General features: G+C 44.4%; 39 protein-coding genes (1 of these 39 only partly in view). 12 read left to right on the top strand and 27 right to left on the bottom strand.

The window, feature by feature from the left end; genetic code table 11:
• The first annotated feature begins 204 nt into the window (after positions 1 to 204).
• The gene (locus JUB15_RS17055; RefSeq protein WP_207513704.1) at positions 205 to 1,416 is read left to right on the top strand and encodes a glycoside hydrolase; all 1,212 of its coding nucleotides are present in this window, start codon (positions 205 to 207) and stop codon (positions 1,414 to 1,416) included.
• 141 nt (positions 1,417 to 1,557) lie between these two features.
• Here JUB15_RS17055 and JUB15_RS17050 read toward each other — a convergent pair whose 3' ends face one another.
• The 15 genes from JUB15_RS17050 to JUB15_RS16980 form a co-directional block, all read right to left on the bottom strand.
• On the bottom strand, positions 1,558 to 2,817 hold the full coding sequence (locus JUB15_RS17050) for a T9SS type A sorting domain-containing protein (RefSeq protein WP_207513703.1): 1,260 nt from the start codon (positions 2,815 to 2,817) through the stop codon (positions 1,558 to 1,560).
• Between the two features lie 381 nt (positions 2,818 to 3,198).
• The gene (locus JUB15_RS17045) at positions 3,199 to 4,890 is read right to left on the bottom strand and encodes an SBBP repeat-containing protein (RefSeq protein WP_207513702.1); all 1,692 of its coding nucleotides are present in this window, start codon (positions 4,888 to 4,890) and stop codon (positions 3,199 to 3,201) included.
• A gap of 202 nt (positions 4,891 to 5,092) precedes the next feature.
• Complete coding sequence (locus JUB15_RS17040) at positions 5,093 to 7,270, bottom strand: peptidase domain-containing ABC transporter (protein ID WP_207513701.1); 2,178 nt, start codon at positions 7,268 to 7,270, stop codon at positions 5,093 to 5,095.
• Positions 7,271 to 7,272: 2 nt separating this feature from the next.
• The gene (locus JUB15_RS17035; RefSeq protein WP_207513700.1) at positions 7,273 to 8,151 is read right to left on the bottom strand and encodes a hypothetical protein; all 879 of its coding nucleotides are present in this window, start codon (positions 8,149 to 8,151) and stop codon (positions 7,273 to 7,275) included.
• A gap of 9 nt (positions 8,152 to 8,160) precedes the next feature.
• Positions 8,161 to 9,039, bottom strand: a complete 879-nt coding sequence (locus tag JUB15_RS17030) for a hypothetical protein (protein ID WP_207513699.1) — start codon at positions 9,037 to 9,039, stop codon at positions 8,161 to 8,163.
• Between the two features lie 11 nt (positions 9,040 to 9,050).
• On the bottom strand, positions 9,051 to 9,884 hold the full coding sequence (locus JUB15_RS17025; RefSeq protein ID WP_207513698.1) for a hypothetical protein: 834 nt from the start codon (positions 9,882 to 9,884) through the stop codon (positions 9,051 to 9,053).
• Complete coding sequence (locus JUB15_RS17020; RefSeq protein ID WP_207513697.1) at positions 9,875 to 11,140, bottom strand: radical SAM protein; 1,266 nt, start codon at positions 11,138 to 11,140, stop codon at positions 9,875 to 9,877. The genes JUB15_RS17025 and JUB15_RS17020 overlap by 10 nt, the downstream gene beginning before the upstream one ends.
• Positions 11,141 to 11,263: 123 nt before the next feature.
• Complete coding sequence (locus JUB15_RS17015) at positions 11,264 to 11,482, bottom strand: hypothetical protein (protein WP_207513696.1); 219 nt, start codon at positions 11,480 to 11,482, stop codon at positions 11,264 to 11,266.
• 126 nt (positions 11,483 to 11,608) lie between these two features.
• Positions 11,609 to 14,071, bottom strand: a complete 2,463-nt coding sequence (locus JUB15_RS17010; RefSeq protein ID WP_207513695.1) for an outer membrane beta-barrel protein — start codon at positions 14,069 to 14,071, stop codon at positions 11,609 to 11,611.
• Between the two features lie 122 nt (positions 14,072 to 14,193).
• Positions 14,194 to 16,656, bottom strand: a complete 2,463-nt coding sequence (locus JUB15_RS17005; protein ID WP_207513694.1) for a biosynthetic peptidoglycan transglycosylase — start codon at positions 16,654 to 16,656, stop codon at positions 14,194 to 14,196.
• Positions 16,653 to 18,002 (bottom strand): glycosyltransferase family 25 protein, encoded by a 1,350-nt coding sequence (locus JUB15_RS17000; RefSeq protein WP_207513693.1) that lies wholly within the window; start codon positions 18,000 to 18,002, stop codon positions 16,653 to 16,655. Before JUB15_RS17000 ends, JUB15_RS17005 begins: the two co-directional genes overlap by 4 nt.
• A gap of 46 nt (positions 18,003 to 18,048) precedes the next feature.
• Positions 18,049 to 20,262, bottom strand: a complete 2,214-nt coding sequence (locus JUB15_RS16995; RefSeq protein WP_207513692.1) for a peptidase domain-containing ABC transporter — start codon at positions 20,260 to 20,262, stop codon at positions 18,049 to 18,051.
• Positions 20,243 to 21,550 carry a radical SAM/SPASM domain-containing protein gene (locus JUB15_RS16990; RefSeq protein WP_207513691.1) on the bottom strand — a complete coding sequence of 436 codons (1,308 nt, stop codon included), beginning with the start codon at positions 21,548 to 21,550 and terminating at the stop codon, positions 20,243 to 20,245. The genes JUB15_RS16995 and JUB15_RS16990 overlap by 20 nt, the downstream gene beginning before the upstream one ends.
• A gap of 89 nt (positions 21,551 to 21,639) precedes the next feature.
• Positions 21,640 to 21,834: a hypothetical protein gene (locus JUB15_RS16985; RefSeq protein ID WP_207513690.1), complete on the bottom strand. Its 195-nt coding sequence runs from the start codon at positions 21,832 to 21,834 to the stop codon at positions 21,640 to 21,642.
• Between the two features lie 89 nt (positions 21,835 to 21,923).
• Positions 21,924 to 24,260 (bottom strand): TonB-dependent receptor domain-containing protein, encoded by a 2,337-nt coding sequence (locus JUB15_RS16980; protein WP_207513689.1) that lies wholly within the window; start codon positions 24,258 to 24,260, stop codon positions 21,924 to 21,926.
• A 658-nt stretch (positions 24,261 to 24,918) separates the two neighbouring features.
• On the opposite strand from JUB15_RS16980, the gene JUB15_RS16975 reads away from it, so the two are divergent.
• A complete protein-coding gene (locus tag JUB15_RS16975; RefSeq protein ID WP_207513688.1) occupies positions 24,919 to 25,425 on the top strand; it encodes an O-methyltransferase in 507 nt (168 codons plus the stop codon).
• Positions 25,426 to 25,448: 23 nt separating this feature from the next.
• Here the strand turns inward: JUB15_RS16975 and JUB15_RS16970 are convergent, their stop codons facing one another.
• From JUB15_RS16970 to JUB15_RS16925, 10 genes are all read right to left on the bottom strand, one after another.
• Positions 25,449 to 26,525, bottom strand: coding sequence for a spore photoproduct lyase family protein (locus JUB15_RS16970; RefSeq protein ID WP_207513687.1), 1,077 nt, complete (start codon positions 26,523 to 26,525; stop codon positions 25,449 to 25,451).
• 107 nt (positions 26,526 to 26,632) lie between these two features.
• Positions 26,633 to 27,592, bottom strand: a complete 960-nt coding sequence (locus JUB15_RS16965) for a YybH family protein (protein ID WP_207513686.1) — start codon at positions 27,590 to 27,592, stop codon at positions 26,633 to 26,635.
• A 250-nt stretch (positions 27,593 to 27,842) separates the two neighbouring features.
• The gene (locus tag JUB15_RS16960; protein ID WP_207513685.1) at positions 27,843 to 29,447 is read right to left on the bottom strand and encodes a beta-N-acetylhexosaminidase; all 1,605 of its coding nucleotides are present in this window, start codon (positions 29,445 to 29,447) and stop codon (positions 27,843 to 27,845) included.
• A 28-nt stretch (positions 29,448 to 29,475) separates the two neighbouring features.
• A complete protein-coding gene (locus JUB15_RS16955; protein ID WP_207513684.1) occupies positions 29,476 to 31,206 on the bottom strand; it encodes a DUF4091 domain-containing protein in 1,731 nt (576 codons plus the stop codon).
• A 150-nt stretch (positions 31,207 to 31,356) separates the two neighbouring features.
• Complete coding sequence (locus tag JUB15_RS16950; RefSeq protein ID WP_242696388.1) at positions 31,357 to 32,514, bottom strand: glycoside hydrolase family 76 protein; 1,158 nt, start codon at positions 32,512 to 32,514, stop codon at positions 31,357 to 31,359.
• A gap of 61 nt (positions 32,515 to 32,575) precedes the next feature.
• Positions 32,576 to 33,697 (bottom strand): SusE domain-containing protein, encoded by a 1,122-nt coding sequence (locus JUB15_RS16945; RefSeq protein ID WP_207513682.1) that lies wholly within the window; start codon positions 33,695 to 33,697, stop codon positions 32,576 to 32,578.
• 193 nt (positions 33,698 to 33,890) lie between these two features.
• Positions 33,891 to 35,510, bottom strand: coding sequence for a RagB/SusD family nutrient uptake outer membrane protein (locus JUB15_RS16940; RefSeq protein ID WP_207513681.1), 1,620 nt, complete (start codon positions 35,508 to 35,510; stop codon positions 33,891 to 33,893).
• A 25-nt stretch (positions 35,511 to 35,535) separates the two neighbouring features.
• Complete coding sequence (locus JUB15_RS16935; protein ID WP_207513680.1) at positions 35,536 to 38,937, bottom strand: SusC/RagA family TonB-linked outer membrane protein; 3,402 nt, start codon at positions 38,935 to 38,937, stop codon at positions 35,536 to 35,538.
• 247 nt (positions 38,938 to 39,184) lie between these two features.
• Positions 39,185 to 40,390 carry a FecR family protein gene (locus tag JUB15_RS16930; protein WP_207513679.1) on the bottom strand — a complete coding sequence of 402 codons (1,206 nt, stop codon included), beginning with the start codon at positions 40,388 to 40,390 and terminating at the stop codon, positions 39,185 to 39,187.
• Between the two features lie 293 nt (positions 40,391 to 40,683).
• Complete coding sequence (locus JUB15_RS16925) at positions 40,684 to 41,271, bottom strand: RNA polymerase sigma factor (protein ID WP_207513678.1); 588 nt, start codon at positions 41,269 to 41,271, stop codon at positions 40,684 to 40,686.
• Positions 41,272 to 41,508: 237 nt separating this feature from the next.
• Between JUB15_RS16925 and JUB15_RS16920 the strand changes: the two genes are divergently transcribed.
• Positions 41,509 to 43,581 carry a CehA/McbA family metallohydrolase domain-containing protein gene (locus tag JUB15_RS16920; RefSeq protein ID WP_207513677.1) on the top strand — a complete coding sequence of 691 codons (2,073 nt, stop codon included), beginning with the start codon at positions 41,509 to 41,511 and terminating at the stop codon, positions 43,579 to 43,581.
• 46 nt (positions 43,582 to 43,627) lie between these two features.
• Here JUB15_RS16920 and JUB15_RS16915 read toward each other — a convergent pair whose 3' ends face one another.
• Both JUB15_RS16915 and JUB15_RS16910 read right to left on the bottom strand, forming a co-directional pair.
• Positions 43,628 to 43,816 carry a DUF3606 domain-containing protein gene (locus JUB15_RS16915; RefSeq protein ID WP_207513676.1) on the bottom strand — a complete coding sequence of 63 codons (189 nt, stop codon included), beginning with the start codon at positions 43,814 to 43,816 and terminating at the stop codon, positions 43,628 to 43,630.
• Positions 43,817 to 43,934: 118 nt separating this feature from the next.
• Entirely contained in the window at positions 43,935 to 44,681 is a 747-nt protein-coding gene (locus tag JUB15_RS16910; protein WP_207513675.1) for an energy transducer TonB, read from the bottom strand.
• Between the two features lie 132 nt (positions 44,682 to 44,813).
• Between JUB15_RS16910 and JUB15_RS16905 the strand changes: the two genes are divergently transcribed.
• From JUB15_RS16905 to JUB15_RS16865, 9 genes are all read left to right on the top strand, one after another.
• On the top strand, positions 44,814 to 45,170 hold the full coding sequence (locus tag JUB15_RS16905; protein WP_207513674.1) for a hypothetical protein: 357 nt from the start codon (positions 44,814 to 44,816) through the stop codon (positions 45,168 to 45,170).
• Between the two features lie 121 nt (positions 45,171 to 45,291).
• A complete protein-coding gene (locus JUB15_RS16900; protein WP_207513673.1) occupies positions 45,292 to 47,160 on the top strand; it encodes a transketolase in 1,869 nt (622 codons plus the stop codon).
• A 105-nt stretch (positions 47,161 to 47,265) separates the two neighbouring features.
• Positions 47,266 to 48,207 carry a YihY/virulence factor BrkB family protein gene (locus JUB15_RS16895; protein ID WP_207513672.1) on the top strand — a complete coding sequence of 314 codons (942 nt, stop codon included), beginning with the start codon at positions 47,266 to 47,268 and terminating at the stop codon, positions 48,205 to 48,207.
• Positions 48,208 to 48,302: 95 nt separating this feature from the next.
• Positions 48,303 to 48,683 carry a DUF2784 domain-containing protein gene (locus JUB15_RS16890; RefSeq protein ID WP_207513671.1) on the top strand — a complete coding sequence of 127 codons (381 nt, stop codon included), beginning with the start codon at positions 48,303 to 48,305 and terminating at the stop codon, positions 48,681 to 48,683.
• Between the two features lie 205 nt (positions 48,684 to 48,888).
• Positions 48,889 to 50,451, top strand: a complete 1,563-nt coding sequence (locus JUB15_RS16885) for a glycoside hydrolase (protein ID WP_242696386.1) — start codon at positions 48,889 to 48,891, stop codon at positions 50,449 to 50,451.
• A gap of 17 nt (positions 50,452 to 50,468) precedes the next feature.
• Complete coding sequence (locus JUB15_RS16880) at positions 50,469 to 53,249, top strand: DUF8487 domain-containing protein (RefSeq protein ID WP_242696385.1); 2,781 nt, start codon at positions 50,469 to 50,471, stop codon at positions 53,247 to 53,249.
• A gap of 26 nt (positions 53,250 to 53,275) precedes the next feature.
• Positions 53,276 to 53,977, top strand: coding sequence for an SGNH/GDSL hydrolase family protein (locus JUB15_RS16875; protein WP_207513669.1), 702 nt, complete (start codon positions 53,276 to 53,278; stop codon positions 53,975 to 53,977).
• Between the two features lie 83 nt (positions 53,978 to 54,060).
• Positions 54,061 to 56,892 carry a DUF8487 domain-containing protein gene (locus tag JUB15_RS16870; protein ID WP_207513668.1) on the top strand — a complete coding sequence of 944 codons (2,832 nt, stop codon included), beginning with the start codon at positions 54,061 to 54,063 and terminating at the stop codon, positions 56,890 to 56,892.
• Between the two features lie 19 nt (positions 56,893 to 56,911).
• Positions 56,912 to 57,671, top strand: the 5' portion of a protein-coding gene (locus tag JUB15_RS16865) for a glycoside hydrolase family 88 protein (RefSeq protein WP_242696384.1). 539 nt of this gene lie beyond the right edge of the window; 760 of the gene's 1,299 nt are visible here — the first part of the coding sequence; it begins with the start codon at positions 56,912 to 56,914; the stop codon falls past the right edge of the window.

Below are 57,671 nucleotides of genomic sequence, written 5' to 3'. Positions count from 1 at the left end.
CTTTTGGGGATAAATGATGCAACCGGTTGCATCTTGTAAGATTATTGCTAACTTTATTAAGGATGAAACAGATTGCATGGCTGCCATATATGAAAGTCTATTGACCTGATGTAATGCCCAATCACTTCTTTACAGGTTCTCTTTTTTTATCACCAGTTACGCGCATTAATCAATTATTATAAACCATTAAAATTTAGACCATCTATGAAAAAAGATCTCATCACATTTATTGCCATTGCCTTATTACTTACAGGCTGTTCCAAGAAAGGAAGTAACAAGCCAGAAGAAACAGCGGATGCCGGCAATCAGCCAAAGGAAGAAGCTACCGCGGTTATCAATGCCGGTACGATACAGCAGACGATCCAGGGTTTCGGCGGGATGAATCACCCTGTTTGGATAGGAGACTTAACTAATGACCAGCGGGCTAAAGCATTTTCCACCACCAATGGAATCGGCATGAGCATACTTCGGGTGAGCGTGCCCGAGAACAGTAACCAGTTTGCAGCCGAAAAGCCAACCATCGATGCCGCCAAAAGCTACGGCGCCAAAGTAATTGCCACCGCCTGGAACGCACCTGCTTCAATGATGGATAATCTTTATCTGAAAACAAGCTCCTATGCAGCCTACGCAGCACACTTAAGAGCGTATAATACAGCTGTTGGCGGCGTATATGCGATCAGCCCCTGGAATGAACCGAATTATTTGCCATCGGGTTGGATGCATGGCACTGCTACGGAAATAGCAAACTTTGTGGCCCAGCAGGGTGATAATTGCGGCGCTCCCATCATGGCCCCGGAACCTCTTAATATGGACCAGAATTTTATAAATACATACCTGAGCAATGCCACGGCTAAATCAAAAACGCTTTTTGTTTGCGGGCATATTTATGGTAAAACACCTTATAACCTGGGCAATATTGGTAAATCGGTATGGATGACCGAACACTATACCAATTCTTCTATCAGTGGCAATGACTGGCCTAATGCCATGAATGCAGCCAAAGAAATTCACGACTGCATGAACGCAGGATGGGCAGCTTATGTTTGGTGGTACATTCGCCGCTTTTACGGGCCCATTGACGAGAACAGCAATATTACCAAAATAGGATACGTCATGGCGCACTTTGCCCGGTATATCCGTCCTGGTTATACCAAGATCTCCTGCACGGCCAATCCGACTACGGGCGTATACACTACGGCTTACAGGAATGGATCCAGGATTGTGATCGTTGCTGTCAATACCAACGCTGCCATTACTTATCAACCATTCAGCATCGGCGGCGTAACCGTCAACAATTTCAATCGCTATGTAACCACAAGTTCGCAGAACCTGGCGGCAAGCACCTTCGCCATTTCAAATAACAGCTTTGGCATTAACCTGCCGGCATCGAGTATCACTACGCTTGTATCCTACTGATCCCTATAATGTAGGATGTTGGATCGGTTTGCCTGCTTTTGGCAATCCAGCGTGAACCTGGAAACTCTGTGGAATAATAAAGCAGAAGGATACTTAATTTCCTAAGTATCCTTCTTTGATATATTAGCTTACCTCATGCTTCTACCACCTCCACCTTTCTACCGCCAGCTTGTGCGTACTTACCAGGGCATTCTTTTCATTCAGGATGCGGATATAGTAGAAAGCCTGTGCTGTACTGGTAGGAATTTGTATGAGTGCGGTTTGGCCTTGTCTTGTCAGCTGTACTTTCTGTTTAATGACTTTTCTTCCCAATGGGTCTGCCAATTCGATGAAATATTTACCGGCGGGCAGATCATTGAATTGAATATTTACTTCATCAAACAATACGGGATTGGGATAAACCTTAACATTACCGGTCTTCAGCAGCGTCCTGCCAATCAACATGACCGAAGGGTTGGATTTTTTGGTGGCTATCACATTACTGCTTGCCAGATCGGCGATGCCATACAGGTGCTGTACTGCGGGCGCAGGCGATGCCTGCCAGCTTTTATGGTCAACAATAAAGGAGGCTTCTGTGTATACCGAACTGCTGACAAGCAGCTTCCCATCTTCGGTGATTGCTGCTCCATTGGTCGTAAATGTAGCCGGTAAATTGGTAATTGTTGCCAGGTAGGTTGTGAGCAGGGTTTTGATGTCGATCTTATAAACGCGGTTGCTGGCAGTAATGAGATAAAGGTTTCCTGCATCATCGGCAACCATGTCGCCGCCAAGGTTGCTACAGGTATTCAGTATTGACATTTCCTTGTTGCGGGGATCATCTTTCAACTCGCCCATATCGGTAAAAGAAGGCTGGTTATTTGTGGTAAAGCGGATCAGGCGACTGCCGTCAGTCGTAACAGTATATCCATACCCATCAGGCGTTATTACCAGCCTCGTAACCGGATTGCTGCTTCTGAAGGTGTAATTGCCTGCCTTGCTGAATGACAACGCAGGCTCGGCATGTACCTGCATGGTGGAAAGATCGATATACCGCAGGATGTCATCGCTCATGGAAACATAGAACAGCCGGTTTGTCCTTTCGTCAAAGGCAATGGCTGCAACGCCGGTGTTTACTTTGGGCGCAGCAGGATTGTTAGCTACTACAGGAACCGGCAAAACAGGCCAGGCTATATTGTCTTTTAGCTTGTGCGTAGCTATATCGCGATGCGGTAGCCCCCTGTCGTTCATGTTCAACAGCATCTCGCCAAATTTCCCCGTCTTATTATTCAGCGTCCGTAAGGCCACCCAATCGTTGCTTCCCTTAATGACAGCTGTGATGGCATAGGTGTTTTGATCTGACTGACCGATGGCAGCAACGGGAAAGACCGCAAGCATCAACACATATCTTACTATTTTACACATACACTTTTTGATTTTTACAGTTTTAAAATGGGGCGTGTAAGGCCCACCAAAAGGGAGCCCTTTTCATGACAGAGATCATTCTAATGAGCAATAAGACTTACTGAAAAAGAGAGCGAGCAATTAAAAGCCGCTTGTTTAAGAAGGAAGGTGGCTTAGCCGATCATAAGGCTTCGCCAATCATAATCACAGTTACAACGAATTATATTCCTTACAAAATTAAATATTTTTATTTCACTGGGTCAAAATTCGAGGGTCAAACTGACCGCTGATGGCAAAGTGCTGATCCAGGTCAATTCTTATCTAAAATGTAATTGTTACAGATTGTTAAAAAAAATGCCGGCCAGCAACGCTGTCGGCCGGCCCTTTTTTGTAGTATCGGCTTTATTCTATTACGATAAGTTTCTTCGTTTCTACCCAAACCTTGTCGGTGGCCTTAAGCGTGAGCCGGTAATTGTAAACACCTTTTTGTAAACCGGATGTATTGAAATTTACGTTGTAATTACCTGCCTTCATATTGCCGTTAACCAACACGGCAACCGGCCGGCCCATCATATCGAATACCTGCAGGGATACATGACCATCCGATGGAAGCGCATAATAAATATTCGTAGTGGTATTAACAGGATTAGGCGCATTGAACAGGTGGAAGCGTGCCGATGGTTTTGGGCTCCATTGCTGTACGACCAGCCCGCTATCGGGTGAAGCCTGCGAGTACCTGATAGTTATACAGTCAAAATTAAGGTCCGCAACCTGGCTCGCGCCGGTTACATACAAATTGCCCGATTTGTCAATGACCAATGGGTTTGGTATAAGAAATCCGAAATTCCCGAATATATCGCGTTGATTTGTGGGGCCATTATATCGTTCTATCCACTGCTCACTACCTGCCGCATTGTATTTAACGATAATACCATCAGACTCCCCGGTGCCTATGCCCTGGCTTAGTCCTGCTACATATACATTGGCTTCCTCATCCAGCACCAGGTAGCTTGCCTGGTCATCTCCATTAGCGGGACCATTATATCGTTTCACCCAGACTTCCTTTCCAAATTTATCGTACCGGATGGTAGCAAAGTCATAATTGACCCCATAGCGCCCGGCAGGACTGGACCCTGTAATATATACGTTCTGCCGTTTGTCAACCGCAATGGAGTATGGCAGGTCTTCAGAATTGCCGGGACCATTATATCTTGCCACCCACTTCTCATGTCCTTTCGAATTGTACTTGATGGTAAGGTAATCTGAAGCATCGTCCTCGTTACTGTTGACACTGTTGCCGGTAACATATACATTCCCTTTACGGTCAACGGCTACTGCGCGCGCTCTGTTAAAAAGACTCGTAACAGGCCCGTCATATCTGCGTACCCAAAGCTGTTTTCCGTTTTTATTATACTTAATCGTAGTAAGATCAACATCGTCTGGATCTAAGCTGGTAGCGCTTCCACCTACCACATATACATTACCTGCTTTATCAATGACCATGGCATTGGCTATCCCGCCACCATTATCGTCATAGTGGGCCAGCCACTGCTGTACGCCATTCGTATTATATTTGATGGTTACAAAGCCTCCCAAACCTCTGTCACCCGATACGTGCACATTACCGTCGTCATCAACAGCAATTGATCTTGCCCGGTCAAACCCCGGGCTGCTATATCTTACCAGCCATTGCTGAACGCCCGACGGGTTGTATTTTATAGTGACATAATCGCCGCCGGTTCCGTTCTCATATGCCATACCGGTTATATATACATTACCCCAGCGGTCAAGGGCTATACCGCTTGGCAGATCGTGCATGTTAGCAGAACCACTATACCGGGCTTCCCATTGCTTCACTCCATTGGCATCATACTTGATGGTGCAAAAATCGTCATTTGTTTCTGTGACGGCACTGACTCCTAATACATACACATTGCCCTGCCTGTCTACGGCAAGTGAATTCCCGGCATCATATAGATTTTGCGGACCGTTATACCGGGCTACCCACTCCTGCTTAACCTGCGCAAAACAAAAAGCGGATGAGGAGAATACAAAAAGCAGCAACAGCTTTTTAATAGGTAACAGTTTTTCCATGCCTTTAATTTTTTAGTTAAAGAATCAAATTTTGAACAGTATGTATCACAAAAAATTGTACTACCTGGGATGGGATCCCAATAGCATTAGCCTGGAAAAGAGGGGGAACAAGAAAAGAAACGGTTAGGTCTGTCCTAAGTTACTTTAAAATCGGCATTCCCTATTATGTTTTCTGATGTTTTTTGTTTCTCCAGACAATTACTCATCCCAACTCCAGCTGGTTTTTTACCAGTTCAAAATACCGGCCCTGGTTTTGGGTCAATTGGGCATGGGTTCCTGTCTCGGTAATAATTCCTTTTTCGAGTACTACTATCAAATCGGCATTTTTAACGGTGCTTAACCGATGGGCGATCACTAACACTGTTTTACCAACAAAAAAATTGGTGAGGTTATTCATTATTACCCGTTCATTATTCGCATCCAGCGAATTGGTAGCTTCATCCAGCAGAATGATCTGCGGGTTCTTATAAACTGCTCTTGCTATGAACAATCGTTGTTTTTGGCCGCCGCTTAACTCAACGCCTGTTTGTCCCAATAAGGTATCATGCTTAAGGGGCAGCGATTGTACAAACTCGTCTAAACAGGCCAGCCGCAGTGCGTGGTATACGCTGTCTAAATCAATGTTCCTGTCGGTCATGGCGATATTCTGGGCAATGGAGGCGTTATAAATATAACCGCCCTGCATTACCACGCCACACTCTTTCCGAAGATCTTCTGTATTGATATTCTTTAAATTGATATCATCAATGCGTATCGTTCCTTTTTCCGGCATGTAAAATGCCAGCAATAATTTCATGAGGGTGGTTTTACCGCTTCCGCTGGTTCCTACAATGGCGGTTATTTTCCCTTTGGGAATAAAAAGATCGATGTTCCTGAGCACATAGGGGTTATGCGCCCCCGGGTATTTAAAGGAAAGCGCTTCTATTCGAAATCCATGGTTGAAATGAACCGGAAATGGCGCCTTCTCTTCATTGTCTTCATTGTCCTTCAATTGAATTTCGTTCAATCGTTCAAAACTGGTTTTTGCATCCTGCAGGTCCTGAAAAAAAAGCATCAGGTCCTGAACAGGCATTGCCAACTGGCCTACGATATAGCCGATACTTAGCATAACGCCAAAGCTGATCTGTTCATTGATGACCCAGTACGAACATAAAAAGGTAATAAAAAGGCTTTTCAACTGGTTGATGGTACTGACGCCGTATTGTTGCAAACCGGTTAGTTTTAAACTACTCAGCTTGAACCCATACAACTTCTGCTGCATTTCGCTCCATTTGTGGATTTTGTCATGCTGGGCATTGTTAAGTTTAATTTCCGTCATACCCGAAATAAGGTCGGTCAGGTAGTTCCTTTCTTCAACGGCAAGGCTGAACCTGCGGTAATCGAGCCTTTTTCGTTTATTTAAAAACAAAAAGAACCAGATAATGGACATACCGGTAAACAAAAGAAAACTCAGGACAATGTATTTATCGAACCAGAAGAATTGAATGATATATACGATCATCAGCAACAGCGAGAAAAAGAAGTTTACCAGCTTGGTGCCCAGAAATGTTTCAATTCGTGAGTGGTCTGCTATCCGCTGATAGATATCTGCATTGTTCCTGCTATCAAAAAAAGCGATCGGCAACCTGAGCAGTTTTGCAAGAAAACCCGAAATGATGCCTGTGCTTAACCCCGTACTTAATTTGGCCTGAATAAGGCTTTTGCTGTAATTCGCCAATGTAAGTCCACCAAACAATACAAACTGGAACAGCAGCATTTTCCAAATGACGGGTATATTCTTTTGCTCAACCCCGTTATCTGTCATATATTGAATGGTTCCCGGTATCACCAGGGAGATCAAAGCGGCTATAAGCATAATGAGGAAAAGCGCCACCATCGACCGGGTATGCGCTCTTAAATAGCCGCCGAAATGCCGGAAAATGCCAGGCTGATCTTTACCAGCGCTGCTGTCCTTCCCCTCTTCCTCACCGGTTGGCTCCAAAAATATAGCAACGCCTCTTTTCCCGTCACCTTTCCACTCTTTAAGAAATTCTTTTTCGCGCAAAACGATCATTCCATAACCAGGATCAGCAACCGTATATTTGCCCGCTTTTATTTTTTGAAGAACAACATAATGATTATTGCGCCAATGCAAGATGCAGGGTAACGGCAGGTTGTTTTTAAGATAATCGACCGTCGTAAGGAACACGCCTGCATGTAATCCCGTTTGGCTGGCTGCCTGCACCAGTTCCGACGTGCTGGTGCCAAGCCTGGAGGTATTGCACAGGTGCCGCAGCCGCGGCATACTGGTTTTAATACCATGGAATGCGGCGATCATCTTTAAACAGGCGGGCGCACAATCCATGGTGTCGAGTTGCTTTTGAAATATGCGGTTAAACATGCTCAGCATTTGAAATACCCGAAATAAATAAGTGTAATGTCCAGCTCGGAGTTGCCGAGGGTAGACCCGTCGTGAAAACAGTTATCGGTTGGCGCGATGTAATATTGATAGGGTTTTTGTTGTACCCTCAATACCGGATAATCGGGAAAATGGTGGAAAAAATACCTGCAGATATTGCCTATATGGATGTTGTGCGCCCTGACGTCTATTTTCTTTTTCAACATATTCATGGCCTGGATCATCGACAGGTTCACAAACAGGAATGCCCTTGTTTCATTTCCCAGGTTAATGGAGATCCTGTTGCCAAATTTATGCGCTGTATACACTGTCATTTGGGTAGTACCATCGTTATGGATGCCCATATACTTTACATCCTGCGGCTGATAGCCCTTCTGCAGCCCGGTAGTATCGCACGCTACCATTTCAACATTTGGAAAATTAGTACCTAAGCAGTGAAAATAAAAAGGGGTATTGGCTGAAAGGGTCGATAAAAATGCGTGCAGTCGATCATTAACCGCTTTCACTTTGCCGGGATCGTGATAGAACTTTTCAAATACTTCATCCCTGCTTTTTGAACCGGCCAGCTGCAGTTCCCTAAAGCCATCCTTTAAGTGACCAGGCAGTTCTCCCAGGTAAACCGTGTTGTAAGTATTGCATTCATTCTTTGGCTGCAGTTGTTTTATTTCAACCGGTGTCAGGCTTCGCCAGTCACGTTTTGCCACATAGGCATGCTCTTCATACTGCGGACGGAAATGTAAATCCTGAAAATGTACCATTTCGGCCAACTGGTCGGCATGAAAAACCGTTCCGGAATTTATTGTTACCGAATCATAGCCTTCCTGCAATTGATTGTTTATAGTAATACCATTGATGAGTTTCATACTGCATTATTAAAACTTGAAGAAACCAAAATATACCATTATAATATCCAGCTCTTTGGTTCCGAAAGTAGAACCATCATGAAAACAGTTATCTGTAGGGGCTATATAGTATTGATACGGTTGTTGGGTGATCTTTATAACCGGATAATCAGGGAAGCAGCTAAAAAAGTACCTGGCAATATTAATGATGTCGATCCGGTGTTTTTTTACATCGATCTTTTGTTTCAACATATTGTAAGCCTGTGGCAGCGTGAGATTCACAAACAGAAAGGAACGGGCTTCTTTGCCCAGATTAATGGTAAACCGGTTGCCTGATCTATACAACTGGCTCAGGGCAACATATTTTGTTCCATCGTTATGAATACCCATGTATTTTTTGTCTTCTTCCTGGTAGCCTTCAGGCATCCGGGTGGTATCGCTGGCCACTACTTCAAGGTTGGGTAAATTGGTTCCTAAATAGTGGAAATGAAATGGCTTTCCTTCTGATCTGGGCTGCAAAAATGCTGTTATACCTGCATTGATCGCTGCGGTGGTGGCTGGTGCATTCCTGAACCTGGTAAATACGGCTTCCCTGTCTCTGCATTCATGGAGTCTTAGCGATTCGAATAAATGTCTGAGGTCATCAGGGATGTCTCCAATGTATACCGTATTCGCATCCGTTCTTTTACCGGACGGTTTCAGTACCTGGGTTTCCCTTGCTTCCAGAGGCCGCCAGTTCCTTTTGGGTAAAAAGGCGTCTGCTTCATAGGCGGGCGTAAAAGAATGATCGTTGTAGTTAACCCTGGGAATTTCTACCTGGGTATGTGGCAATACGCCGGAATTAATTAAAATATCATCATTGCCCAGCTGGCAATCTTGATAAAGCATTATACCTTTTCTTATCTCCATAACATACAATTTTATCCGGCCCGGTCGAACAGGCCTGTATAAACAATAGTTACATCAATTTCACTGTTACCAAGTGTGGTAGCATCATGAAAAAAATTATCTGTAGGGGCTATATAATACTGATAGGGCTTTAAACCCAGTTTTACCACCGGGTATTCGGGGAAATGTTTGAAGAACAGGTACCCTATATTATTACAATCTACTTTGGTTTCCGATAAACCGGCGCATGCCCTGATCATTTTCATAACCTGTATCATCGACAGATTTATAAAAGCCAGGTGTCTTGTCTCCTTTCCCAGGTTGATAGAAATCCGGTTTCCCGATCTGTAAGCCGTATACGGGGTAAATGCCCTGCTTTGGTCGATATGTAATCCTACGTAAATAAACTTTTCACGCACATAATGACAGGTGATGGTCTCCCTGTTTGGCATCGCCCGGGTTATGCGGTGAAATTTGTAATTGCTGGTTGAGGAAAATTTTTTGAGAAAGGCATGCATACTTTTATTGATCTGCTTTACCTCCTTTTCTTTTTCTTTGAATGTCGGCAGTATTTGATCCACAGAGGTGCATGCATGCAGGTTCAATTGCTCAAAGGAATGTTTCAATGGCGCCGGTATATTTCCCACAAAAATGCTTTTGCGGAAATCTGCTTTTTTGCTTTGCGTAAGTAACAGGCTGATCTCATTATCGTACAGCTTTCGCCATGAAGTTTGGGGAATATAGGAACCGGAAAGATATTGCAATCCTGTTTTTTCCGAAGGTAACATGGTGCCTCCGTTTATGGTTACCTGATCTGCAATGTCATCCAGATCACTGTATAACCGGATGCCTTTTTTTAGTTGCATAAAAGGTTGGGTTGTTTGAATGATGTCAATTTTTGTTTCAGGGAACTGCTGATCGTAACGGCAGGCGCTTTTTTAAGTTCCTGCAGAATTTCTTCAAACGATACCTTTTCTATACCATTATCAACGGTAGCATCAGATGGCAGGCCGTTAATAAGATCGTTTTGAAGGAAACTGATCAACCGGATAATATCCCTGCAGTAAATGGTCGGATTGTCAAAACCGTTCTTATTGGCATAGCGGTTCCCTAAAAAGCCGCCTCCGCAGAATTCATACACGGGGCAGTTAAGGCATTTTTCGCAGACCATCTGGTGTGCATGGTAATATACATCGAACACGCGGTCGTTAAATATATCTTCAATACCATGGGTATGAACGTTGAGGTCATTACGGGTAATGCCTTCATAACAGGCCCTGATGGAATCAGCAACTTCTATAGCGCCATTTGTTTCTATGATCAACACGCCGTTTGTTCTTACACCAAAAGCCTGGTTCCCTATATGCTCATCTCCCAGTAAGATCTGCAGCAGGTTTTCAAATAATTTTATGGCGGGCCGTTGTTTATCATTTTTCCATAAAAGGAACAGTTCTATCAACCAGTTGGCAAAAGGGGTATAGTCATCATCACCCAATTGCGCAGCTTCCATACCTTCCGGAAGCCGGTCGTAATGACCATCGGGGAAAAGCAGGTTGAGACTTTCAATACCCAGGTTTTTCATTTCCTCATAATATTCCCTGGCGGGAATACGGATGTTCAATACACTTAAGATGCCGACAAGGCCGTTGCCTATTCCCTGGCGAACAGCCCGGGCTACCTCGGTATAAGAACCTTTTCCATTATGAAATACCCGGTAGGCGTCATGGTATTGCCGTGGGCCGTCGATACTGATCCCTACCTTCACATTATGTACCTTCATCCATTCGTACCAGGTTGGATCCAGGTTCACTCCGTTCGTTTGGAAAATAAAACTGAAAAAAATACCGGGCGCTTCTTTTTTGAAGATCGCCAAACAAGCTTCAAAGTATTCCCGGCCCAGTAAAAGCGGTTCTCCTCCATGAAAAACGATTTGCATATGCCTGATCGATGCCGCCGCACCGTAAGTGTGCAGACGCTTGGCCAGGGCGGCCACCGTATCCAACGACATGAACTTAGGCTGATCTTTATAGGTAGTATCGCCTAAGTTGTACATATAACAATATGAACAATTCAGGTTGCAACGACTGGCACTTTTTAGTACAAAACAGGTAACTCTTTTCATTGTTTGTACATTTGACTGATAAATGGTAATGACGTTTGCTTCAGCTGCCACGTGAATAACCAGTTTCCTCAATTACCAATTGAAGAACAGGGCAAAAAAGGAAACTGGCTATTGTCAATCCCGTTAAAGCGCAGCTCTCAGGAATTGATCTGTTTTGTCGTATGCTACAGGATCATCACTGCCACGCATCAAATTGCTGACTGCAGCAACATTACAATTAGAACCAGCAGCACCGCCAAAAATGGCTTTGTAAAGGTCCAGCTGTTCGTTTTCCGAAGATTCAATGGCTTTTTGGATGATGCTCTTTTGAGCAGCATCAGTTGCGATCTTTACTTTTTTCATAAAAAAAAGTTTTTGGTTAAAAAATAGCCAGCCTAAGGGTGTGGCTTTCCACCCCTTCATTTATTTGCATTTAAATGAAAGCGATTGTATTATTTTATGCCTCTACCAGGCGTTTCAGAGGGTATATTAAATGATCCGGTTCTTGATATTTTCAAATTCAGTATCCCTGTCTCTTTTCTTCTTTACGGTTGATTTTCCAAAATTATAGTTAACAATAAAAGCCAGACTGCGGGTGTCGTTATAGTAATTTTGTTTTAACAACAGCTCGCCTGCTTCTACCCTGTAGATATCTTTATTGCTTTTGAACAGGTCTGTTGCCGAAAGGGTAAAGCTGAAGGCCCCTGCCGATTTTCTTATCCTCAATTCCGTATCGAGCCGGTTCCCTACCCTGGTATTCACAATGGTAAAGGGAAAAGTATTATTGGCGATCACGTTACAGCTTAACCGGTGCTTTTTTGAAAGCGTAAACGTTTGATTGGTTGAAAGGCTTACTAAAAATGACCGGTTATCAATGGAAATATTACTGGCATACTCACCTTTTGACAGAATATAACCTGTCAACAGTGTAGCAGACAATTGCCACCATTTTTTCAACTGGCTATAGTAGATAGCCGCCGCTGAATAACTGTATTTGTTCCCGTAGTTTGTTTTTTTATTTACGACAACGCCGGCTGAATCTTCAAAAGGCAGCGAGTATATTTCGTTGATGGTTTGGCTTGCCGCCAGTTGAAAGATATAAGTGCCTTTTCCGGCATTCAGTGAATGACTGAATTCTTCCCGGTAATATTTAGAAGGCATTAAAAAGGGATTGCCTTCCAGATAAGCTTTATTGGTGGTGTATGTTCTGAAGGGGTTTACATCCCAATAGCCAGGTCTTGTGATACGGCTCGATACTGCCAGCGTATATGTTTTCTTCCCCGAGGTGGTATATTTGAGATAACCGGTTGGAAAAACATTAACATAGTTCCGGTTCACCACCTTTTCGCCTTCGAGGTATCCTTTGGCAACGGTGTTTTCCAGGCGGGCGCCCAACTGGTACGACCAGGCAGCATTTATTTTTTGATTAAGCTGGATGTAAGAAGCATTTATATTTTCATCGTAGGAGAACAAATTACTGCGGGTGAAGTCCTTTGCCCAGAAATTATTGCCCAGATAGTTTTCAAAAACAAGATCATTGTCAATTTGCGAAAAAGAAGACCTGATACCGAAATCGAGGTTGATACCGGAGCTGACGGGCCAGTGGAAATCGGCTTTGAACGATTGGTTCTTTACATGTTGCGGCGCCGAACTTCTGAAATGATCACTTATATACAAAGGATCATAGGTATCAACATCCAACGCGCTTGTCTGGCTAAGCGAAGTGTTGTCAGAAGTATAATTCAGTGCGTCGAAATCGATATTTAACTTTTTTCCCCGCCTGTCAAGTATGCCTTCATAATTCAGGTTCAGCGAATAGGTATGGGAATTTAAATTATCCGTGTTTGCTGAATAACTGAGGGAATCATAACCCACATAACGATCGTAACTACCGGCGTCTCTTGTCTTTTTATCATCATTACCCGAATAGTCCAGGATCAGGCCAATAATATGGTCTTTGTTAAGCTGATAATCGATACCCAGGTTGGCGCCAGCCGATAAAGAGCTGTTTAAACCGGAAGACGTGATATGCCTGCTTAATGGTATTTCATTGCCTGCATGCTGAAAATACAGATCATGATCAGATTCCGGTTTTCTTCGCCGGTTTACCAGGTAGACATTTGAATAAAGATCCCATTTGCCGGTACGATTGTTTAAAAAAACACTAACACTTTGCGAGTTCGTGGCGGTTTGCCTGTCAGTTAAAGTGGCGCTTCCCTCGAGCCCCTCTTCTTTTTTCTTTTTGGTAATGATATTCAGGATGCCTCCTCCCCCTTCGGCGTCGTATTTACTGGAGGGTGTGGTTATTACTTCAATGGCTTCGAGGTTATCTGAAGGCATACTGCTTAAATAGGATTTCAGCGCAGCCCCCGAAAGCACTTTCCTTTTATTGTTGATGTATATAACTGCGCCCGAGGTTCCACTGATCTGTATGCTACCATCGGATGAGGCGCTCACGAGCGGTGTTTTTTCAACAACATCCCAGATATTATTTCCTACAACCAGTTCTGTGCCCCTTACATTGAACCGCAATCTGTCTATATCCATTTCTATCAGTGGTTTCCTGCCTGTAACCTCTACCTGCTGCAACATTTTCTCATTGACCAGTTGCAGGTTGATAGTAGTGTCGGCCAAAAGGCGAACAGGTATAATGGAGTCTTTGTAAGAACGGTGACTGATCAGCAAATGATAATCTCCTTTTGCCATGTTTTGAAACCGGTAATGCCCGGTGCTGTCACTCATAGTAGTACCGACAAGGGATTTGCCCTGGCGAATGAATACAACTGCATGTGGAAGGGATTGACTGGTCCCGTGTGTTATAATACCAGTGATCGTTAATTGAGCGGTTGCGTACTTGCACAGCATCGTTAGTAGGAGTGTTACTAACGCCACCAGCCTGCGTCTGGAAGAAAAACGATAACAACAGCCAGCCGGCTTTGCAGACAACTTCATATAGAAAAAGGTTTGATCTTCGTTATCGATGTTTGGTTAAGATTTTATTCATACATCGATACGGTAGTTTTTAAAAATAAGAAATTTTCAGACAAATACATCAGGTCCGGAGGTTTTATTAGTTACAAGTCCCAGACCCAGAAACTGTATTTGCCAAACCTGGCAGCATCCTGCCACCAGGCATCTCCGTTAAAGAAACGGAGATTTTTCATGCCTGCCTGTGACTGTACCGGACATATGATCTCTTTTTCACAAGTTTGCGCCTTAACGGCAGCAGTTTCCGGCAACACAACCGTTATATGGCCCGGCTCAGATAATTCATTCCTTTGGGCTACAATAATTCCTATGGAACCTTCATTGGCTAAAGATTGCATTTCAGCCAGGTCAAATACCTGTTTCCATCCGAAGCAGGAACCATAAGAAAGGAACCATTCGGCCAAAGCATTGCAATTCATTTCAAAAACGGTTTTCGCATATACCACAGGCACCCTGATCCCTTTTTTGATCTTTCGCACAGATTCTTCATTCCACCATACTCTGGGAATATAGGCGCCTAAACAGCTGACCACATCATACGCATAAATATTACAGTAGGTAGTTTTGCCCTGGATGGCATACCGCCGGCTGTTCTCCACATCAAGCCATTCAACAATATGGTGGATATATTCTTTTCTGACATCGGCAGACGCGATCTTCTTTAAATTAACTTTTGGCATCTTTTCTTCATGTAAGGGGTAAGCCCAATGAAGATCATTTCTGGTATTGATTGAATTATTTATCGAAAGGTCAACCCGCAGCAAGTCCGGCAGCTGGTGAATATCAGGATCCCGAAGTATTATCGATCTTGTTTGACTAATAGTTTCTATATCAGACATGACTTTCTCAAATTCCTCATCGGTCAAAGTTTGCCTCGTCCTTAAATGTTGCGACAACCATTGAACATGGTTTTTAAGATTAGTAAACAATTGAGGGCTTTGTGATACCAATGCTTCATGGAAATGAATTGGACGGGGAATAATATACATCATTATAATATACTCGGTCATTGTTAAGGCCGGCAATGATTTTTTAAAGTAAAACATGGCTGCTTCCTTTATTCCATATACGTCAGGGCCAAATTCTATAATGTTTAAATATATTTCAAGCAAACGGGCTTTCGGTATCCTGAAATAATTCTCTATAAGTAATGATAAAATGATCTCTTCGATCTTCCTGTAAAGGTTTTTTTCATGGTTTAGAAATAGATTCCGAACCAATTGCATGGTGATCGTACTGGCCCCTCTTTTGAATTTTCTTTCGACCAGGTTCGAAACGATGGCGCGTCCTACGAAAAATACATCGAGGCCATGGTGCTGGTAAAAATTGGGGTCTTCGCAGAAAATAATTATAGGGATCATTTGGGCCGGGAAATCTTCTATTTTCACAAAGTTGCTGTTCAGGTCACCCACCCATATTTCTCTCAGGAAAGCATTATTCCTGATCACTCTATGAACAAATGGCGCTTCTAAATAAGACAGATCCAGCTCGCCGGGATCATCTATCACCAGGTCATTTTTCAGGACCTTTAATTCGAAGAAATGCTGCATTGGATCCTTTATGGAAAACATCAGTCGCGATCTGATCAACAGGTTGCCTTCGGTTGTAACCGTTTCAATTGCTTTAACATGAAAAGCCGGAAATGAACTTTTAAACAGATTAAAATCTAACTCTACGTGAAAAATGAATTTTAAAATATCTTTTTCCACCAGATCATGATGGAATTGAAAAGCGAAAGGTATCTGGTTAATATTACCGCCTGACTCTTTAGTTACCACCAACGAAGTTGGCGTAAAATTGATGTTCAGTTCCGCATCAAAGTTGCTGATCAATAAAGGCGCGGCGCCTATTGCCTGGTGTTGAATACGGAGATCGGTAGACCTGACCATCCAGTTTATCACTTTGCCCCCCTGGGCTATCTCCTCCTGTTTAAAGCAAATGGATACATGGGACACAGAAAAAGGAGACAGGCAATTACCGGTCTGCGTCTCAATCCTGTCAATAGCAGCAGTTACAGATCTGTCTTTTTTATTAACGATACATTCAACACTGCTCAAAACATAGAGATCCCTTTGGGGAAGCTGGACCTTTAATTCCCGGATCACCACTCTTTCCGGAATAAAAGAAAAAAATGCATTAATGATCTTCTCATATTTGCGATAGTATATCCCCTCCCACTCTGCTGTTATCTTTCTGACATCCGGGGACAAGACATTGGGCTTACCAGCATCTTTACCAAAGCGATGATAAGTTAGCTGGAGCTTATCAAGTGTAATGTTTAAGGCGTTTCTGATCGACCTTTCTTTTATTAGTGTCCATACACTGAGAAACAGTTCCAATCGCTGAATCTCAAATGCTACAGGTGTTTTCTCCATGAAAATGTTCCTGATCTCATAATGGCGGAAGCCCCTTATTTTCACTTGTTGAATGTCAAGGCGGATATTGTATTGGAGAAATAACCTGTTTATCTGGTTGTTTCTGATCTTTCCCATCCAGGGGATCCTTTTAAAAAAGGTTGTTACAATTATAATAAGAAGCTGTTTTTTCATACAATGTTCAGTACGTCAATATTATTTTTAGCACAATACTTGTCATGAACACTTTTCACTATTACAAACCGGTTTTCGGTAGGCGGGAATAATGCTCTCGACTCTTCATCCTCAGCTCTATTACATATAGTTTCAGCTTTATCCAATTCATTTGGAACGGCTATGAAAGGGAAAATGGCCATTTTGTAATTGGTTATTGTGGTAAAGAGTTGTCCTATGGTAATATTGGTATCGAAATCCTGCTCAAGGATCTTTTGAAAAATACTTTTATACAGAACAAAAAAACCGCTAGAATGAAATGCATTGATCCAAAACCGGGTTCTTGCAACAGGTGTGGCTATGCCGAACTCTTCAACGCCACCAGCCAGCATTTCGGTTCGCTGGTAAAAGGCTTCCATAATATTCTGAAGGAAATCTGCTTTTGAATAGTATTCGGTAAATTTTACATCATCTTTACAAATGACTATGACATCATCGTCATTGGCAATAGCCATCCCAACGATCTTTCGAATAGTCAGATGCCAGCTAACGGCGTTCACTTCGTTCTTACAGGCCTCTACCAGCATAACCTGAAATTCATCCTTCTCTTCAAATTGTGCTTTTATATATGCTACGCTGCCCGGCCGTTCAGGCAAACAAATAACATAGGTTGGAATAGTAATATTTTCAAAGGAAGCTGAATTCGTATTAACAGAAAGCGTTCTTTCATTGTTTTTATAATAATCGCAGATATAATTTATTGTTTTTGCTTTCTTTGAGCTGGTGGCAAACAATCCCTCCACTCTTCCTGCTGTATTATTCTTGTTTGTTACATCCGAATAGCCAAAGCCTTTTTGAACTGAAATAAAAGGATATGTAAAAAACTTATTTTCGGTCAGGGAGGCTATTTTAAGATCAGTCACGTCGTCATCTTTAAAATCGGCCTCCAGTATGGTTTTGAAAAACTGCCGGAATATAACCGTAAATTGAAACCCGGAAAATATATCTACCCAAAATATGCCTGCCGAAACGGGTAAAGCATCCGTAAACCAGCTTACGCCTCCACATAACAGGTCGGCATTTTTTGATCTTACTTCGGCAATGGCATCAAACAATCGTTCTTTAGAATAAGCGTCGGTAAATTGATGGTCATCTTCACAAACAATAATATAGTCATGCCCTGTGGTCAGTTGCTTCTGCAGAATGATTTGAAGCGTATTCCATAAACCGATGGCACCTGTTTTATGTTCCTGGGCTTCTACAATGGTAACGTCAAATTCCATGCGTTGATCAAATTCTTTAAGGATATATTCTTTGCGGTCTGTTCTTTTTTTCAGGTTAATTACAAAAGTGGGTATCGACTTCATAAAATAATATTTAATGAGAGGGATTAAATACTGGTCAACGCTGCTGTCATACGCCCAATTCCAATTGATTTCTGACCAACTCAAAATAATTTCCTTTGTTAGTCACCAGCAACTCATGATGGCCTTGTTCTACAATAATGCCCTTGTCGAGAACAATAATTTGATCGGCGTTCTTTACGGTGCTTAAACGATGTGCAATAATGACAACTGTTTTGCCGCGAAAAAAAGTGTTCAGGTTTTCCATGATCTGTTTTTCATTGTTGGCATCCAGGCTGCTGGTAGCCTCATCAAAAAAGAGGAATTCAGGATCTCTATAAACAGCGCGTGCTATTAAAATCCTTTGCTTCTGGCCGCCGCTTAACTGGATGCCGACAGAGCCCACTTTGGTATTATACCCCATGGGTAAGTTTACAATAAAGTCGTGGATACAAGCCAGCTTTGCAGCATAGATAATTCTCTCTTTGTCGATAGCCGCATCTGATATTGCAATGTTTTCAGCAATGGTGCCGGCAAAAATATGTCCATCCTGCAGTACGGTTCCACATAACTTTCTCCATTCCTCACTGTGTACAGCAGAAAGATCGCTATCATTAAGCCTGATCTGTCCTTTCGCAGGATTATAATAGGACAATAAGAGTTTTAGGAGGGTGGTCTTTCCGCTGCCACTGGCGCCTACAATAGCTGTTATTTTATTTCCGGGAATAGTAAAAGAGACATCCTTTAATACATACGGACTAAATGATCCCGGATATTTAAATGTAACATGTTCAACAACCATTTGATTGATGGTTGCCGGTACCGTAGCTTTGCTGCCTGTATTTTCATCTTTTTCCGCATATACATCGTTGATCCTTTTCTGGGCGATATCTGCATCCTGGGCATCTCTCAGATAGCTTACCAGGCTGTTAACGGGATAATTCAATTGTCCCAAAATAAAAGAGATGCTTAGCAGTGAGCCAATAGTTAACTGTCCGTTGATTATTAAAAAGGCGCAAAGGGCAATAGCAATGAGTTCTTTAAGCTTCGAAAGAAAGGACATACCGGTGACCTGGTACATATTTAAAAAAAGTGACCGGAGTTGTAATTCATTTAACTTTTTCTGAAGATCGGTTAGTTTGGTAATCATGGTATGCTGCGCACTGTTTATTTTGATCTCGGGCATATTCATGATGAACTCATACAAACTATTGTTGTTTTCTGATTGCCGCAAAAAAAGAGAGTACTCCAATATTTTTCTGGCCCTTAGAAAAAAGGTAACCCAAATTAGGGAGATGGCGCTTAACGCAAAGAAAATTAGAAAAACATACTTATTGATGCTGAACAGGATAGCACTGAAAGCAAGAATATTCAGCATGCTTATAACCATTCCAATGCCGCGCCATGTGAGGAAGGTTTGAATTTTAGCCTGATCATTCAGTCTTTGTAAGGTATCAGTATTCATGCGGGTATCAAAATACTTAATGGGAAGCCGCATGATCTTGTAAAGGAAGTTTTCCTTTAATGAAATACTAAGCTTGAAGTTAAGTCTGGTAAGCACCAGGTCACTAAACAACTGGGAAACGAAATTTCCTATAAAAAGTCCCAACTGCGCCAGTAACAATACCCATACAATATGCAGGGACCTGGTGCCGATGCCTTTGTCTATCGTTTGTTGAAAAATGACAGGGATTGCCCAGTTAGATACCAGGCCAATTACCATCATTATTATAGAAAAGACGTATCGCCACTTATATTGGTAAATGAATGTCAGAACAGATCGCAGGAATTCCCGGTTATAAGGCTTTCTGTCGTGGCCAGGCGTAGGTTCCACGAGCCCCTCTTCAGCAGGCTGCATTAGGACGGCTGCCCCTTTGGGATTAGCACCCACCCAGCCCTTGATCAGGGTTTCTTCATCTAATTTAATTTTTCCGTAACCGGGGTCTGCAATGGAATAGCTTGTATAGCCACGACTGTTTGTAATATTATATAAAACAACAAAATGGCTTTGCTTCCAATATAAGATCAAAGGCAATGGCGCTGTTGCCAGTTCTTCAACTGTTAACTTTACACCAGCCGCCTCGAAGCCCATATTTCTGGCGCCTGCCAGTATATCCTGAACAGCTACGCCCATCCGGGTGACCGGACAAAACTGTTTAATTTCTTTGACAGTAAACTTCTTTTTAAAAAACGATGCTACCATTGCCAGGCAGGCTGGCCCACAATCAGAACCCTCTAACTGATAATAGAAGGTGAGCTTGTTTTTACGCCGCAACAATTTCATCGATCTTGGTTTTAACAATTTGCATCTTTTTGTTCTCATCGCCATAATGAACGCAATAGTCCTGACCAGATGCAAGATGTTCCAATGCATGCTGTGAGCAGCCACCATTACACAAAGGCATGATTTTACAACTTAAGCAAGGCTTATTGTTGAATTTTGCTTTCATCCTCCTTTCCAGGTAATCGTTTTCCCATACAAGGGTGCCATCGTCACTTAAATAGCCCGCTCTTTTTACAGTGGTAAAATCTCTTGCTGTACATTTAAAAAGATCGCCATTATAGTTAATTACAGCACTATTACGCTTATCAGCATAACAGGAATTTTTAACGTTATCGGGGGAATAGGTACTTGTAACGTTTACGCCGGCATCTATCATCTTTTTAGTGTTTTCGTCTACCGTGTTGAAGGTATTGTCGATTTTGTCGTCCTGCCATACCCTTTGATAATCTACCAGCAGGTATTTTTGCTTAAGGTCCCCTGGTATATCGTTAAACTCATTCGCTATCTGATGCGTACCACTTACTGATTTATTTGTGTAATTTATTCGGAGGCGTACACCAAAATGATTGGTAATAAGCAGCTTTACATTTTTAATAATAACTTCGTAAGATCCTTTTTGGGCACTAACATACCGTACCAGATCGTGTTGTTCTTTATAGCCGTCCAGCGTTATTTGAAAGCCGCAGTCTACATTTTTATTTTTAAAATAAGCAATTAACTCCTCATTAATTAAGTAGCCATTTGTCGTAAAATAGATCTGCGGCAGAAGACCGTTTCTTCTACAGGCATCTACATACGTATCAATGATGGGAATTACTTCTTTTTTAAAATATAGTAAAGGTTCGCCGCCAAAAAAGGAGAGCCGGAAGTACTTTATTGCTTCTTTATCGGCCGTTTTATTAATAAATAACTTTATTTTGTTGATCATGTCATCGCTAAGGCGGGAGTTCTTAACATGCGTTTCGTAACAATACCAGCATTTGAAATTACAATTCATACTGGGATTAATTGTCAGTAAGAAGCTGTTTGTATTTTCATCGTAGCTTTTACTTAGTTGTTTCACCTTATCGATCTCATCAATATCGTTGTCAATTATAAACTCCTGCTTAATAAGGTAATTGTAAAAGGTGGGATGCACCTCATGCAGCGCATCAATGTTTTCATGCAATGCAGCATGCAGAATATCTTTCAATGTTTCTTCAAGAAAAATCACTTTTTGTGTAAAAGAGTTATAAAGGGCAAATCTTCCTGAATAAGGAATGATTGCATTGAATTGACTGAATTTCATAGATTCCCGTTTATATTTTAATTATTTATTTTGAAAACCAGTAGGAAAAGCAATAATTGCCGATATACAGCAATTATTGCTTACTCATTTTATCCTTTACTTCCACAACTGTCATTACAATTGCCACCGTGGCAATTGTTCACCTGGCAGCCAATCAGGTTGCCGGCCCCGTCATCACCACCCATCAACACGCTTCCTTCAAAAGCTTCGGAAAAACCGCTTACCAGTTGTCCTTCTGCATTTTCGGTAAGCTGTTCAAACTGTTGAAAATTTAACTTTTTCATCATTCAAAAATTAATGGTTAAAGATCCCCTACTCTGTTTATTTGGGCTTTTCGGGTACCGCCCTTCTTTATGCATAAATAAAGTTGTGATTAGTTTACCCTGTTTCGGATATCGTCATTCGCAGAAGACCGGCTTTCAACCGTTCTTAATTTATTGTTGCCAAAATTGTATCTGATCTTACATGCGATTGAACTATTATAAACATTTCCGTTAAGATCATTTTGGAGGAGCAGGTAGTTGGGATATAAACGATAATTCAGTTTGGAGCTGCCATTGTACACGTCACTGAAGATCAGATTAAAGGAGAAAGCCTTAACAACTTTCTTAACTTCTAAAGTAAGGGAGGAAATACCATTAAGACGTTCCCTGCTTATATCAGTGGCCGGACCACTATATCTAAAGGTTATAAAGCCGGTCCATTTTTTCTTTTTAGAAAGATAGATATTGTTATTAAAGTAAAGATCGAAACTGTTATTGGTTACTTCAACCGGTATTTCCGGTGTTTTGCTGGCGTATTTGCTGTAATTGTACGAAGGTGTTATGTTAATGTCGCAGAAGTTCTTAAAAAGGGATTGCCGGATACTTAATACAACATTCAACCCCTTTACATTTCCATAATTATAGAAGGACTGTTTCAGTTTGGTTATGCCGTCCTCAACAATGGGTAAAATAAAGTTAGCATATTGATCGGAGCTTTGAGCGTATGTTACGGAAAAAGCATACTTATTCAATAAAGTGTAGGAAAACTCTGTACTGTTAAAGATAACCGGCTTTAGGAAAGGATTATTTTGTGAAAAATAGTCTTGTGAATAATAGGTCCGCCCGGGAAATAACAGCTCAACATTCGGCCGCCTGATCTTCCGGGAATAGCTCAATCCAAATTGATTACGTTTATTAGGTGAATAACCGAGGGAAAGACTGGGAAATAAATTAATATAACTGCTATCGGCGGATATGGCGGTTTTTACTTCTTTGGTTGAATAGTTTGTTCCTTCCGCTCTTAAGCCAAGTTTGGCATCCCATTTCTTTAAACTTTTAGCCAGACTGACAAAACCTGCATAATATCTTTCGCTGTACTGATAATGTAAGCTTTGCGTATTATCCAATTTATATTGGTCACCTGATACCGTATAATAATGCTGGTTGTTGTCGATCGAAGTGGAACTTAATTGGGCGCCGGTAATAAATTTAATATTTTTTGAAAATGTTTTGCCATATTCCAGTCTTGCTGAGAGATTAAAGAAATTTTGTGGGAGGTTATTGGTGTACTGTCCAAGATGGCTAACAATTTTGCCTTGTGCATCTACCTCATTAATATTCCAGCTGTTTTCCCGGCGCTGAAAAAAATGGTTGTAATCAAGATTCGCATCGAGGTAGGTTTTGCCTGAAGCATCCATTTTGTGATGGTAGTTCAGATTGCCAAAATTATAGATGTAATTATCCTTCCCTTTACCGGAAAGGTTTTGTATGGAGTCAACCTGATCTTTCTGCGCTTTTGAAAATTCTGTAGTGGTTGATGGGTGCGATTGTCCGGTTACAAACGAGAACCATCCATTATAACTCAAGGCGCTTTGCTTACTGAGATCATAGTCTGCTTTCAAGCCATTACCGAATACCTCATATCGCCGATAATTTCTTGTGTACAAACGATGCTGGGTGCTATCTGTAAACAACATTGTTGATCCTACAATAGAATAATTGTAATTGGTGCTAATGACAGGTGTAAATTGAAGACCTACCCTGCCTTTTCTATAGTTCAGGTAGCCATTTGCTACCGAAGTATTATAAGGCCCCTGCTGCGTCGTAAAAGAAAGCATTCCCAGCCATCCTTCATGTAATTGACACTTTATATTGATATTAATAACTCCGCCGGATGTATTGGCTGCATATTCGCTGCCGGGATTGGTAATCAGTTCTACATTTTTGATATTTGTTGCGGGCATGGCTCGCAGCATTTCTGTGAGCATTTCCCGGGGTATCTCTGTTTTTTTGTTATTGATATAAACTGTAGTTCCTTCTTTTCCAATTATAGAAAACGCACCGCTTTTTTCATCGTATCGAACAAGAGGTACATGCCGCATTATGTCTATGGCACTATTGCCCTCAGCTACATGCTTATCAGGGGTGTATATATAACGATCTGCTTTTCGTTCAAATTCGCTTTGTCCATGAACCGCTACCGCTCCTAATATTTTATACCTGTCTTTCAATATTACATTAATGATGGTATCCCCGGTCAGAGAAATAGAAGAGACCCAATCGGTGGCATTCGCATAAGAAACCGTAAAACGATAGGCCCGGGCAGGCAGGTTGGTAACCGCATAACGACCCTTATCGTCCGATATTAGGCGGGTAATAATAGAAGTATCTTTGGAGATAATTATGGTAGCATATTGTATGGGATTGTTAAGCGAATCAGCAATCACGCCTTTGATTGAGCATTGCCCTAAGGTAGTATTGGAAGAAAAGACTAGCAGAAACAGGAGTGAAAGTGGATATGACTTACAGGAAAACCTGAAAACAGAATACCTGTTACAGGATAATGCGCTACGGGCCATAAGCATAAGGTTTAATGAGTTAAAGGTAATTTGCCTTAACTATCAGAATTAGTCACCTGTTAGGATATACGAATTGGGAACGTGTTATTGCAATATAATTTAAATGAAATCAAAAACAAATATTTTTTAACAGGTGTGCGATTTTTCCCATAAGTGTGTCAATTAGACTAATAACTGTGTAAATATGTGTAGAAAAAAGGCGACCGCAAAAAAACGCAGTCATACAATCTTTTGCAACATCGAACCCTGCGAGCGATGCATCAGTTTGTATACGCCTGATCGTATTCAGAAATATTTTTATAAAATTCGGTTATGCGCCGTGCGTTGCACTGTAAATATTTTTTGGCACCGTACGTAAAAAATTAATGAATCCTGATTATATTTGATTTGAAGAGGATGTATCAAAAGAAACCAAGGTCCCTGAAGAATCACGTAAACGAATAGCTGTCTCCGTCAGTATAGATAAATGCTCCTCTATTGTTCCGGCTCTGGCATGTAAACCATCACATAATACCATTGATCTTTTATGACCATTATTGATAAATACTTCAGTGAATTCGGAGAAGGACAACGGCCAATGGCTGCAAGTGTGGAATCTCTTACATTCTGCGCAAACCTGATTGAATCAGAAAAGGTTGAGAATATACTTGACTCGGGAAGTGGCTTAAGCTCGGCGTTCTTTCATTCAAAATTCAGCAACGTTCGAACAGTAGACCATGATCCTTACTGGGCAAACAAAACGAGTTCCTTTATTTCTTCTCATGTGAACAAGCATATCAACATTGATTCCATTCTCCAGCTTACTGACCAGCGATTTGATTTTGTTTTTTATGATTATGGTGATATGGAAACGCGCATTTATTATTTTAAACATGCATTGGCACTTTGCAACCGGTTTTTATATGTTGATGACATGCATGTGAACTTTTACAACGCCTACGTTAAATCAAGGGCAAAGAAACACCAACTGGAAATAATTCCTGAAACCACGGATCAGTATGGCAGGTATGGCGCATTGATAATAAAACATTAATGCAGAATTATGACGGTACACCGTCAGAATGCGTAGCGGACTTTACAATAGGGCAATTTCTCACGTACCATAGTTTCCAGTTGCTTTACCAGCGAGCCTTTGATACTTCTTTTATACCGGACATTGCGTCCGCCTGTTTCGCTGTATTTCACTTCCTGTAACGCTGGTTGCCAAAGCAGCTCTTCTGCTTTCGGATGCCAACCCATATTTACATCGTGCAATTGTTCGTTGTGCGTGAGGAAAATGATCTCACAGCTTACCTGTTGTTTGGTACGGTCGTCCATTACATCATTGAGTTCGGTAAACAGATCAGACCAGTCTGTTTCCCAGCCCTCATAATAGATAACCGGAGAAAAATTGAGGTTTACTTCATAACCGGCTGCCGTAAAATCGTTAATAGCCTCAATGCGTGCTTTAATGGGAGTAGTACGAACATCCACCAGTTTACTTAATTCATGCGGCATTAAACTAAAACGGATCCGGGTTTTGCCCTGCGGGTCGTAATGCAACATATTGCGGTTAACAAATTTGGTAGCAAAAGTGAGTTTGCCATTGGGAATTCTTTTAAACAAGGTCATCAGATCTTTTACATTGTCGCATATTGCGGCATCTGCGGAACAATCTCCGTTTTCCCCAATCTCATACACCCAATATTCCGGATCAATATGATCTGGCACTGTTTTGGGCCCCTGCCGTTTTGCATGACGTTCGAGATAGCCCATGATCTGTTCGATGTTCACAAACAAGGTAATCGGGTTGGCATAACCCTTTCGCCGTGGCACATAACAATAGGAGCATGACATCGTGCAGCCATTCGATTCGCTGGGTGATACAAAGTTTGAACTGCGGGTATTGGGGCGACAGGTCAATGATTTTTTTATGCCCAGGATCAACATATTCCTTTTTATTTTCAGCCAATGTTCTACAGAACCCTGAAATCCATGTAATTCGGGAATTTTCCAGTGTGATGCCACTTCAATAAGACGGGCGTCGGGAAACCGGTTTAGTATTTCCTGTCCTCTCTTGTATTCTCTTACGGCGGGCTCAAGATAGATCTCTTTTATATCAAGCAGGTCATCGATGGTCTTGCTATACAGCATAGCGCAATTTTTTGAAACAGGATCTCATTTTCACAGCTAATAACCTGCACAATATATGCCAGCCCGATCTTTCGCGGGAATGCCTGTTCATTGCGATAAAGCGCTTGCTATCGATCATTGTTTGCCAGTTGCCGGTACATCAGGAGTTCCCCTTTTTTATTCTTCTTCATCAGATTTGACATATTGCCCTCAAACTTTCCTCCGTTAACCGGGTCGCCCCATCCGCCTTTGAAATGACCATGCAGGAAAACATATTCTCCTGTATGGAAGATCTCCCGGTAGGTGTTTTTGGAATATAGCTTTGCCTCCGGAACGTAGATCCGTTTCATGTACGGGATAAGGGCATCCATACCTTCCAGGATGGTTCCAAAATGCGGCATATAAATTCCGTCTTTAGTAAACCCCTCCGCTCTTAACTGCCCATTTCCCTGCTCCACGGCCTGCACTACCATTTTATCGGCCGCTTCGATGTCTTTGGCCAGTTCAGTACTTAAAATATTTTTGTCCAAAACAAAGTTCTCTTTTACCACCACGTTTGCATAAGGAACATCCGCCGGGCCAATGTTCCTGTCGGAACCAAATGCTTCTGATAACATTGATAATTGTGATGCTGAATTCCGCTTCCACATGATCATGTATTTACCTGTATAGTTGCCTGTTACATTTCGATCTGTTGAATAACCTAAACGAAAGGTGCCGATCTCAAGGATGTAATCATCAAATATTTCCACCTTATAAATTGCCTTTTTATAGTCGAGATTGCTAACCTGTTGGAACCAGTCTTTGAAGAATTGTTGCAGGGCTGTGCGCTCAACGATCGCCGGCTTATACTCGGGTAAAAAAGTAAAGTTGTTTGCATATAATGTCAGCATGGAATCGGCAGCTTCTTTGCGATAGAACGCTCCTATTTTATTATTAAGCGCTTCCAATTCTGCTTTCACTGATTTCAGGTCGTCGGCCCTCGCCATTGTAGCGGCTGGGGAAACAGAGCTCCTGGTTTGTGCATAAGGCTTAAGCGGGCAAAAGGAAAGAATAAAGATCAACAGGCCTGGCAAACATAATTTCATAGAATTTATAATAAGGTGTACAGTAAATTTAAATCATAACACTGGTTTATTTGCCAGGGAAAATAGTTTCGACACATAAAATGGTCAACGGCGTTCGAAAATAATAACTATCAACAGGGAATGTTGACGTAATAAACGATATATGTTGTTTGGTTAACCAAAGACATGACATGGAATGCCATGCCGCCCGGAAAGATCAGGCAATGGTTTAAACGTAAACGGGAAACTTAGCGTTCCGCTTTCAGATCGACTAACGATTAATAAAGCCGGGAACAATGGGTTCAGGATTCTCCTGAGGTGAAAAAGGATTATAAAAATAAAGCCGGTGCTTTCTGTATAATTCAAGATGTTTTTCAATACGTCTGCTGAAGCCCGCAAAATCTTTCCTTTTATTTTCTGCTGTCCATGAAGCTTCCGCCAGTCCTGCGATCCGGGGAAACATCATGTATTCGAGTTTGTCAGTGGTTGAAATGCGCTCGGTCCAGATGGATCCCTGCATACCTAAGACCAACGGGGCATGTTTTGCGTCATATAGCCGCGATGGTGAAAAATCATACACCAGCTGTAAGGAACTGTAAGAACCGTCGGGTTTCCATCTTCTGCCAACCCGCTGCATCGTATCCTGCACAAAATCGAAGTACAGCGGGATGCGCGGTGTCAACACTACCGTAAATCCTTTTGAGAGCGCCAGTTTTAACTGTTCGGCTCTGTCATGTCTCCACCAGAATATGATGCTGTTGGCCGGATCGAATGAACTGCCGGCCACCTCGTCCCAGAATAGCGCCTTGTTGTTCATCCTGACAACCGAATCGGCCATGCGTTCGATAAAATAAGTTTCTACAGCTTTCAGATTCGCTAGCTTTTTATCCTTCATCAACTGCTGCACATCCTTATTGGTGTTCCATTGCTCATTCCCAAAATGCACTTCGTCGCCTCCCAGGTGGATCATTTCAGACGGGAAAAGTGCATTGGTCTCCTTAAGTATGTCTGTAAGATATTTGTATGTTTCTTCCCTGCCCGGGTTAAATGTAAATTCGGGATACTGCTTCGACCCTCCTCCACTGAATTGAGGATATGCCTTATTCGCTCCCCTCGCATGCCCCGGCATGTCAATTTCAGGGATCACTTCAATAAACCGTTGCTGGGCGTATGCAATGATCTCTTTGATCTCTTCCTGTGTATAGTATTTGGCAGCTGCCAACGTATCAAAATAGTTTCCAACGCCACCTACTAACCCAAGTTTTGGGTATTTCTTAATCTCCAACCGCCATCCAGGGTCATCGGTGAGATGCCAGTGAAAACGATTCAGTTTATAAAACGCCATCCAGTCGAGTATGAATTTCACCGTTTCTTTTCCGAAAAAATACCTGGACTCATCTAACAAAATTCCCCGCCACGCAAAGGCGGGCTTGTCTTCAATATCCCAACAGGGTATTAATGCAGTTGCATTTTTGCTGATCGATTGCTGGATCAGTTGAACCAGGGAGGTTACGCCATAAAAAATACCTTCCTGGCTTCGTGCACTTATGCTGATCTCTTTTGGCGTGATGCTCAGTTTATATTCTCCTTTTACGTTGTCGGCCCCGGGTAACCGGTCAATAACAATGGATGGAACTGTGCTTTGCGATTGAACAGCCAGTGTTAATCCATTTCTTTTAAGTAATTCCTGCTGCAGAAAATTTGCCTGATCACGGAAAGCCGATTCGCGGATCACAATTGGCGTATACTGATCTAAAGAAAAACTGCCATCCTGCTTTGTGAATTTGTCAGGCAGCGGAATGATGAAATCAGGCTGCTGCGAAATTACGGGTATACAAGCAGCGGTCAACAGTAAAAAAAGAATGAATGTCTTCATGGCTATACGTTTTAACAAGATCACGAAACTAATTTAACAGCCTCTTTACTTTTGTGACCATTTCTTCCGCGCTTGTGGCCGACAGATTTTTTATGTCGAAACTTTTCAATGCGGATTCCAGTTCATTCAATTTGCCGGTCTGGTTGCTGCCTGCATACTCTTTTCTCAAGATGTTGATCTTTTCGTGGTCCTGTATGCCTTCAATGAGTTTCTCAAAACGGATGGAGCTCAGCGGTCCGGGATAGATTTGATAGGTGTCGCCCGCCGGCCATGACGTGAAACGGCTGTCTTTGAGCGGGTCTTTTGTCCAGCTATTATAGGCCCATCTTAAATAACCATCCATTTCCGTGGCCGCCGTATACCATCCAATGAAGACGTGTTCATCAGGTGGTGAAAAAGTAAAGCCATTGGGATAGGCTTCCATACAGCAGGTATACCAGGTGCTGATCTTTCCCTCACTTTTACGCCGCTTCAACACGTCGTCGGGAAACTTCCATCGGGAAGCCACGCAGTAATCGTAAATATCTTTTTCAATTTCGGGGTGGTAGTCACCGGCCAATGCGATCTTCCAATCCTTATCGATGGATTTCAATAATGCGATAACTGATTGCATGGCTGCCATTGGTCTTTCATCCATGGCTATGGTGGTCTTTGCAAACCAGTTCCTGGTTTTTAAGTGTGCGGTGAAATCTGTAAGCATCCTCGACCAGAATTCGTTATAGGCTGCTGAACCAATTGGCTGCGTAAACACAGTATCTTTTCCCAAAGCTTCGTCATAATAGCTAAATGCGATCTTCCAGGGCACCATGCTGTAACAGTTGATCCGGCTGCTGATGCCGCAGCTCATAACGAATGAAACATATTTATCGAACAGGCTGTAATCATAGCTCCACTCGCCGTTCTTCTTTTTGGTCCATTTGATCAGACTGGGATAGTCGTCATACGTTTGATGTCCCCACGGTTCGTTAATAATGCTCACCGTAACCGCTTTCTGGCCTGCGCCCGCCAGCATGGTATAGTATTTTTTCATTAAAGCAAAATGCGCATCACTCCAAAGCGGCACCTGGTGTACGCGTGCAACTGCGGCGGGATTTTGCCAGAGGTCCAACTCAAACTTATATTGATCAGGGGCAGGCAATTTCTTATCAAGTACATTCAGTGTTATATTCAACACATATTTTTTATCTGCCTCAACGGTGATCGTGCCGGTATATACACCTGCTTTTGCGTCTGCCGGCACTTTAATGCTAAGCCATACCGGCTGCAGGGTGTTTTGAGTAAGTTTTACGGAAGAAAGCTCGGTGTTGATGATATCTGCTGCCAGCGAGGAGTCAAGGTCGGTAGATTTACGTTTGCCGCACCCGTTCTTAAACTCGTCAGTCATCACATACTGAACAAAACCGGTAACAATGTTGTCTTTTTTAATGACATGACCTTGCCTGTTCTTTAAATCAACGGTAACCAACCTGATGTTGGCGAGATCTTTTTCAGCTTTAACTACCAGTTGCGTGTGCACTTTCTCTCCTTTCCATGCGGAGATCTGCCATGCTGTTTGTTGTTTTATGTCTGCAGGCATTTCTTTTTTGAAACGCACACTGCTCGAAGCAAAACTTACAAAAACAGGTGACCTGGATTTGTTTGCACTGGTTGTACCCCGTGATGCAACCATGGCGTTTTGAGATCGTACTGCGAGACTGGCATCCTGGGCAAGAGAGAAATAACCGGCTATTATAGCTGCAAGAGTAAGTGTATACCGCATCGTTAGCGTTTGGGCTTTGTTTGACAGATAAATTTCAAGACATTAAAAAAACTTACCTGACAAATCTACCTTTTTTTTGAGATGCCCAATGATAAACTTGCGCAAACGGTTGAAGTTGCGCAAATTTATCAAAGCAACCGATTGCGTTCGTTAGTCCAGGTAGCCTTCTGCTTTCAGTAAAGCCAGCGATTCCATCAACATACAGGCGCTTAGTTGCGTACGCAACGCAACTTTTGATTCGACCGGTGCCTGCCACCAATGGTAACCAAACAAAATAACCGGGCTTTTAACAGCGCCTGCCGTCCACAATAACTGCGCACTGTTCCTGAGAAAATACACATATCTTTTTTTGTCGGTCTCAGGCAGGTCTTTATGCCTGATCAGCAAAGTAAGGTAACGCACGAAAATGCCTTTGAACAGGTTAACGTCGTGGTCCTGCTGTTCTGCCCAGTCGCTCAACACTTTGTTGTTCGAGTTGATCAGTGTGCTGGTTGCCCAGTCTGCTGTTTTGATGGCGTCATTCAGGTATACCTTGTTACCAGTGATGTTATAATACTCCAGGGCTGCTCCCATATAAGTGCCCGCATTGTAGGTCCAATCGCCTTTGGGGTCATTCAATTTTTCAAATACCCGGCCGGATTGTTGAACAACGCGATGTTCTTTCATCCAGTTGTAGATCTTTTCAAGCCATTGAAGATTGTTGAGGCCGTTCACAATTTCCGTTGGACCGTATTTCTGCCATCTGCGGGCCGCTATAATCGCCGCGGGTCCATTGGAAGGAATACCCTTGCTGCGCCCTGCATCGGTATTTTCATGATTCCAGGGTATGCCGCCCCCATCGAAATCATTCCAGCCGGCTGCGATCCATTGCCATAATTCTTTGGCGGATGCCTCATACCGCGTATCGCCGGTTGCTTCAAATGCGCGTAAGTGGGCCATTCCATGCCAACCCATATCGTCATAATAATTATTATAGAAGCGGCCGCCATTCTTTGCTTTTACGCCTTCGTAAAATGCATTGATACGATCTTTATACATGGCGCTGCCGGTACGTTTATAAGCGTCTACCAAAACATCCAGGCCGTGTGCTTCCGGCCAGTAATCAAACTGGTTTACGGTGCCAAAATTGTCATTATTAAAATGATGTCTGGTTGAGTTCCAATATACGTTTACGAAGCTGGTGCTGCTGCTGTCTGCAGCTGCAGTCCAGTCAATATTGTGTTTGATACTACTATCAACGTATACGTCCTTTATTTTGCCGCAGGCAAGGATGAGCGCAGTGCCGGCAAGTAACAAGATCTTTTGCATTTGCAATTTTTTTATTGAATTCCTGATCATGAGACCCTATCCATTTTAAGTTCTTTGTTCATTAGTATATCACTTCATGGGTATAGTTGGCAGCATCGGGGCTGAAAGAAACAACGATACTGCATTTCTTCACCGATCTGTTCGGGAACTTGAAAGAATAATCCCATTGATTTTTATCGGTGGGGTAAAAATTCAAATAAAAGTAGGATCCGGTTGTTGTAGCCGGCGGCTGGTTGTCTCTTTGAGAACTGCCGATTTTTTGTTCTGATCCTGCAATGGTCATCCAGAAGAAATACCTGTCATCGCTCCAGTTCGTGGTAAAGTCAGGCACTATGTCGTTCACTTTCCAAACGCCTTTGCCCTGGTAGGTAAGTGTTTCGCGCTTTTGGGGTGTACACATGAAAAAGTCGAGTTGTGTAATTTCTGCAAGTGTAACCGATGCGGTGGTAAAATCGAGGTGGATCCTGTATACGCCCTCTTTCGCCACTGTGGCGCCATCGGCCGATTCATTGAGGGACGTACCGTTGGTGTTCACCGAGAATGTACGGGATACGCTGGTCTTTGAGTCAACGAAAGTATATTTTTTGCCGGCCAGCAGCCTGGTATAAATTTCAAACTCATTGCCGCCTGGCAGCGCTTTCACTGTCAATGCCTGCGCCAAACTGCTTCCACCTTCCGTTCCTTCGCCTGTCAGGAACAGCGCATCCGGCGCATCGATGCCATTGGTCCTGGTAATATTAATGGTGCGTACGTTTGCGGACACAACTCTTGTAAGCCCCCGGGAAGACGCTACCGTCCATTTTAGCCGGCCTTCTTTGCCAGATGCTATACCTGCCAGTTTCCCGATCTTGTTCAATACCTTATGGGTAATGCTGCTTCCCGTGCTGGTACCGTTGTTGTCGGCGGCTACTACAAATACAGGATTCGAAAAATCGCCATCGTGTTTATCAAATAAAACGTCGTAATACACCACCCCGTTGTCTTCGGCTACCGCTTTCTCCCATTCGAAATACAAAGTGGCCGATCCGGCGGATTGCAATATCACATTGCGTCCGTCATCGGGCGAGTACAGTGTGTTTACTGCTGTTACCGTAACTTCTTTGAACTTGTTATCCTTAGTGCATCCGAAGATTGCCAACAACAGGCTAAGGAAGGCTATAGATAATTTATTATTATTATTCATTTTGTAATTATTGTAGTTCACGAAAAAAATCTCAAATACCTAGAACCAAAAACCTCAAATCTCAAATACCAAGAACCAAAAAAATCTCAAAATGTAAAAATCAAGCACCAAATGAAACACCACCATTTTACACCTGGATTTGGGATTTATGTTTTTTATTTGGTTCTTGTGATTTGGTTCTTGAATTTTATTTTCAGTAACCGGGGTTTTGAGTGAGGTTCGGGTTCAATAATCGTTCTGCTCTTGGAATTGCCCATAGATAATCCCTGTTACGGTTAAAGCTTCCGGCAGGCAGTTTAATATAATCATAACTGCCACTGCTTTTATCGAATTTTGCTCCATGCCGTTCCTGGGTCAGGACGGTTTCTGCGGTTTTCCACCGGCGGATATCAAATATCCGCAATCCTTCCAGCGCCAGTTCAACCCGCCGTTCATTCCGGATCACCTCGCGTAATACTGCTTCGTCGCCGGCCGGCAGGTCCATTGCCTCAGGCGTATTATCGAAGCCTGCCCTTTGCCGCAATTTCTTTATCGTTTGATCCCATATAGTGGCGTTCATTTCTTTCAGTTCGTTCTTTGCTTCGGCATACATCAGCAATACATCAGCAAAACGGATCAGTGGCAGGTTCAGGCTCGATTCCCAGCTACCTCCGGTATACGATGCAGGATTGGGATCGCAGAACTTACGGTAGTAATAACCTGTTGGTGTTTGGGCTGTTCCTGCGCCCGTGTACTTATCAGATATTTTGTTGGGAGGCGTAGTGCCGTCCGGATGAATAACGACCTGATATGTGTTGCCGGATCTGTCGGTCCATGTAGAACCATCATACACAATGGTGGCTGCCAGCCGCGGATCGCGGCCTGCATAATCAGGGTCTGCCGTCGTCCACTTCCTGCCATTTTTCATCAGGTACGTATTCACCAGTTCCTGGGTGGGCCCTGCCAGGCAAAGCCGGGCGTTGGCCGACATGGGCGCATAATCAACCAGGTTGCCCCAGGTCCTGTTTATGGGTACATACTGAAGACTTAAAATGATCTCAGGGTTGTATTCATTGCTAACCCAGAATAATTGTTCATAGTTGGGAAATAAGCTATAGGTGCCATAGGCAGTGCTGTTGATGAGCTTATCACAATTTTCTGCTACTTTGCCCCAGTTGCTTTCGTACAGGTAAGCACGGGCGTTCAATGCAACGGCGGCGCCACTGGTGATCCTGCCGTTATCTGCCGCGGCATAGTCTTCACGTTTAGGTAAAACGGCGGCCACTTCTTCCAACTCCTGGTGGATCCATGCCATGATCTCAGCCTGCGGCTTACGCTCCATTTTTTTTGACTGTGTGAGCGTGATATCTTCTGTAAAATGGGGAACATCGCCATACCAGGTGGTGAGCTCCAGAAAAAGCCATGCGCGAATAAAACGGATCTCGGCTTTTCTTTTTGTCTTCAATTCTTCGGTCATGGTAGTTACCCTGTCTATATTGGCCAGGAATGTATGGCAGGTCTTGATGCCTTCATAACAGGCTTTCCATTCACTCTCAAATCGTCCGTTCGAAGCATCTGCCAGTCCCAGGGCGATCACCTTTTCATTGGTGGTTCCATACCCATTGTAAACATTATCGCTCAATATTTCATTTAACATGAAATAATCGTTCGTGAACAGCTGGCGATAGGCCATGTTCAAAACAGAATTGGCTTTATCTTCAGTTGTCCAGTATGTTTCGTCGGTGAACTTGTTGGTAGGCACCACATCCAGCTTCACACATCCGGCAAACAAATAGCCTGTCAACAGTATGGTAAGAAGATCCTTCATTTTCATAATTCCTGGTTTGAATTGACGTGCTTTAAAATTCCACATGGATACCTCCTCCTATATATAATAGCCGTGGATAATTACGGGCGCTGTTGGCGCCGCTGCTATTCATGTTGTTGCCAAACTCAGTAGACTCGGGATCAACAAAATCAATTTCACTGAACGTTAGCAGGTTTTGCCCGTTCACAAAAACATTGAGCTTATTTAAGCCATATTTTGTGGTGAGCTTTTTGGGCAGTGTATAACCGAGCTGGATGTTCTTCAATCGTACATAGGCGCCATTGAAGAGGTTGAAGTCTGATCCCCTACCGTAATTATTTATCGTTGAAGCGGTACCGGGCGCCGTCAACCTTGGCCATCGGGCGTCAGGATTGGCAGGCGTCCAGTAATCGAGCTGGTGCTCGAACATCACGAACGAATAACCGCCATGAAAAGGTTCTATGGTCTCCCCTCTCAGGGCCATATCGCGTTTCCCAACACCCTGCCACAGCATGTTCAGGGCAAGTCCTTTCCATTGAAGTGAGTAGTTGAAACCGAATGTGAGCCGGGGGAAGGCATGCCCCAATACATAGCGGTCATTATCGTTGATAATACCGTCGCCATTGCGATCCTTGTATTTAACATCTCCCGGCTTAGGCGATACGCCAATGGGCAGCGCGGAATTTTTAACATCGGCTTCGTTCCGGAACAGGCCATCTGTTTTATAGCCATAGTAACTGTATAAAGGCAAGCCTACCCGGATGATGCGTTCAATTTCATCGGCTTTGCTGATCTGTTCATAGCCTTCGAATGCGGTCACCTCGTTCCAGGAGTCAGCTATGTTGAATCCAAAAGAATGATTGAGATCGTTGTGACGAAGGGAATAGTCAATGGTGAGCTCCCAGCCCTGGTTCTTCATTTCGCCGAGATTGGCTTTGGGTACTGCACCGCCCAATACCAACGGTGTCTGGGGCGTTAACAGAATACCTTTCGTTATTTTCTGGAAATAGTCGAATCCAACTCTCAAACTCCCTTTTAAGAAGGTGGCATCTGCGCCAATATTACCTGAGGTGGTCGTTTCCCATTTCAATTCAGGGTTGCCGAATGTATAACCCGTTCCCGGTACGGCAACATTGTTAAAGCCATATTGATTGATATGGATGTCGTAGGTGGTAAGGGTTTGATAATCGTCTATGTTCTGATTACCCAGCTTGCCGTAGGTACCGCGGAACTTCAGATCGCCGATCCTGTTTTTCCACCAATCAAAAAATCGCTCTTCTGTAATGCGCCAGCCCAGCGATACAGAAGGGAAAAATCCCCAGCGGTTATTGCCGGCGAATTTGGAAGAACCGTCGTACCGGAAGCTGCCTTCTGCATAATACCTGTCGGCAAAAGCATAGCCCAGCCGCCCAAAGTAAGAATAGATACTTCTTTCGGTAGTGCCACCTACCGTATTGTAGCTGGTCTGGTCAATAACGGTGCCATCGATGGGAATACCCAGCACCGGATCAACATACCGCTTTTTTAGTTCCTGTCGTTTTTGGCGGTACGACTCATTTGAAAAGCCAGCCAGTGCAGTAACATTGTGCCTGCCTGCGAAGGTTTTGTTATAGTCGAGCATGGCCTGCACATTCAGCAGCGTGGCATTGGCACTGAAATCTTCAATATGGTAATCCTTCGACGCGTTCTGATTAACCGGCGTTTCGCCGCCCGATAAACTGTACACAGGCCAGTAATACCGCCTGATCAACCTGTTTTCAGGCCGAACGTCGAGGCCAACCAACCCTTTTGCTTTCAAGCCATCGAACAGCCTGAGCTCGCCATTCAAACTGCCCTGGAAATTATCGTTGATGGTCTTTGTATAACCTCCGTGCTCCAGTGCGGCTAAAGGGTTTCCGCCCGTAAGCACATCGTTATTATAATAACGACCATTACTGTCTTTCAGGATATATGTATTATACACAGGCACACGCGATGCATCGGCGATGAGGAACCCTTCGTCGCTCTGGTAAGCTTTTCCTTCAGTTCTGTTATACCAAAGTATGGTAGACATTTTTAACCGGCCAACCGTTGTAGTTACATTGGAGCGAAGATTATATCGTTTCATTCCATAATCGCCCCTGAAATTACTTTGCTGATCATAATACCCGAGCGACACCATGTAACTGGTATTCTGTGACCCGCCCTGCAAACTGAGGTTATAATTCTGTTGCAGCGCATTCTGTAAAATGCTTTTCAGGCCATACTCGCTGTCGCCCGTGGCAAATTGACGGATCTGCTCCGGTGAGTAAATGGGGTCGGCGCCTGAATTAATATACGAGTCATTACGAAGCAATGCATTCTGGTATCCCTTCAGGGGTTTGATCAATACCTGAGGATTTTGTGAACCCACGAGGCCTGTGAAGCTCACTACAGGCTTCATGCCGGGTTTGCCTTTTTTGGTGGAAATAAGGATAACGCCATTGGCTGAACGCGATCCATAAATGGCTGCGCTGCCGGCATCTTTTAATACCGAGATCTCCTCAATATCATTTGGATTCAGGTTATTCATGTCGCTAACGTCGTTGCTGATCACCCCGTCGATCACCAGTAAGGGCGAGTTATTGCCAAAAGTGCTGATACCCCGCAGGTTGATGTTCATCGAGTTGTTGTTGGGATTCATATTGCGCTGCTGAATGACCAGACTGGGCGATAGCCCCTGTAGGGCCTGCATAACATTACCTACCGGCCGGTCTTCAATTTGTGCTGCCTTTACGCGATCGACAGCACCCACGAGGTCGGCCTTTCTTTTGGTTCCATATCCTATGATCACTACCTCGTTCAGATTGTCGGGCATTTTGTTCAGCGTGATATTAATGGTGGTTTGTCCGGCCAATGCCACGGTCCTGGGCTGGTACCCGATATAGCTGAATGTAAGACTGGTTACATCATCAGGCACGGTCAGACTAAAAGTTCCGTCGGCCCCGGTGATGGTTCCCCTGTCATTATTGGTTCGTACATTCACGCCTGGCAGCGGATTGCCCTGTTCATCAGTAACCCTGCCCGTGATCACCTGTTGCACGATCTCCTTGTCAGGCGTTCTTTGTTCAGGCCGCGTGATCGCCCTGATCACAATACTGTTTTTTTCCAGCTGATAGGTATACAGCGTTTGCTTCAGGCAGAACGCCAATACATCAGTAACCGGTGTTTTGTTGAAATTTACAGTGAGCGGTTTAATGCTTTCCAGCACTTCCGTTTCACATAACACCGCCAGGCCGGTCTGTTTTCTGATCTCGAGAAAGATGCGCTCGATGGGTATGCTGCGGCCTTTGAGCGAGATGCCCTGGGCATAGCTATTGGCATTTACCTGCAGCATGGTAAACAACAGGAACAATAGCAGCTTCATGGTAATGAGCAATTTTTGCAGTTGGTTAATTTTGGTTGGTACACGAGCTGTACCTGGGTTTAATGTCATAGATTACATAATTTAGGCTGAAGGCTAAAGGCGAAACGCAAAACGCTGAACGCGGAACGCTAAACGCTAAACGCTAAACGGCTGAACGGCTGAACGCTAAACGCTGAACGCAGAACGCTGAACGCTGAACGCTGAACGCAGAACGCTGAACGCAAAACGCAAAACGCTGAACGCAGAACGCAAAACGCTGAACGCAAAAGCGCAGGGCGCCTATTGCAAACAAGCCTTAAGCTTTAAGTCTTAAGCTTTAAGCCTTAAGCGTCTTCCTTACAATGATCTTTCTTCCTTCAATGGTGAAATGCACGCGTCCCGTTGCTTCAAGCATTTTCAGGACATCGCTTACCCGGGAGAACCGGGATACAGTGCCCCAAAACCGGGTTTCTATAACAGGCCCTTCATACACTACCTCTACGTCATACCAGCGGGCTATCTTGTTCATCACGTCTTTGACCGGTTCTCTGTTAAACATAAAATATCCTTCTTTCCAGGCTACTGCGTAACTGGTTTCTACTTCCTGCACATCCATAATTTTTTCCGGGTTTACGATGGCCTGCTGCCCGGGCTTCAGCAGTACCTGGGACTGACTGCGGGTAACCTGCAGACTGCCGGTTAACAGGGTTGTGATCTCCTGTGCATCTTCCGGGTAAGCGCTCACATTAAAACTTGTACCGAGCACACGTAAAAAGGCGCCCGTACCCGTCTCAACGATAAATGGATTTTTGGGATCAGATTTCACTTCGAAATAAGCTTCGCCCAACACCTTTACTTTTCTTTCGCCCGGCTTAAAAACCGTTGGGAAGAACAGACGGGTGGATGCATTCACCCATACCCGCGAACCATCGGGCAATGCCAGCTGGTATTGCCCGCCTTTGGGTGTTTCCAGCATATTGATGGCCCCGGCATCGTCGGGCGTTTGTCCATCACCTTTTGCTACCAGCAAACCACTTTTCTTTTCAAAACCGGTTGCTTTATCATTCATTGTAATTACCCCATCTGCCACTTCTTCGAGCAGGATGGACCTGCCCCCGCTCAGTTTCAACACTGCCTGGTTTTTACCGGGACCGATGGCTGCAGTTGCGGGAACAGGTTGCTTGCGTTTGCCCGCGAATTGGTTTTGATAAAGAAAAAATGACACTATCGATAGCACCACTACGAAGATGGCGGCTACTTTCAGGTATAAGACAACAGGCGTACGTTTTTGGGAAATAGTATCAACAGCAGGCCATGGCCCTAACCGGTTTTCTATGCCTTCTTCAATACGACGGAGCGCTTCACTGTCAACGCCGGCATTGGTGTCCCTTGTGCTGAACACCTGTTCATATTTGTCCAGCGCTGCTGCCGCCTGCTCACCGGGGAGCGACTTCAGCCAGCGTAGAAACTCCGCTAATTCCGAAGGTGAATGGGTTTGCTGTGCTACCTTTTTAAGAAAATCCTCGAATGATTGTTGGTCCATATCACGGGTAAGACACGCGTGCCGGGAAAAAGGACCCCTGGGGGCAACAAATTTTTAAAAGTAGCAGGTATGAAATATGAGGTCAGAAGTCAGAGGTCTGAGGTCTGAGGTCTGAAGAGAACCTTCTTTAGAAACTCGCGACCGCCTGACAGTTTAATACGATCCCGCGCCCGAAACTAACGCCCACTGCCGACTGTCCGCTGCCTTCCGAATTCGGACTTCGGACTTCGGACTTTGGATTTCCGATTTCTGATTTCCGATTCCGACTTCCGATCCGGCTTCTTAAAAACAGATCAGAACCGGATCGGAAAACTTAATAGTGGAAGTAGGATCACTTTAAAATACTTTATGATCTCGTTTTTTCTCAGCGTGGCCAGTCCCTGGTAAAGCAGCTTTTTTACTACATTCTTTGAAGAGCCTACCCTTGCCGATATTTCATCGAGGCTCAACTCTTCGCGTGTACTCAATTCAACAATAAGTCTTCTTTTGGGCGAGAGCCTCGACAGGGCCTCGTCGCCCAAACGCATCCCTTCTTTAATAGTCAATTGTTGTTCCGGCGTTTCAGTGTCAATTCCGTTGTAGAGGCGGTCGTTGATGACGTTCCGTTCTTTTTTTTGTTTTCTTAATTCGTTCAGGAACCTGTTTTTGGCAGCTCTAAATAAATATGATTTAACCTGTTTTATATTAACCGCTTTTGCCCGGTTATCCCAGATCTTAATGAATACATCCTGCACAATATCTTCACCCGAGGAATCGTCATTACATAAGCTTTTAATAAACGGGTACAATACGGGAATATAGCGCTGATACAACTCACGAAACGCGTGCCGGTCGCCTTCGCTTATGCGCATAAGCAAATCGTTATCAGAAATCCCCTTCATATATGGCAAGATTAAGATGGAACCTTAGTGATCGTTAGCTGCCTTCAAAAGTAGAATAAATTTTATTTTATCTCTGCATAACGCTTTAAGTCATTGAATGTGAACGTCTGCATTTTGCTATACATTTTCAGCAAAATATTATTGCAGTGAGCATGCGTGTGCAAAGAAAATATAGAATATAATGCTATTTTTAGTTTTACTATAAGCATCCCGGTTATTCAAACACCCAATACTATTATGCGATTCCTTATTGCCATTGTATTTCTTTTCTTCTCCTGCACATTATATGCGCAGGTAAAAACATCGCTAAAAGATTTCAGCAATAAAAACGGCACCACGGCCATTGTAAAAGGCAATATCTTATCGGTATCATGGCCGGCCGGCAAAAACAGAACCGGCAAACTGAATGTTGACCTTTCTGCGCAACAGCCGCTTTTCAAAAGCCTGGAATTACAGGAAGGCACCAGCGATCATTTAATTGCATCGGGCCTCGATCCTGTGTTTCTGTTAACGGTTGGCAAACGCGACCTGGTGTCGCAAAATGGTTGGAACATTTTCTTCGACAAAGTGCCCAACAAGCCGTTTACATCAAACCGTGTTGAACTTTATAAACATGCTGCTGCGGTCACCACCATTGGCACCAGAACCGTGATCAGCATCGATTCTTTGAAGGCGCCCGGCTTTACCGGTACGCTCGAAATAACTGTATACAATGGCAGTCCGCTGCTGAATATTGCTGCAGTCATGTCAACCCATATTGACTCTACTGCTATTCTGTACGATGCCGGGCTGGTTTCAGGAACCAGGCTATGGGAAAAGATCGGCTGGAGCAACGTGCAGGAACAAGTGCAGTCGTTAAAGCCAGCCATGCAAGACAGCGCTACTGCGCTGCCTGTAAAATACAGAAGCATCATTGGCATAAGCACTCATGGCAGCCTGGCGGTGTTTCCCCCGCCCCACCAGTATTTCTATCCGTTGGATGAAGCATTCAATTTAAAATTCGTGTGGGCAGGTACTAATTACCGCAACCTGGTGAATGGATACGGGATCGGCATCAGGCAGGACCTCTACGGCGACCGGCGGTTCGTGCCCTGGTTCAATGCACCACCCGGCACCAGGCAGCGATTGAATTATTTCGTTTTACTGAACTCTGGAAACGAATCCATGGCGCTGGCTGAAGTAAAACAGTTTACCAACAACGATCGTTACAGGCCACTGCCCGGTTATAAAACAATGGCCAGTCACTTTCATAATGAGTTTATCATGAAAGTTGTTATGGCCAATAAACCGGTTCCTGATACACCTGCGTTCATGCATGTTTTCAGCGGCACCGGTATCGACATTGTGCACCTGGGTGAGTTTCATTACACCGCCCACCCCAAGGGCCCTGACAGCCTGCGGTTAAAAGAGTTGCACGCCCTGTTCCAACAATGTGAAAGATTATCGTCAGACAAATTCCTGTTGCTTCCGGGCGAAGAGCCCAATGAATTCTTCGGCGGGCACTGGCTGCAACTGTTTCCGAGACCAGTTTACTGGATCATGTCGAGAAAAGAGGGACAGCCATTTGTAACAGAAGATGCCACTTACGGTAAAGTGTACCGGATCTCGAATGAAAAAGAAATGCTTGACCTGTTGAAAATTGAAAATGGCCTGGCGTGGACGGCCCATCCGCGCACAAAAGGGTCAACAGGGTATCCCGACAAATACCGGCTGGCTCCTTTTTTCAAAGATGAGCATTTCCTCGGCGCAGCCTGGAAAGCCATGCCGGCTGATCTTTCCCAGCCAATGCTTGGTAAACGCGTGCTCGACCTGATGGACGATATGAATAACTGGGGTAACCGAAAAAAGGTACTTGCAGAATCGGACCTGTTTACTATTGAGCCGGAAAATGAGATGTATGCACATCTGAACATCAACTACCTGAAAATTGACAAACTGCCCGACTACAAAAGCGGCTGGCAAACGATCGTTGATGCCTTGCAACATGGTAAATTCTTTTCCTCCACCGGCGAAGTGCTTTTACCTGCATTCACGGTGAATGGAAGATCATCCGGTGATTCGATCTCCCCGGATAGCAAATCAACAGTTTCGTTCACCCTGAAATGGACATTCCCCATGAATTATGCCGAGATCATTTCAGGTGATGGCAACAAGGTATACCGGGAGCGAATTAACCTGCACCATACGCTGCCTTTTGGTGAACAGCGTTTCACCATACCTGTTGATCTTACCGGCAGAAAATGGGTGCGGCTCGAAGCCTGGGATGTGGCAGCAAATGGCGCGTTTACGCAGGCAGTATGGGTAAAGTGAGTCATCAACAGGATGTCAGCCAAAACTGATGATCAGTGCCATTTCCTTATTTAACCCTTTGCAGATACTCGATGATATCGGCTTTTACCGGCCCTGCCGCTTTTATGGCTTCCAGAATTTGCTCATCCGTTTTGTTTGGAAATTGCTGGTGCAGATAGTTGAACTCACTTTGGTCATTGGCACTGACGCGGACATCGTCCTGCTGCCGCCCTGTGTTGTTTTTGTCGTCTGACATATTTTGAGGTTTAACTACATATAAATAGTAAACGGGTTACCATTTCAGACCATCGGGCAGGGAAATATCCCAGATGGCTGACACGTAAACACATTAATTAAAAAAATATGCCAGTGCTTTAACCTTCCAGTTTAAACATAATGGGTAGAATGGCATAGGTCCTTTGTGGTTCACCATCAGTCAGGGCCGGCTGCCAGAGCCCGGGTACTGCCCGTAAAACTCTCAATGCTTCTTTATCGATCACATCACTTACCGAACGACGGATCTTTTCATTCGACAGGCTGCCGTCCTTTTCAATAACGAACTGAATGTGAACGGTGCCCTCGATGCCCATTCTTTTTGCTTCTTTTGGATACTTAATATTCCTGCCGATAAAAGTGTATAATTCACGTAAGCTCTTGCCATAGTTGAAACCAATATGGTACGGGAACCAGGTAGTGTCCTGTCCGTTAGCTTTATAACAATGTCCGCTGATCAATGAGTCCAGCACATATTCATCTTTTCTTTTGACCTGTCCATTGTCGTACCAGGTTGTTAGTTCTCCATTCAATTTGTTCCTTACATAGCTGCCTTTTACTTTGGGCTTGCCATTTTTATGGTAGGTAATATAGCTTCCGTCATACAACCATGTTTTGCCGCTGTCGCGGTAGGAAATTTCTGAGTTCAGGTGCCCTTCCAGGGTGTAGTTCCTGGTGGTATAGGCCGTTTTGGAGGCATCGGTGTAGGTGACTACATTGTATGAGAACGCATTTTCTTTACCGGTACTGTCACCGTTTTTGTCGAGGTATTTGATCACTGAAAGCTCCTGCGCTGTTACGGGCAGGGTAAAGGCTGCTAAAAGCAGCAACAAGGATAATTTTTTCATAGAACGTATTAGGCCGTAAATTATACATTTTAGAAATTATCTCCTATCCGGCGACGATAATAAGTTCACCGGGGCCCAAGCGAAGAAAATATATGTTATTTTCGCAATTTGGAAGTTTCTATAAATTATTTTATGACTGAAGAACAACACATTTTTAAGAAGATCGAACTGGTGGGTGACCGCGTTTTACGATTAGCTGCTGCAGAGCTTTGTAATGAAATTATAGAGAACAGATACAAGGCTGCTGAGATCATTGATTTTCTCGGCAGTAACAAGGTATTTGGACTGATCGCCAGAATGAAGAAACTGGAGGCGCATAAAGACGATCCTGAAACAAAAGGCAAGTCCAGAACGCTGGCAAATGCGTATGAGTATTCAATTGGTAAACTTTATTACGAAGATAAATTGAAGGCGCTGGCGACGGCCAGGGAAGATTTGGCCCATTTTTATGAGAACCAGGAGCTTTATTTTGTGAAAAAGGATGCGTAACAAGTTCCGGCCTGATGCTTAATAATTTCTACAATTCATCCAGGGATTACCTCATTTTATGTTAACAGGCAATGGCACCTGAATTGTGCGTTTTTCAATATTCATCAGTATTTCACATAGTATGAAAAACAACAATGCCTGGGAAGAAAAGGCGAAATTGCTTCGCAAATGGTGCCTTGTTTCAACAACGGCGGCGGGATCGGGGCACCCAACCTCCTGCTTATCGGCAGCTGATCTTACAGCCGTTCTGTTTGAAAAATATTTTACGTACGATATTTCCAATCCTTTAAACAGATACAACGACCGGTTTGTGCTTTCAAAAGGCCATGCCGCTCCCCTGCTCTATGCCCTGTTTGGCATGTGTAATGCCTATGATCTGAATGAATTAAAAACATTAAGGCAATTCAACAGTCTTTTTGAAGGACATCCCGTTCCAAAATTCAAATATGCGGAAGCTGCGACCGGATCTTTGGGGCAGGGACTTTCTGTAGGAGCCGGATTGGCTTTGTTAGCTAAAAGAGAAATGCTGCCCTATACAACGTACGTGTTGTGTGGTGATGGCGAGCTGGCGGAGGGCCAGGTATGGGAAGCGGCTAACTTTGCTGCTTATCACCGGTTAAATAATTTAATTGCCATTTTAGATATCAACCGGCTGGCGCAAAGTGGAGAAACCATGTTCGGTCACGATATGGAAGCGTACGAACAACGGTTCCGCGCTTTTAATTTCCGGGTAATTACCATAGATGGGCATAACTACGGAGAAATTGACCAGGCTTTGCAGCAGGCCCATGACGATGCAGGCCAACAACCCGTTGCTATCATTGCAAGAACACTGAAAGGAAAGGGCATTTCATTCCTGGAAAATAAAGACGGCTGGCATGGTAAGCCATTAAAAGAAGATGATCTGAAAAAAGCCCTGAATGAGTTAGGAGCTATAGATGACAATATACGTTTTGATCTTCGGAAACCAGCCCAAACAGCTATAGCCAATGCAACCCAAACGAACACGGCTGTACAGCTGGAATTCGACAGGGCCAGGACCTATGCAACCCGCGAGGTCTTTGGACAGGCACTGGCGCAGATAGCGCAGCATTCACCCGATGTGTATGTGCTGGACGCCGACGTAAAGAACTCCACATTTACTGAAGACGTTTTAAAAGAAACGCCTGAACGGTTTATAGAGTGTTTTATAGCGGAACAGAACATGGTATCTGTAGGCGCCGGTTTGTCAAGGATCGGCAAAGTACCGGTTTTAGCCACTTTTGGCGCTTTTTTCATGCGTGCCGCCGACCAGATAAGGATGGCAAGGATCTCTGAAGCCAATATCAAATATGTAGGATCGCACGTGGGCGTTTCTATTGGCGAAGACGGCCCCTCGCAGATGGCCCTGGAAGATATTGCTTTCTTTGGAGCCATGCCCGGTACCGTTATATTACAGCCTTGTGATGCCATTGCAACGGCTAACCTGGTACCGCGAATGATAGAGCATACCGGTTTCGTATATATGCGCACCCTTCGCCCGAAAACAAAGTTATTGTATACTACAGGTGATACATTTTCCATCGGAGGATCTAAGATAATCAGGCAATCAGATAATGATCTGCTTACGGTAGCGGCAACAGGTATTACGGTGTTCGAAGCGCTGCAGGCTGCGGATATGCTGAAGCAGGAAAATATAAACATCCGGGTGGTTGATTGTTACTCAATTAACCCCGTTGATAAGCAAACCTTGGCGGCTTGTTTAAACGACACCCGGCTTAAATGTATAATTACCGTAGAAGATCATTTTGCCCATGGCGGCCTGGGCGATTTTGTTGCAGCGGCCATCGGTGCGGAAAGTGATCTCGTTGTAAAAATGGCGGTAACAAAGATCTCTCAATCCGGCAAACAGGAGGAACTGTTGCAGGATGCCGGTATAGACGCCGCAGCCATTGCGGCCCGGGTAAGACAGATAGTTAGATCGAATGATCCCGTGAGCACGCCTGCGTGACAAGAACTGCCATTAACTTAACGGGCTCTGATATTCAGGGCCTTTTTTATGCTTTACTTCAGGTGTTGTAGATTTATGAGTGCGTTATATGCCCTGGTCTGGCTTATGAAGAACAATAAAACATCGATATGGAAATTGCCAGTGCTCTGGAAGCTGATGAAAGATTCTTTCAGGCGGCTGATGCGCAATGACCCATTGCGTATGGCCGGCGCTACGGCATTTTTTACCAGCTTTGCCCTTCCGCCTATTCTCGTACTGCTTTTCCAGTTGTTCAGTATTTTCTTTGCCAGGAAAATTGTGGGCAGAGAGTTGCGGCAATTGCTTTCCGATACGCTCGGGCCGCAGGGCGCGGAGCAGTTACGCCTTACCGCCCTCGGACTGCGCAACCTCGCCAAAACCTGGTATATGGCGGTAATAGGGCTGTTGTTCCTTGCCTTTGTGGCAACCACCCTGTTTAAAGTGATTAGAAATTCCCTCAATGATATCTGGAATATCCGCCTCGAGCGATCGGAGTTTGTTACTGATATGAAAGTTCGCGGCAGGTCCCTGTTCATTATCCTGATGGCCGGTATTCTTTTCCTTGCTGCTGGCGTTATTGACGTAATAAAAGTAATTGCCGGAAATTATATTGGCAAATTCTGGCCGGAAGGCGGAAGTTTTTTTACGAGCGCACTGGATGAAATTGCCGGCGTGCTGGTAGTAACCACCTGGTTTGTCGTCTTATTCAGGTACCTGGCAAACGGGCGTCCTTCCTGGCAGGTGGCATCAGCAGGAGGCATCGTTACCGGTCTCCTTTTTTACATCGGCAGAGCGGCGCTGTCGGTACTGCTCGTTCAAAGTGATATAGGCGCCGTGTATGGCGCGGGCGCTGCCATCGTACTTATCCTGCTTTTTGTATTCTACTCTTCCTTCATTCTTTATTTTGGGGCCAGCTTTATCAAGGAGTATTCATTACTTACCAGTGATCCTATTGTGCCCTCATCGCGGGCGTATATGTTTGAATTGCATAAGGTGCCTGATACCGGCAAAGCCGGCGCGGATACATAAGGGTGCCGGGCAGCCACCCGAATTACCTTATTAAAAGCCTGCCTTAAGATTAATGTCAGAAATAGCATAAATTGGCATACACTTAATCTCGGGTTATGTGGTACCAGGTACTGAATTATTTCTTCTTTGCATTCCATACCGTGTTCACCCTGTTTAACATCTTTGGATGGATGTTTCGCGCCACCAGGAAATGGAACCTGATCACCCTGCTGCTGACTGCCTTTTCCTGGTTCGTACTGGGCATCTGGTATGGCTGGGGGTACTGTTTTTGTACCGACTGGCACTGGGATGTAAGAGAACGGCTTGGTTACCATGATCAGCAAAATTCCTATATCAATTTCCTGTTACTAAAACTCACCGGCATAAACTTTAATGAAGACCTGGTGAATCATGTTACCCTTATTGTTTTTGTGATAAGTCTTGTAATGAGTATCTGGTTGAATATCCGCGACCGGAGATCCTTCTCCATAAAATAGTCCATCTTTTTCATAAAAAATTCTATTGGCCTGCGGAGTTATAAATGCAAGATTTGCCTGATCAATTTCTTGCACGATTTATTCTTGCTAACATTTAAAACGATGCTGCCTATGTGCCCTTCTTATTGCTTCTCATATATATTGATACCTGCAAAAGCAAACGCCCATGCGTGGTTATAACAGTCCAAAGGGAATACTGCCGCTAATGCTATTGGCATTGACGGCTGGAACACCTGCTGCGTTTAGTCAGAAAAAAGCTGTTGATAAGACCAGGATCACCATTCAGCTGGAGCATGAAAAGCAGACCATACACAGCTTTGGCGCTTCCGATTGCTGGACGACCAAATTCATCGGTAACTGGAGCAATACTTCCAAAAAAGATCAAATTGCAGACTGGCTGTTCAGTACTGATACGTTAGCAGATGGAAGTCCGAAAGGCATTGGCTTATCCCTTTGGCGCTTCAATATTGGCGCCGGCAGTTTTGAGCAGGGTGCAGCGAGTGATATTCCCGACGAATGGCGGCGGGAAGAATGTTTTCTGCAGCCAGATGGTTCCTGGAACTGGAAGAAACAGCAAGGAGCACAATGGTTCCTGCAGGCAGCAAAACAAAGAGGCGTGCGGTATACCCTGGGCTTCTCCATTGCACCACCTGTTTTTATGGCCAGGAATGGAAAGGCTTATAACGGTACCGCGGAGCCGTCGATGAATATTCTGAAAGGAAAAATGAATGCCTATGCAGGTTTTATGGCAGCGGTATCAGCTCATTTTAAGTTTGATTACCTGAGCCCTGTAAACGAACCGCAGTGGGATTGGGGCAAAGACCGCATCAGCCAGGAAGGTACTCAGGCTACCAATGATGAAATTGCCGAATTGGTAAGGCTGCTGGCCGACAGCCTTGTTGCCCGGCGCGTTAGATCACAGATAGCGATCGGTGAAGCCGGTCAGCTGGATTTTTTATACGGTAGAAATAAAGATAACCGCGGCGATCAGATCCAACAGTTCTTTTCCCCTGCTTCTGTAAACTATATTGGCAAATTACCGAATACCGCTCATATTATATCAGCACACAGTTATTTCACCACCTGTCCCGATTCTCATTTGGTGAAGGTGCGCCAGCAGGTGGCAGGGAAGATCCGGCAGGTAGATGCAAAACTGGAAACCTGGCAAACTGAATTCGGTATTCTGGGTAACATTTGTAATCTGTACAAAGGCGGCCCAAGAAATACGAGCATCGATTATGGTCTGTATGTAGCCAAGGTATTACATCATGATCTCACCCTCGCCAATGTGTCTTCCTGGCAATGGTGGCTGGCTATAAATCCCTACAATTATAGCGATGGCCTGGTTTATATCAACGATCCTTCCGGTGGTATGCAGGTAGACAAATGCAAAGAGGATGGCACTGTGCTGGATAGCAAACAACTTTGGAGCTTTGGTAATTATGCCCGCTTTGTTCGCCCGGGTATGAAGCGGATAAATGTAGCCGTAGAAGGATTGAATGATCCGGTCAAGGCAGCTGGTACATTGATGGTTTCGGCGTATAAAGATGAAAGCAGCCGGAAGCTGGTGCTGGTGGTTGTTAATCCAACCGGAGATCAGCAATCCCTGCAGCTGATGGGTACAAAACACAAACTTCGGTTTGCCGGGAACGTGGTGAACGCTTATACCACAGACGCTACGCGGAATCTGAAAAAAACAGTGGCAGCTGTAAATAACCTGGTGATCCCTTCGAGGTCAATAGTTACATTCACAGGAACCTATCAATGAAACCATAGCAAGAAAGGATGAAACGTACAATCATTGGTTGCTGTACCTTATTTTTTATACTCATGAGCTGGCGTTTGACCCTTGGCCAGGTTAATGGTCAAACAGGGCCTTCCTGCGAAATAATTCCTTTACAGGGTATCTGGAAGTTCAAGCTCGATCCTTTTTTTACAGGCATCAGCAGCAATGGCGTTCAGTTGATGCCGCAGCTTCCTGAAGAGATCACCCTGCCCGGTTCTACCGATCAGGCGGGTAAAGGCATTAAAACGCAGGACATGACCTCCCTGCGCCTCACCCGCCTGTATGAATACAAAGGCGCAGCCTGGTATGAAAAAGAGATCTTTGTTCCATCAGGTTGGAAAAATAAAGATGTACGCCTCTTTCTGGAACGCGCTCATTGGGAAACCAGTGTATGGGTAAACGGCCAGCCTGCCGGCAAACAGGAAAGTCTTTCCACGCCGCACGTATATGATCTTGCCGGTTTGCTGCAACCCGGAAAAAAGAATGTCATTCGTATCCGGGTCGACAACAATATGATCTATAACATTGAGTACAGTCATGCGGTGAGCGCCGAAACGCAAACCAACTGGAATGGTATCATCGGGCGAATGGAATTGCAGGCCTATGACAAGGTTCATCTGGAGGACATTCAGGTGTATCCGCAATTGTCGCAAAAGTCGGTCCGCTTTCAAATAACCATCCTGAACAGATCAAAGGCGCCCACAAAAGGAATCCTGCATTTTTCAGGTAACACTGCCAATACCGGTCAACCGCTGCTGTTGCCAACGCATTCCATTCCGTTTTCAGGCAGCGATTCTTTATTAACGGTGTCCACTGAAATGGCATTAGGGGCGAAGGTGCAAAGCTGGGATGAGTTCGATCCTGTTTTGTATCAAATAACTGTTTCCATGACAGCCGAGCAGGAAGGAATGAAAGGTCAAGATAACAGGCAGGTGGTATTTGGTATGCGGGAACTGGCAACGGCAGGCACGCGCTTTACTATTAACGGCCGCCCGACGTTTATTCGTGGTACAGTGAATTCTGCGGAATTCCCGGTCACAGGTTATCCCCCTATGGAGCCGGCACAATGGGAGCGCATTTTTACTATTTGCAAGGAGTATGGACTGAACGCCATGCGCTTTCATTCCTGGTGCCCGCCGGAAGCCGCTTTTGTGGCTGCCGATAAACTGGGCATGTACCTTCAGGTAGAAAATTCAGACTGGCGGTTTACCATTGGCAAGGATTCGGCGGTAAACCGGTTTTTGACAGAAGAGGCCGACCGCATCTTGAGAACGTATGGGAACCATCCTTCTTTTATGATGTTTTGCGAGGGCAATGAACTGGTAGGTCCTTCGGTGAATGCTTTTTTGTCGGGCCTGGTAAGCCGGTGGAAAAAAGATCCGCGTCATTTGTATACCAGCGCTTCTGCTTACCCGGTCGTTCCCGAAAATCAATACAATGTATTTTATGGCGCAAGGCCCCAGCGCTGGAAGGAAGGATTGAAAGGACGCTTTAATGTGCAGCCGCTGAACACCCGCTATGATTATGCTGACTATGTAGCAAAGTTCAGGATACCCATGATCACACACGAAATAGGCCAATGGTGTGTGTATCCCGATTATAATGAAATACCGAAATACAACGGCGTATTAAAACCTTATAATTATGAACTGTTCCGTGAATCTTTGCGGGAACACCATATGATCGATCTGGCGGAAAAATTTACGCTGGCCTCCGGTAAATTCCAGGTGCTTCAGAAAAAAGAAGAGATCGAATCGTATCTGCGTACGCCGGGATTTGGCGGTTATCATTTGCTGCAGCTGAATGATTTTCCTGGTCAGGGTACGGCGCCGGTAGGTGTGGTGGATGTATTCTGGGACCCGAAAAAATATGTAACTGCAAAGGAGTTTAGCCGATTCCAGGGACCGGTAGTTCCCCTGTTGCGTACCGATTCTTTTACCTACACCAATGACCAACATTTTAAGGCCACCATTCAATTTGCCAATTTTGGTAAAGGCCCTGTTCCATCTGCTTCCATCGAGTGGTCATTACAGTATGAGGATGGAAAAGTATATCAACAGGGCAAATTTAAAAAAGAGATCGCGCTGGGAAGTCCTGTTCCTGTTGGAGAGGTGGTTATCCCCCTCAATAAAATAACAGTAGCCAGCCGGTTGATCTTTACGGTACAGGTAGCCGGTACTGCGTACAGCAATCAATGGAGCATTTGGGTGTATCCGCAGTCCCTGCCAGCTGTTTCAATGAACGATATACTGGTTACCGGTGATTGGAACGAAGCGACAAAAGCGCATCTACGGCAGGGCGGAAAAGTGTTGCTCCTGGCCGATACGGGCCGCATCCATTCAACTGCTGATCCGGTGTTTTCGGGTATTTCCTGGAATACCGTGTGGTCGGGCATGCCGCCAAACCTGCTGGGTATTTTGTGTGATCCCGCGCATCCTGCATTGAAACATTTCCCTACCGAATGCCATTCCAACTGGCAATGGTGGGATGTTGTGCGCCATTCGAAACCGGTAGTGCTCGATGCAATGCCCGCTTCTTTCCGGCCGCTGGTACAAATGATCCCTGACTGGAATAACAATAAAAAGATCGGGTTGATCTGGGAAGCGAAAATTGGAAAGGGCCAGTTGTTGTTTTCTGCAGTTGATCTAATTAATGGTATGGAACAACGGCCGGTAGCCAGCCAGTTGTTGTATAGCCTGAAGCGTTATATCGTTAGTGAAGACTTCAATCCTGCCGAAGCGCTGGCGGAGGAGATAGTGGATGCCCTGTTCAGGAGGTGATAATAAAGTTGACAACTTAATTACGTATGCAAAGAAAATATCTATATAACCTGGCAGTATTCCTTTTACTGGTACAGGTAGTGCGTGCGCAGCCTGATGATTACCTGAAAGGAATAAAAGAGGAACTGAAAAAAAAATGGCCCAATAACAGGACAATAAACCTGGTGTTTCATGGGCACTCAGTGCCCGCCGGTTATTTTGCCACACCGGAGGTAAGGACCTTCGACGCCTACCCCTATTTAGTACTGCAACAATTAAAGCAACAATATCCCTTTGCCGTGATCAATGTGATCGTTACTTCCATTGGCGGTGAAAATTCTGCCCAGGGTGAAAAACGCTTTAAAAGGGATGTACTGACGCATAAACCCGATGTGTTGTTCATTGATTATGCGCTGAACGACCGTAAGCTGGGCCTGGCAGCATCGCGGCAGCACATGGAAAAGATGATCAGGCAGGCTTTGAGGAAAAATATCAAAGTGATATTGCTGACACCATCGGCAGACCAACAGGTGGATCTGCTGCAGCCCGGCAACGAGCTGGAATTATTTGCCAGGCAACTGAAAGAGCTGGCGAATGTATATCATGTAGGCTTGGCTGACAGTTACAAACAGTTTAAACAGATAGTAGAGAAGAAAAAGGATCTGAAAGGCTACATGTCGCAGTCAAATCATCCTAACAGGGCCGGACATACATTGATTGCTGCGGAGATCATGCGATACTTTGAGTAAGCGGGAGACGGCAGGCGGCAAACCGGAAGCCTCATTTTCTAAACATACTTGCTTTTATCACCTCTATCAACTTTATCACTTTATTGTTCACTTTTCAACTATACAGACAAACTTTCCTGTTTATATATCTGGCTATTGCCGGAGTGCAGGCGCTTGCCCAGGAGCCTTCAACCAGGGAAAACCTGTCTCTTGCCGGTACCTGGACATTTCGACTGGATTCTATGAATGTTGGTCTTGCACAGCACTGGCAGGATAGTTTGTTTAAAGAAGTTTTGCGTTTACCGGGTACACTCGAAGAAAACAAACAAGGCGTGTATGTGACGCAGCCGGTTACACAATACCTCAATCAAACGTATAAATACACAGGCCCTGCCTGGTATAAAAAAGAGATCGAGATCCCTGAATCGTGGAAGCATAAACAAGTGGCATTATTCCTTGAGCGTACGAAAGCAACGCAGGTCTGGATCGATGGGAAATGGATTGGCCGGGCATCCATATTATCAGCACCGCATGTGTATGATCTCACTGGTAACTTATCGCCCGGAAAACATACAATTACCATTTTGGTGAACAACACGCCGGCTTTGTTCCCGGTGGGCGGCTCTCATGCACTGAGTGAACATACACAAACGAATTGGAACGGCATCATTGGCCGCATGTACCTGGAAGCCGCCGGTGCCCTTAAGATCAATTGGATAAAAATAACACCGGATGTAAAGAACAAAGAAGCACTGGTGCAGATCCGGCTTCAGGGCGCCAATGCAGCCCATAAAAAATTATGGCTGCAATTGCAGGCCACTGCCTGGAATACATCGCTGAAACATGCGGCTGCGCCCCGCTCCTTCCCTATTGCGGTAAATAGCGGCGACACTATATTGAGCTTCCGCTACCCGTTAGGTCCCCGGGCGTTACTATGGAACGAGTATTCGCCCGCACTCTACCGGCTTACCGCTACCCTGCGCAGCGACAATCACACGCTGGATAAACTGATGACCAATTTTGGTTTGCGTTCGTTTAAACCGGTTGGCACCCAGTTCCGCATTAATGATGTGGTTACATTCCTGCGCGGCAAAAATGAAAGCTGTGTATTTCCGTTAACCGGTTATCCGCCCACAGATATGGCCCATTGGCGAAAGTTGTATCGCACCGCTAAACAATATGGCATAAATCATTTCCGGTTTCATTCCTATACGCCACCGGCCGCTGCCTTTGAAGCGGCCGATGTGGAGGGGATTTATATTCAGGCTGAATTGCCCAACTGGGCCGATCTTACCGGTAAAGACACCACGCAGATCGCCTTTCAATACCAGGAAGGTTGTGCTATCCTGGATGCCTTTGGCAATCATCCATCTTTTGTGATGTGTACATTAGGTAATGAACTCGCCGGAAACAATACCATTCATGAGAAACTCGTGGCTGATCTTCGAAACTATGATGGCCGCCGCTTGTATGCATACGGAACCAATGCATTTTACAACGATCCGGCGCCGGGGAAAACCGATGATTTCTGGGTTACCATGCGTACGGGAAAAGAATCAGCGGCGCGAACCTTTGATGTGAGGGGATCATTTGCTGCCACCGAAGATACCGGTAACGGGATCATCAATAGTGTTTTGCCTTCTACCCTGCGCAATTTTTCAGCTGCTATCCGTGGTGTGCAACTGCCCGTTATTGGGCACGAGACCGGGCAATATCAAATTTACCCCGACTATAAAGAGATGGCGTGTTACACAGGTGTGTTGCGTCCACTCAATTTTAAGATCTTCCGGGAAAGATTGCAAGCAGCAGGCATGGGCGATCAGGCAGACAGCTTTTGTAAAGCTTCCGGCATGCTGACTGCCTTGTTGTACCGCGAAGAAATTGAGATGGCCTTCCGAACGCCGGGATTTGGCGGTTTTCAGTTGCTCGATCTGCAGGACTTCCCCGGTCAGGGTACTGCCCTGGTTGGATTGCTGAATGCCTTTATGGAGAATAAAGGTTTTGTTGCGCCAGCTGAATTCCGCCGTTTCAATAACGATGTCGTCGTGCAACTGCTGATGGAAAAATATACCTGGGCGAATAATGAAACCTTCGCCGCCGATATGCAGGTGGTGAATTACAGTCCGCAGGATATGAAAGGCAAAACACTCCGCTGGTCTGTAGTTACGGCAAACGATAGCCGTGTATTGACAAGTGGGAAAATGCCGATGGCTTTGATTGAAAAGGGTAAGATCAATCCGTCAGGGAAAATTGTTTTTCCTTTAAACAAGATCTTGAAAGCAGCCAAATTGGAGGTCAGATTGGAAATTGAAAATACGCCTTACAGATCAGCTTATCCTGTGTGGGTGTATCCAGACAATGCCTCCGTCGTTGTACCGGCTGGTGTTACCATAGCTACCCAACTGGATGATCAGCTGATCGAAAAATTAAATAAAGGAGCGCGGGTGTTGCTGTTCCCCGACCATAAAGCTGTTGAGCAGAAAACGGTAGGCCCGCAGTTTATCAGCGAGTTTTGGAACTGGCTGGTGTTTAAGGGTGTTACGGAAAGAAGTAACAGAAAAGTATCTGCAGGTACATTGGGTATTCTCACAAAGCCTGATCATCCGTTGTTCCGGGATTTCCCAACAGAGTTTCACAGTAACTGGCAATGGTGGAGCATCACCAAAAATGCCCGGCCATTGATCCTGGACAGTACAAACCGGTCTTTTCGGCCTATTGTACAGGTAATTGATAATATTGATCGCAACCATAAACTGGGGATGATCTTTGAATGTAAAGCAGGCAAAGGCCGCCTGCTGGTATGTATGGCCAATTTACCGGCACTGCTGCACAGGCCCGAAGCGCGGTGCTTGTACCATAGCATGCTTCGGTATGTATACAGCGGGTTATTTGACCCGAAGGACCAGATTGAGGACATTGAATTTTTACTTCGATAAAAAAGCAAACAACATTACAATGCAACAATTACAACGTTATAAGGCGCTTCGTTTTTGTCGTTACCCGTTAAGCGTTCAGCAGATAAGATACATAATCCTGTTCCTGGCATTCGCCTTGTTAAACAAGGTTCATGCTCAAAAAATGCAATCGGGCTTATCAAAACGGCCCTGGGTGAAAGCGGTGGTGAACCAATCGATACAACAATACAAGTTACTTACTGCCGACCTGCCGGCGGATCAACTGCCACGCACATTCGAGGATGGCAGCCTGAAAACGGTAGGTCCCTATGCCTGGATCAGCGGTTTTTACCCCGGCACAATGGCTTACCTGTACGAGCTGTCAAAAGACAGCACGCTGCTGAATGAGGTTGAAGAACGGCTGAAGATCCTGGAGAAGCTGCAAACCGTGAAGGTGAACCATGACCTGGGGTTTATGATGTACTGTAGCTTTGGCAATACATACCGCTTAACAGGAAAACCTCAATACAAGGACATCCTGATACAATCGGCAAAGTCGCTGGCCGCAAGGTATTACCCTAAAGTTGGCTGCATTAAATCATGGGACCAGATAAAATCGCTCGACGGCAAACGGCTATTGACCTTTCCGGTGATCATAGACAATATGATGAATCTGGAATTGTTGTTCTTCGCCTCCCGCGTAACAGGTGATCCATATTTTAAAGACATAGCAATCAAACATGCCGACAAAACAATTAAACATCACTTGCGGCCCGACTATAGTAGTTACCATGTAATTAATTACGATTCTGTAACCGGCG

The organism is Longitalea luteola (genome assembly GCF_017356035.1).
Lineage (GTDB): Bacteria > Bacteroidota > Bacteroidia > Chitinophagales > Chitinophagaceae > Niastella > Niastella luteola.
This window is presented reverse-complemented; position numbering and strand designations above follow the sequence as displayed.

Excerpts from the sequence above, each read along its gene's own strand:
- JUB15_RS17015 (WP_207513696.1), bottom strand. The coding sequence starts at position 11,482 with ATGAAAAAAGTAAAGATCGCAACTGATGCTGCTCAAAAGAGCATCATC.
- JUB15_RS16960 (WP_207513685.1), bottom strand. The coding sequence starts at position 29,447 with ATGAAGACATTCATTCTTTTTTTACTGTTGACCGCTGCTTGTATACCC.
- JUB15_RS17035 (WP_207513700.1), bottom strand. The coding sequence starts at position 8,151 with ATGAAACTCATCAATGGTATTACTATAAACAATCAATTGCAGGAAGGC.
- JUB15_RS16965 (WP_207513686.1), bottom strand. The coding sequence starts at position 27,592 with ATGAAATTATGTTTGCCAGGCCTGTTGATCTTTATTCTTTCCTTTTGC.
- JUB15_RS16950 (WP_242696388.1), bottom strand. The coding sequence starts at position 32,514 with ATGCAAAAGATCTTGTTACTTGCCGGCACTGCGCTCATCCTTGCCTGC.
- JUB15_RS16900 (WP_207513673.1), top strand. The coding sequence starts at position 45,292 with ATGAAAAACAACAATGCCTGGGAAGAAAAGGCGAAATTGCTTCGCAAA.
- JUB15_RS16915 (WP_207513676.1), bottom strand. The coding sequence starts at position 43,816 with ATGTCAGACGACAAAAACAACACAGGGCGGCAGCAGGACGATGTCCGC.
- JUB15_RS16885 (WP_242696386.1), top strand. The coding sequence starts at position 48,889 with ATGCTATTGGCATTGACGGCTGGAACACCTGCTGCGTTTAGTCAGAAA.
- JUB15_RS16970 (WP_207513687.1), bottom strand. The coding sequence starts at position 26,525 with ATGCTGTATAGCAAGACCATCGATGACCTGCTTGATATAAAAGAGATC.
- JUB15_RS16925 (WP_207513678.1), bottom strand. The coding sequence starts at position 41,271 with ATGAAGGGGATTTCTGATAACGATTTGCTTATGCGCATAAGCGAAGGC.
- JUB15_RS16935 (WP_207513680.1), bottom strand. The coding sequence starts at position 38,937 with ATGACATTAAACCCAGGTACAGCTCGTGTACCAACCAAAATTAACCAA.
- JUB15_RS17010 (WP_207513695.1), bottom strand. The coding sequence starts at position 14,071 with ATGAAGTTGTCTGCAAAGCCGGCTGGCTGTTGTTATCGTTTTTCTTCC.
- JUB15_RS17020 (WP_207513697.1), bottom strand. The coding sequence starts at position 11,140 with ATGAAAAGAGTTACCTGTTTTGTACTAAAAAGTGCCAGTCGTTGCAAC.
- JUB15_RS17005 (WP_207513694.1), bottom strand. The coding sequence starts at position 16,656 with ATGAAAAAACAGCTTCTTATTATAATTGTAACAACCTTTTTTAAAAGG.
- JUB15_RS16975 (WP_207513688.1), top strand. The coding sequence starts at position 24,919 with ATGACCATTATTGATAAATACTTCAGTGAATTCGGAGAAGGACAACGG.
- JUB15_RS16920 (WP_207513677.1), top strand. The coding sequence starts at position 41,509 with ATGCGATTCCTTATTGCCATTGTATTTCTTTTCTTCTCCTGCACATTA.
- JUB15_RS17055 (WP_207513704.1), top strand. The coding sequence starts at position 205 with ATGAAAAAAGATCTCATCACATTTATTGCCATTGCCTTATTACTTACA.
- JUB15_RS16890 (WP_207513671.1), top strand. The coding sequence starts at position 48,303 with ATGTGGTACCAGGTACTGAATTATTTCTTCTTTGCATTCCATACCGTG.
- JUB15_RS16875 (WP_207513669.1), top strand. The coding sequence starts at position 53,276 with ATGCAAAGAAAATATCTATATAACCTGGCAGTATTCCTTTTACTGGTA.
- JUB15_RS16895 (WP_207513672.1), top strand. The coding sequence starts at position 47,266 with ATGAAGAACAATAAAACATCGATATGGAAATTGCCAGTGCTCTGGAAG.
- JUB15_RS17040 (WP_207513701.1), bottom strand. The coding sequence starts at position 7,270 with ATGTTTAACCGCATATTTCAAAAGCAACTCGACACCATGGATTGTGCG.
- JUB15_RS16985 (WP_207513690.1), bottom strand. The coding sequence starts at position 21,834 with ATGAAAAAGTTAAATTTTCAACAGTTTGAACAGCTTACCGAAAATGCA.
- JUB15_RS17030 (WP_207513699.1), bottom strand. The coding sequence starts at position 9,039 with ATGGAGATAAGAAAAGGTATAATGCTTTATCAAGATTGCCAGCTGGGC.
- JUB15_RS16995 (WP_207513692.1), bottom strand. The coding sequence starts at position 20,262 with ATGAAATTGTTGCGGCGTAAAAACAAGCTCACCTTCTATTATCAGTTA.
- JUB15_RS17000 (WP_207513693.1), bottom strand. The coding sequence starts at position 18,002 with ATGAAGTCGATACCCACTTTTGTAATTAACCTGAAAAAAAGAACAGAC.
- JUB15_RS16955 (WP_207513684.1), bottom strand. The coding sequence starts at position 31,206 with ATGCGGTATACACTTACTCTTGCAGCTATAATAGCCGGTTATTTCTCT.
- JUB15_RS16930 (WP_207513679.1), bottom strand. The coding sequence starts at position 40,390 with ATGGACCAACAATCATTCGAGGATTTTCTTAAAAAGGTAGCACAGCAA.
- JUB15_RS16880 (WP_242696385.1), top strand. The coding sequence starts at position 50,469 with ATGAAACGTACAATCATTGGTTGCTGTACCTTATTTTTTATACTCATG.
- JUB15_RS16945 (WP_207513682.1), bottom strand. The coding sequence starts at position 33,697 with ATGAATAATAATAATAAATTATCTATAGCCTTCCTTAGCCTGTTGTTG.
- JUB15_RS16910 (WP_207513675.1), bottom strand. The coding sequence starts at position 44,681 with ATGAAAAAATTATCCTTGTTGCTGCTTTTAGCAGCCTTTACCCTGCCC.
- JUB15_RS17045 (WP_207513702.1), bottom strand. The coding sequence starts at position 4,890 with ATGGAAAAACTGTTACCTATTAAAAAGCTGTTGCTGCTTTTTGTATTC.
- JUB15_RS16990 (WP_207513691.1), bottom strand. The coding sequence starts at position 21,550 with ATGAAATTCAGTCAATTCAATGCAATCATTCCTTATTCAGGAAGATTT.
- JUB15_RS17025 (WP_207513698.1), bottom strand. The coding sequence starts at position 9,884 with ATGCAACTAAAAAAAGGCATCCGGTTATACAGTGATCTGGATGACATT.
- JUB15_RS16905 (WP_207513674.1), top strand. The coding sequence starts at position 44,814 with ATGACTGAAGAACAACACATTTTTAAGAAGATCGAACTGGTGGGTGAC.
- JUB15_RS16940 (WP_207513681.1), bottom strand. The coding sequence starts at position 35,510 with ATGAAAATGAAGGATCTTCTTACCATACTGTTGACAGGCTATTTGTTT.
- JUB15_RS17050 (WP_207513703.1), bottom strand. The coding sequence starts at position 2,817 with ATGTGTAAAATAGTAAGATATGTGTTGATGCTTGCGGTCTTTCCCGTT.